Annotated in this window: 44 protein-coding genes, 2 tRNA genes, 3 rRNA genes, 3 pseudogenes and 1 riboswitch (1 of these 53 running past the window's edge); of the genes and pseudogenes, 20 read left to right on the top strand and 32 right to left on the bottom strand. The window is 52.1% G+C overall.

The features are described 5' to 3' along the window. The first annotated feature begins 936 nt into the window (after positions 1-936). The gene (locus AAGR22_RS01630) at positions 937-1,389 is read left to right on the top strand and encodes a type VI secretion system tube protein Hcp (protein ID WP_345829894.1); all 453 of its coding nucleotides are present in this window, start codon (positions 937-939) and stop codon (positions 1,387-1,389) included. A gap of 36 nt (positions 1,390-1,425) precedes the next feature. Here AAGR22_RS01630 and AAGR22_RS01625 read toward each other — a convergent pair whose 3' ends face one another. The 3 genes from AAGR22_RS01625 to AAGR22_RS01615 form a co-directional block, all read right to left on the bottom strand. Continuing rightward, a complete protein-coding gene (locus AAGR22_RS01625; RefSeq protein ID WP_345829893.1) occupies positions 1,426-1,623 on the bottom strand; it encodes a hypothetical protein in 198 nt (65 codons plus the stop codon). Beyond that, complete coding sequence (locus tag AAGR22_RS01620; protein WP_345829892.1) at positions 1,620-2,327, bottom strand: hypothetical protein; 708 nt, start codon at positions 2,325-2,327, stop codon at positions 1,620-1,622. The genes AAGR22_RS01625 and AAGR22_RS01620 overlap by 4 nt, the downstream gene beginning before the upstream one ends. Positions 2,328-3,716: 1,389 nt before the next feature. Then, positions 3,717-4,085 carry a hypothetical protein gene (locus AAGR22_RS01615; RefSeq protein ID WP_345829890.1) on the bottom strand — a complete coding sequence of 123 codons (369 nt, stop codon included), beginning with the start codon at positions 4,083-4,085 and terminating at the stop codon, positions 3,717-3,719. Between the two features lie 693 nt (positions 4,086-4,778). Here AAGR22_RS01615 and AAGR22_RS01610 point away from each other — a divergent pair. Further along, positions 4,779-5,660 carry a LysR family transcriptional regulator gene (locus AAGR22_RS01610; protein WP_345829889.1) on the top strand — a complete coding sequence of 294 codons (882 nt, stop codon included), beginning with the start codon at positions 4,779-4,781 and terminating at the stop codon, positions 5,658-5,660. Here the strand turns inward: AAGR22_RS01610 and AAGR22_RS01605 are convergent. From AAGR22_RS01605 to AAGR22_RS01595, 3 genes are all read right to left on the bottom strand, one after another. Further along, entirely contained in the window at positions 5,657-6,619 is a 963-nt protein-coding gene (locus AAGR22_RS01605) for a DMT family transporter (RefSeq protein WP_345829888.1), read from the bottom strand. The genes AAGR22_RS01610 and AAGR22_RS01605 overlap by 4 nt on opposite strands. A gap of 147 nt (positions 6,620-6,766) precedes the next feature. Next, positions 6,767-8,263: a class I adenylate-forming enzyme family protein gene (locus AAGR22_RS01600; RefSeq protein WP_345829887.1), complete on the bottom strand. Its 1,497-nt coding sequence runs from the start codon at positions 8,261-8,263 to the stop codon at positions 6,767-6,769. 41 nt (positions 8,264-8,304) lie between these two features. Further along, on the bottom strand, positions 8,305-9,675 hold the full coding sequence (locus tag AAGR22_RS01595) for a lysine decarboxylase (protein ID WP_345829886.1): 1,371 nt from the start codon (positions 9,673-9,675) through the stop codon (positions 8,305-8,307). A gap of 273 nt (positions 9,676-9,948) precedes the next feature. On the opposite strand from AAGR22_RS01595, the gene AAGR22_RS01590 reads away from it, so the two are divergent. Then, on the top strand, positions 9,949-10,086 hold the full coding sequence (locus tag AAGR22_RS01590) for a hypothetical protein (RefSeq protein ID WP_345829884.1): 138 nt from the start codon (positions 9,949-9,951) through the stop codon (positions 10,084-10,086). Between the two features lie 782 nt (positions 10,087-10,868). Here the strand turns inward: AAGR22_RS01590 and AAGR22_RS01585 are convergent. Both AAGR22_RS01585 and AAGR22_RS01580 read right to left on the bottom strand, forming a co-directional pair. Next, positions 10,869-12,737: a DUF4209 domain-containing protein gene (locus tag AAGR22_RS01585; protein ID WP_345829882.1), complete on the bottom strand. Its 1,869-nt coding sequence runs from the start codon at positions 12,735-12,737 to the stop codon at positions 10,869-10,871. Positions 12,738-12,784: 47 nt separating this feature from the next. Beyond that, positions 12,785-13,070: pseudogene (locus AAGR22_RS01580) on the bottom strand (recombinase family protein); the annotation flags it as partial. Between the two features lie 243 nt (positions 13,071-13,313). Between AAGR22_RS01580 and AAGR22_RS01575 the strand changes: the two are divergent. Then, complete coding sequence (locus AAGR22_RS01575) at positions 13,314-13,505, top strand: hypothetical protein (RefSeq protein WP_067710142.1); 192 nt, start codon at positions 13,314-13,316, stop codon at positions 13,503-13,505. A 212-nt stretch (positions 13,506-13,717) separates the two neighbouring features. Here AAGR22_RS01575 and asnB read toward each other — a convergent pair whose 3' ends face one another. The 3 genes from asnB to AAGR22_RS01560 form a co-directional block, all read right to left on the bottom strand. Continuing rightward, positions 13,718-15,289 (bottom strand): asparagine synthase (glutamine-hydrolyzing), encoded by a 1,572-nt coding sequence (gene asnB / locus AAGR22_RS01570; protein ID WP_345831529.1) that lies wholly within the window; start codon positions 15,287-15,289, stop codon positions 13,718-13,720. Positions 15,290-16,013: 724 nt separating this feature from the next. Next, a complete protein-coding gene (metA, locus tag AAGR22_RS01565; protein ID WP_067710136.1) occupies positions 16,014-16,943 on the bottom strand; it encodes a homoserine O-succinyltransferase in 930 nt (309 codons plus the stop codon). Positions 16,944-17,057: 114 nt separating this feature from the next. Continuing rightward, the gene (locus AAGR22_RS01560; RefSeq protein ID WP_345829881.1) at positions 17,058-17,900 is read right to left on the bottom strand and encodes a LysR family transcriptional regulator; all 843 of its coding nucleotides are present in this window, start codon (positions 17,898-17,900) and stop codon (positions 17,058-17,060) included. Between the two features lie 160 nt (positions 17,901-18,060). Between AAGR22_RS01560 and AAGR22_RS01555 the strand changes: the two genes are divergently transcribed. From AAGR22_RS01555 to AAGR22_RS01545, 3 genes are read left to right on the top strand one after another with little or no spacing between them, the layout of a single operon-like run. Beyond that, positions 18,061-19,269 carry a M20 family metallopeptidase gene (locus tag AAGR22_RS01555; protein WP_345829879.1) on the top strand — a complete coding sequence of 403 codons (1,209 nt, stop codon included), beginning with the start codon at positions 18,061-18,063 and terminating at the stop codon, positions 19,267-19,269. Positions 19,270-19,286: 17 nt separating this feature from the next. Beyond that, positions 19,287-20,069, top strand: a complete 783-nt coding sequence (locus tag AAGR22_RS01550; protein ID WP_345831528.1) for a transporter substrate-binding domain-containing protein — start codon at positions 19,287-19,289, stop codon at positions 20,067-20,069. After that, positions 20,056-21,783: a M28 family peptidase gene (locus AAGR22_RS01545; RefSeq protein ID WP_345829878.1), complete on the top strand. Its 1,728-nt coding sequence runs from the start codon at positions 20,056-20,058 to the stop codon at positions 21,781-21,783. Before AAGR22_RS01550 ends, AAGR22_RS01545 begins: the two co-directional genes overlap by 14 nt. Positions 21,784-21,829: 46 nt before the next feature. Here the strand turns inward: AAGR22_RS01545 and rrf are convergent. The 4 genes from rrf to AAGR22_RS01525 all read right to left on the bottom strand — a co-directional run bounded on the left by rrf (position 21,830) and on the right by AAGR22_RS01525 (position 27,010). Beyond that, positions 21,830-21,945: ribosomal RNA gene (gene rrf, locus AAGR22_RS01540) — 5S ribosomal RNA — on the bottom strand. A gap of 115 nt (positions 21,946-22,060) precedes the next feature. Then, positions 22,061-24,965 (bottom strand): 23S ribosomal RNA (locus AAGR22_RS01535). A gap of 358 nt (positions 24,966-25,323) precedes the next feature. Further along, positions 25,324-25,399, bottom strand: a tRNA-Glu gene (locus AAGR22_RS01530). 69 nt (positions 25,400-25,468) lie between these two features. Continuing rightward, positions 25,469-27,010 (bottom strand): 16S ribosomal RNA (locus tag AAGR22_RS01525). Together the 16S, 23S and 5S rRNA genes with 1 tRNA gene alongside form the textbook arrangement of a ribosomal RNA operon. Positions 27,011-27,640: 630 nt before the next feature. Between AAGR22_RS01525 and purH the strand changes: the two genes are divergently transcribed. Beyond that, positions 27,641-29,230, top strand: a complete 1,590-nt coding sequence (gene purH / locus AAGR22_RS01520) for a bifunctional phosphoribosylaminoimidazolecarboxamide formyltransferase/IMP cyclohydrolase (protein ID WP_067710341.1) — start codon at positions 27,641-27,643, stop codon at positions 29,228-29,230. 15 nt (positions 29,231-29,245) lie between these two features. After that, a complete protein-coding gene (gene purD, locus AAGR22_RS01515; protein ID WP_345829876.1) occupies positions 29,246-30,526 on the top strand; it encodes a phosphoribosylamine--glycine ligase in 1,281 nt (426 codons plus the stop codon). A 38-nt stretch (positions 30,527-30,564) separates the two neighbouring features. Here the strand turns inward: purD and AAGR22_RS01510 are convergent, their stop codons facing one another. The 6 genes from AAGR22_RS01510 to nudC all read right to left on the bottom strand — a co-directional run bounded on the left by AAGR22_RS01510 (position 30,565) and on the right by nudC (position 35,013). Then, a complete protein-coding gene (locus tag AAGR22_RS01510; protein ID WP_067710337.1) occupies positions 30,565-31,227 on the bottom strand; it encodes a DUF1481 domain-containing protein in 663 nt (220 codons plus the stop codon). Positions 31,228-31,344: 117 nt separating this feature from the next. Further along, the gene (hupA, locus tag AAGR22_RS01505) at positions 31,345-31,617 is read right to left on the bottom strand and encodes a nucleoid-associated protein HU-alpha (protein ID WP_017803060.1); all 273 of its coding nucleotides are present in this window, start codon (positions 31,615-31,617) and stop codon (positions 31,345-31,347) included. A 188-nt stretch (positions 31,618-31,805) separates the two neighbouring features. Then, a complete protein-coding gene (locus tag AAGR22_RS01500; protein WP_067710335.1) occupies positions 31,806-32,396 on the bottom strand; it encodes a YjaG family protein in 591 nt (196 codons plus the stop codon). Between the two features lie 65 nt (positions 32,397-32,461). Continuing rightward, positions 32,462-33,130, bottom strand: a complete 669-nt coding sequence (gene nfi / locus AAGR22_RS01495) for a deoxyribonuclease V (RefSeq protein ID WP_067710333.1) — start codon at positions 33,128-33,130, stop codon at positions 32,462-32,464. A gap of 2 nt (positions 33,131-33,132) precedes the next feature. Then, complete coding sequence (hemE, locus tag AAGR22_RS01490) at positions 33,133-34,200, bottom strand: uroporphyrinogen decarboxylase (protein WP_067710349.1); 1,068 nt, start codon at positions 34,198-34,200, stop codon at positions 33,133-33,135. A gap of 39 nt (positions 34,201-34,239) precedes the next feature. Next, the gene (gene nudC, locus AAGR22_RS01485) at positions 34,240-35,013 is read right to left on the bottom strand and encodes an NAD(+) diphosphatase (RefSeq protein WP_067710331.1); all 774 of its coding nucleotides are present in this window, start codon (positions 35,011-35,013) and stop codon (positions 34,240-34,242) included. Positions 35,014-35,096: 83 nt separating this feature from the next. On the opposite strand from nudC, the gene rsd reads away from it, so the two are divergent. The 11 genes and pseudogenes from rsd (at position 35,097) to tssD (ending at position 42,853) form a co-directional block, all read left to right on the top strand. After that, positions 35,097-35,603: a sigma D regulator gene (gene rsd, locus AAGR22_RS01480; RefSeq protein WP_345829866.1), complete on the top strand. Its 507-nt coding sequence runs from the start codon at positions 35,097-35,099 to the stop codon at positions 35,601-35,603. A gap of 123 nt (positions 35,604-35,726) precedes the next feature. Beyond that, positions 35,727-35,827, top strand: a riboswitch (TPP riboswitch). Between the two features lie 89 nt (positions 35,828-35,916). Then, positions 35,917-37,737 (top strand): annotated as a pseudogene (thiC, locus tag AAGR22_RS01475) (phosphomethylpyrimidine synthase ThiC); the annotation flags it as partial. An 8-nt stretch (positions 37,738-37,745) separates the two neighbouring features. Further along, positions 37,746-38,390, top strand: coding sequence for a thiamine phosphate synthase (gene thiE / locus AAGR22_RS01470; protein ID WP_067710327.1), 645 nt, complete (start codon positions 37,746-37,748; stop codon positions 38,388-38,390). Positions 38,391-38,449: 59 nt separating this feature from the next. After that, positions 38,450-39,211, top strand: a complete 762-nt coding sequence (locus AAGR22_RS01465; RefSeq protein WP_345829865.1) for a HesA/MoeB/ThiF family protein — start codon at positions 38,450-38,452, stop codon at positions 39,209-39,211. Beyond that, positions 39,195-39,395 carry a sulfur carrier protein ThiS gene (gene thiS, locus AAGR22_RS01460; RefSeq protein WP_067710323.1) on the top strand — a complete coding sequence of 67 codons (201 nt, stop codon included), beginning with the start codon at positions 39,195-39,197 and terminating at the stop codon, positions 39,393-39,395. The genes AAGR22_RS01465 and thiS overlap by 17 nt, the downstream gene beginning before the upstream one ends. A 1-nt stretch (position 39,396) precedes the next feature. Further along, the gene (locus AAGR22_RS01455) at positions 39,397-40,173 is read left to right on the top strand and encodes a thiazole synthase (protein ID WP_067710321.1); all 777 of its coding nucleotides are present in this window, start codon (positions 39,397-39,399) and stop codon (positions 40,171-40,173) included. Beyond that, on the top strand, positions 40,170-41,297 hold the full coding sequence (gene thiH, locus AAGR22_RS01450; RefSeq protein ID WP_345829863.1) for a 2-iminoacetate synthase ThiH: 1,128 nt from the start codon (positions 40,170-40,172) through the stop codon (positions 41,295-41,297). The genes AAGR22_RS01455 and thiH overlap by 4 nt, the downstream gene beginning before the upstream one ends. Before the next feature lie 5 nt (positions 41,298-41,302). Beyond that, positions 41,303-41,488, top strand: a pseudogene (locus tag AAGR22_RS01445) (helix-turn-helix domain-containing protein); the annotation flags it as partial. A gap of 73 nt (positions 41,489-41,561) precedes the next feature. Then, the gene (locus AAGR22_RS01440) at positions 41,562-42,026 is read left to right on the top strand and encodes an STM2901 family protein (RefSeq protein WP_345829862.1); all 465 of its coding nucleotides are present in this window, start codon (positions 41,562-41,564) and stop codon (positions 42,024-42,026) included. Then, positions 42,020-42,346, top strand: coding sequence for a DUF1493 family protein (locus AAGR22_RS01435; protein ID WP_345829861.1), 327 nt, complete (start codon positions 42,020-42,022; stop codon positions 42,344-42,346). Before AAGR22_RS01440 ends, AAGR22_RS01435 begins: the two co-directional genes overlap by 7 nt. A 21-nt stretch (positions 42,347-42,367) precedes the next feature. Next, positions 42,368-42,853 carry a type VI secretion system tube protein TssD gene (gene tssD, locus AAGR22_RS01430; protein WP_345829860.1) on the top strand — a complete coding sequence of 162 codons (486 nt, stop codon included), beginning with the start codon at positions 42,368-42,370 and terminating at the stop codon, positions 42,851-42,853. Between the two features lie 335 nt (positions 42,854-43,188). On the opposite strand, the gene uraH is transcribed toward tssD, so the two are convergent. The 11 genes from uraH to AAGR22_RS01375 form a co-directional block, all read right to left on the bottom strand. Then, complete coding sequence (gene uraH / locus AAGR22_RS01425) at positions 43,189-43,611, bottom strand: hydroxyisourate hydrolase (protein ID WP_067710315.1); 423 nt, start codon at positions 43,609-43,611, stop codon at positions 43,189-43,191. Positions 43,612-43,769: 158 nt separating this feature from the next. Next, positions 43,770-47,990 carry a DNA-directed RNA polymerase subunit beta' gene (rpoC, locus tag AAGR22_RS01420; RefSeq protein WP_067710313.1) on the bottom strand — a complete coding sequence of 1,407 codons (4,221 nt, stop codon included), beginning with the start codon at positions 47,988-47,990 and terminating at the stop codon, positions 43,770-43,772. 137 nt (positions 47,991-48,127) lie between these two features. After that, on the bottom strand, positions 48,128-52,156 hold the full coding sequence (gene rpoB / locus AAGR22_RS01415; RefSeq protein ID WP_067710311.1) for a DNA-directed RNA polymerase subunit beta: 4,029 nt from the start codon (positions 52,154-52,156) through the stop codon (positions 48,128-48,130). A 322-nt stretch (positions 52,157-52,478) separates the two neighbouring features. Beyond that, positions 52,479-52,844, bottom strand: coding sequence for a 50S ribosomal protein L7/L12 (rplL, locus tag AAGR22_RS01410; protein WP_067710309.1), 366 nt, complete (start codon positions 52,842-52,844; stop codon positions 52,479-52,481). A gap of 66 nt (positions 52,845-52,910) precedes the next feature. Continuing rightward, positions 52,911-53,414 carry a 50S ribosomal protein L10 gene (gene rplJ / locus AAGR22_RS01405; RefSeq protein ID WP_067710307.1) on the bottom strand — a complete coding sequence of 168 codons (504 nt, stop codon included), beginning with the start codon at positions 53,412-53,414 and terminating at the stop codon, positions 52,911-52,913. A 374-nt stretch (positions 53,415-53,788) separates the two neighbouring features. Then, positions 53,789-54,493, bottom strand: a complete 705-nt coding sequence (gene rplA, locus AAGR22_RS01400; RefSeq protein ID WP_067710306.1) for a 50S ribosomal protein L1 — start codon at positions 54,491-54,493, stop codon at positions 53,789-53,791. Positions 54,494-54,496: 3 nt separating this feature from the next. Continuing rightward, on the bottom strand, positions 54,497-54,925 hold the full coding sequence (gene rplK / locus AAGR22_RS01395; RefSeq protein ID WP_067710304.1) for a 50S ribosomal protein L11: 429 nt from the start codon (positions 54,923-54,925) through the stop codon (positions 54,497-54,499). A 192-nt stretch (positions 54,926-55,117) separates the two neighbouring features. After that, a complete protein-coding gene (gene nusG, locus AAGR22_RS01390; RefSeq protein ID WP_067710302.1) occupies positions 55,118-55,663 on the bottom strand; it encodes a transcription termination/antitermination protein NusG in 546 nt (181 codons plus the stop codon). A 1-nt stretch (position 55,664) separates the two neighbouring features. Then, positions 55,665-56,048, bottom strand: coding sequence for a preprotein translocase subunit SecE (secE, locus tag AAGR22_RS01385; RefSeq protein ID WP_067710300.1), 384 nt, complete (start codon positions 56,046-56,048; stop codon positions 55,665-55,667). A gap of 269 nt (positions 56,049-56,317) precedes the next feature. Beyond that, complete coding sequence (gene tuf, locus AAGR22_RS01380) at positions 56,318-57,502, bottom strand: elongation factor Tu (RefSeq protein ID WP_345829854.1); 1,185 nt, start codon at positions 57,500-57,502, stop codon at positions 56,318-56,320. Positions 57,503-57,615: 113 nt separating this feature from the next. Continuing rightward, a tRNA-Thr gene (locus AAGR22_RS01375) sits at positions 57,616-57,671 on the bottom strand; it runs 20 nt beyond the window's last position.

The raw sequence follows: 57,671 nt of genomic DNA, 5'->3' as shown, positions 1-57,671 counted from the left end.
CCGGGCATGACGGGACGTCCCTGTCCCGGCATGCCCTTGGGCCAGCATCCCTGCTGGCCCATCCGGGTCTTCCTCCCTGCGCTCTGCGCTGCGGATTGCCTGTCACCGGGCCCCTCCCGCCGGCTTATTGCATTGTGCTGGCTGTTGGTAAAAGCGGTTTTGGATATTCCCTTTGCAATGTGCTGGCTGTGAGTTGAAGCGGTTCAGGATATCCCTTTTGCACTGTGCTGGCTGTGGGTTGAAGCGGTTCAGGATATTCCTTTTGCAATGTGCTGGCTGTAAGTTAAGCCATTGATAGTAATATTCTTTGTTGTTTGATGTGGCTAAGCAGATTAGCCAAAAACAGTGGGTATGATCGAGGCAGCCCCTGACATGGGGGTAAACGGCGTTCGAAGCCCAGTTAAACGGAAACTTATGATAAGAACCTAGCCATATGATTTTTAGTCCGTAAAGTCGTGGCATTGTCAGTCAGATTTACGTTGATCTGATTAACGGGTTTATTAACACAAGATATGCCGAAAACCGCATGACTACTGGCATCAACGGAAAGAGTAAACAAAACCCTCGTGATCTTTACTCGCTCAATCTGCTCAAAAAATGCACTTAGCGTACGATCTCGCACGGTTGGGCTTTGAACCCCTACTAATGTTGACTCTCCACCCCCTTTGATTTTAAACGCTTAAATTGAGCCTTTTCGGGACTTTTTAATATAATGGCTTTCAAGCGCCCCGGCGAATCGGGGTTCATCACATATCGAGGCCGGAATCCGTAAAAGATGATGTTATCCGGCATGATTCAGGCACTGAATTATGTTGCTTATTTGTTATAAAAACCTCGGTTTCCCTTAGAGACGTAATTCCTCACTAAAGGGTTATTTGTCTGAATTAAAGGTATAATCAGGAAGCGTTGTAATCATACAAAGGAAGGGGCAAAGGAATGAACAATCTGTTTCTAAAGGCTGATAACGTTGCCGGCGAATCTCAGGATGCAGCCCACAAGGGCTGGATTGACATCAATTCCTATAATTGGGGCGCTCAGAGAGCCGCGGCAGGCAATGGAGCAGTCAGTTATAACAATCTCTCAGTGCATACCATTATTGATAAAGCGACGCCTGCAATGCTGCTGTTTGCTTCAAATGGTACCAAAATTCGTAAAGTAGAGCTGTCAGGTTGCAAGGCTGGCGGAACAGCAATCGAGTATTACCGCATCACACTGGAAGATGTAATCGTCGCCCAGATATTGCTTAGCGATTCTGGAGACGCAAACGTTGAGTATGAATTTCAGGCTGACTCAGTAAAAATGCAGTATTGGGAACAAAGCCCGACCGGCGGAAAGGGGGCAGAAACTCGATCAGGTTGGAACATTAAAAACAATGTTTCGCAATATTGAACTGAGGGGGGCGCCCCCTTTTTTATCGTTTAGGCTTTACTCACTTTTTTTTCGGTTCATCAACCTTTCTAAAACCCCACCGCCAAACCATACAATCAAAACGAGCGTAATTAATACTAACTTCCCCCAATGCTCAGGAATAAAAATAAAATATATGGTTGAAAGAAATAAAAATACAGCCAATAAAACCCAGTCAAAAAACATAACGGCGATTAACTTTATGATATTTTTCATTCAACACGCTCAATAATGCTTACAATTTCATTGTAGTCAGTTGATGGCATTGATTTTATATTCTTAATTACTTTTGAAAGCGTTGGCTCAATATATATATATAACATTTCTATTTTCATTTTATATATAATGGAATAAAAAACAGGGTCTAAGCTCCTTAACCGCCTGGCAGCCAGCGCAGCTTTTTGGCTGTTTCCATATATCTGGAATATTGTCAAAACCGTGGCCCCCCTGGCGTTAACCATGGTTCTTACAGCATTAGATACACCTACGGACTCAGACAATCCTGTAGCTAAAGCATATGATATGGTAATTTTTGTTGCTGTTCCTACCGCCTTACTTGATGCAATACCCGCACCTTTTCGAGCCAATTCTTGCAGGGACGATTTATCTGAATTGTTAGGTTTATTCTTTAAGACATAATCCACGTAGATCTTGAATATATCAAATAATGCATCTCTGCGATTATATAATTCAATCACTGACATAAACATGCGAACATCTTCACTCTTTAATTCTTTACATACATCTTGATATTTATCAAAAAAACATGATGAGTACCATGAGGCACGCTCCATGCCTAAATAGATATCATTTAATGATTTGCGAACAGCTCCAGGCACTGAGGCGATTCCTTTCTGAAGAGAATCAGCAACTTTTTTATCGGATTCTAATTTAAATTTTAAGTAAGCTGAGTTATTCATTTTATATCATCCTTAATAATTAAATATTATTATATATCTAATTTATTCTTATGTATATGATCGTTAAAGAGGCTGCAATCTATCTTAATCGGCATATGAAACGTCCATCCAAAAAATTTTGGTGACTTGCCGCTTACAACACCCAGCATAGCCAATTTAGGGAACTTTAATTACGGTTCTACCGACATGGCTGCGGGCATACCTACTGAGATGTTACTGAGAGGAGGTGGCTTTGCACAAGGGCGTGCGCGTACTTATGACTCAGGGTGGGGGTATGGTACAGAGAGGTGCCTTATGGTGATGACCCAAGCGGTCATTTTTGGATTCAACAGGGGATCGGCTATGCGCATAAACATGGCTTTTATATGGGCCACAGAGCGCTGACTGCAATCCTTCTAATAATAGTCATTGTGGGGCGCGCTTTGGTATTCAGACAACGCGCCGCGCAATGACTGTTTAATCACCGTCAGATAACATCTGGCTGTACTTCACGCAGTATCAGGATGCTTAATCCACCGATTCGGATACGTTCCGCTATTACCTCAATACCAAAATAAGTGACCCGCTGCCGACCATCACTAAATCGGCACCTGTTCTGCAGGCTGACACGGACAGTGCTGTGGTAACGTCGATTGGTTAAGATGTAATTATTAAACTCACCTCCAAGGTGGATTCTTTCTCTAATTCATCATTTTTCTATGAGGTTAAAACTGCCGTTATGCCACGAATCGACCTGAACTCAACCGCGTCCGACCTTTGGAAATAATGTTCACTATGTAAAGGCAAAACCCTGGCAGCCCTTTAATTTCATGCCACCAGGGGTACCTTTAATTTGTTCATTTCCACATAGTAGATTAACATTCTGATGCTTTTAACATATTGTGTTTGAAGCATTACAGCCCCTCGTGGGCTGTTGTTATTCCTGCCTCCATAACTCACCAGTATCCACGCATGGGAAGCCATGACAACGCCGTTGAAACTCATCTTTATACTGTATGGCGATGAGCTTCTGCTGCTCATGCCAGTGCTAATGGCCAGCAACGAACGCCATAGGCATGCTGCACCAAGAGCTGTAATCGGTACCCTCACCGCGTTGAGCCGCCCGTGCGCCGTCAAACCAGCCAGAAAGGAAGTCTGCACGCTCCACCAGCTCAACCGTGAAATCGTCCCCATCGCCATGCAGGCGGACGATCCCGGTAGTGGCCAGCCGCTCAAGTGTGGCAATATTTCCTGTAACGTCCGTCCCAGAGTAATGGCCTGCTGAGTCAACGTAACTGAAATGGGTGTATGGCGTCGGATCGTCTACATGGTGCGCGCGCCACGGCAGTTAGGACCCACATCTGTTTGCGTGATACCTTCCCGGTATTTTTCCTCTTGGCATAACAGCATTTACTGCTGAGTTTGCTCTTTACAGTCGGCAGTCTGGTAAGCAGAATACAACCGCGAAAAAATCTTTCCATGTGGAGTAGGGGATTCTTTCACCGCTTTTTCCAATTTGGCCTGGAATATTTCGCTAGATTGCTGACAATTTATGCCTCGTAACTTTTCCTGCTCATTATATTTTCTGGCTCTAAGCACCATAAGCGGGGCTAAGGCACCTTCATGACCAGGCACTGCACCCAACTCAGCAGCCACACCTGGCATGGCAAGGAACTGGCCTACTTCTGCGGCCGCTTCTTCAGCTGGGGTAAGATCACCAGCCAGTACATGTGTGGATATAGCCCCAATAAAAATCAAGGTCCATTTATTTTTCGTCATTTATTATTGTTCCATTTAGAGATATTTAAAAAACAGGAATATACATGTTGTATGGTTATTAACAATCGGGATTTCCTACCGGGTGACTCCTTTTTAATCGTTTTCCTTTATACCTGTCATTGCGCCTTAACGGCTCATTTGCCAGCAGTGGTGTTTGAAGTCCGATGGAACGGAAAGTACGATAAGAACGTAACTATATAATTTTTAGCCTGTAAAGTCGTGGCATTGTCAGTCAGATTTACGTTGATCTGATTAACGGATTTATCAACACAAGATGTGCCGAAAACTGCATGATTACTGGCATCAACGGAAAGAGTAAACAAAACTCTCGTTATCTTTACTCGCTCAATCTGCTCAAAAAATGCACTTAGCGTACGATCTCGCACGGTTGGGCTTTAAACCCCATAATCGACTAAGAAACGGGATAGCCCATTACAAATATGAGTACAAGGAGTCTACCCAGGTCATCACGTATTACCCTTTCAAAGAAGGGATGAACAGAGAGAAAGCACAAGAAATTACGTTCATTGAATTCATTCGTAAGTCACTGCTTTTGTGTAGAGAAGTTCACAACTCTTTCCTATCCGAACAGCAGAAAAGTTGATTATTTTTCGAGCACGCTTTTTCTGTTTCAGTTAAGATTCCCGCACAGTTCAGAATTACACATTGGTCACCTAAGGGAAAATACATTACATGGATCTTAACCAGTTGAAGACTTTTGTAACGGTAGCAGAGACATCAAACCTGACTCGTGCGGCCAGCCTGCTTTTTCTTAGCCAACCGGCGGTGAGTGCGCATATCAAATCACTTGAAAGTGAGTTCAAAGTTCGCTTGTTTACGCGAACCCCCAGAGGCATGGAACTGACGCCAACAGGTATTGTTATGCGCGATGAAGCCCGCGTAGCGCTAGCAGCAGCCAGTAAATTTGTACAGAAAGCACGTTCTATGAATGAGGTCGGCACCTGCAAATTAGGGACTATTTCTGTACCCGTTATACTGAATCTGCCTGGGGTTCTGTCTGAACTTCGCCAACGTCATCAAAATGTCAATCTGAACATTAGCCAGAATATATCTGGTCATATCATTGACGCTGTCGTGAATGGTGAAATCGATGCGGGATTTGTGATAGGTGATATCCATGATAAGCGCCTGGAGGTGATGGTTATCTCTCCGATAACGCTTTGCATTGTTGGACCGTGGGCATGGGGTGGTAAAATTCAGGCTGCGGAGTGGGCAGATATCCAGACATTTCCCTGGATCACCACTCCGGATAAGTGCTCTTTCTCAACTATCACTCGGGAGCTTTTTGAGCGCAATAACGCGATACTTACCCCTTCTATGGTCGCTGACCAAGAGAAAACACTTACTGAACTAGTCTGTCTTGAAATGGGGTTGACGTTGATGCGTGAAGATATTGCTTTGCCCGCACAGGATAGCGAGCAGGTCTATATTTGGCCTAAAGCAAAAACGGTGAGTCAGCTTTGTTTTATCTGGGCTAAAGGCAGAGAGCCTTCACCGGTGGTCAATGCATTGATTGAGTCGGTGAAGACGCTCTGGACGCTGTCCTGCCGTTAGGTTCGACTGGTAGCCATTGCCGGTACCGACAGTTTGGCTTGAGCCAGTTTACGCTGGTTCAGGTTGTTTAAGATGAGTGCAGTTGCCGTAATGCCTGCTCCCAGCAACTGAACAGATGTCGGTACCACACCACTCAGTGCCGACACGATAAAAGCTGTGACCGGCACGACATCCATGAAGAGCACTCCGTTAGTTGCCGTGATGATTTTATTCCCTACGTTCCAGCAAAGAACAGCCATCAGACCTGCGATCAGGGCCATGTACAACAAATGCGGCATGACAATGCTCACCGTTGAAATGCTTGGTGCAGAGATATACCCCGTCAGCACAAGTGTCACATCAATGGCGGCAACACTAATCATGCCTAAGAGTGTTGTCATAGTTGTGTAACGAACAGGGCTCCAGTGAGGGAAATAACTGCCACCAACTGTGTATAAGACCCAGCATAATGCCCCGGCAATCAAAAGCAGGTTTGCTGTCAGGTTTGAGGGTGAGTTCATAATTTCAGCGATACTGCCATTTGAGATAACCAGTAATACACCGGCGAATGACATCAGAATGAACCCGAAGGTGCTAGCATGTGGACGATTCTTTTTCAACAACCAGATCGTCAATAAACCTAACATTGGCATCGTGGCCATCATTATCGATGCCGTCAGAGCACCAGAAGGACCGGCCATGTGCTGGCCCAGGAAAACCAGAAAACCAAATCCAGCAAACCCGAAGGTACCGAACAACCAAGCCAGGCCCCAACGCTCGCCTTTCAAATTGAATCCTTTTTTCCCCTCCATATAGAATAGAATAAGGGCGAATGCCAATCCTGCAATAGCATAGCGTATGGTGGTGAAGTTAAATGGATCAATATACTGCAATGCATCGGTCATGACAGGAAACATTGCTCCCCAAGAAAGAGTCGCTAACAAACAGCAAATCAGACCTTTTGAATAACTGTTATTCATGATGTTTACCCTTAAATTAAAATGTTACATTGTGACGGTATCATTATTGATGGAACTGATTATTTCATTGTCTGTTTGAGATGACTATTCGTAAGTAATTATGTGGCTATCAACTTTTCTGATAGCCCCCCCATGAACCATAGTCAACTAGGCGGCAGATAAAATACGCACAACTTCATTAAAACGCACTTTGCCACTGGGGCTGTATGGGATCGCTTCGACTTTCTTCGCCTTGATATTGATAACATTGCTACTTTCAAATTTCTGAATTATTTTATTCGTGAGGTTGCCAATTTCACTCTGATCACCTTGTTTTGTACTGAATATACATTTTATATTGGCTTCTCCATTCTCTATGACAGAAATAACAGCCACATCAGACACACAAGGTAACGCACGAATGTTATCTTCTATACTATACAGAGGGGAAAAGGTATCAGTGTCACCATTACGGTTCAGCAAAAATAGTCTGCCTTGTTTGTCCAGGTAGCCATGATCCGTCATTAGAAAATATCTAATGCCATCAATGATGTGGAACGGGCGAGTGCCGTCGCTGTATTCATCCATCAGCATGTAGCTAGCAACAGCGACCCGACCATTCACCCCTTCCTTCACGGGATGAAGGTTTTTATCAAGGACAATTATTTCATTTCCATCAAACGCTCTGCCGACACTTTTAGGATAAAGCGCCATGTCTTCTGGCTCCGATAAAACATTAACTCCTGACTCTGTACAACCATAATATTCATAAAAGACAGGGCCAAATAAATTCATTGCCGCATGCTTGTTCTTAACCGAAAAATAGCTGCCACCCACGAGTACCCAGCGAAGATAGAATTGATACCCTCCATTGTCAGCAAGTTGTGCCAGCTTGTTCACCAAATTGGGTGTCATGACGCTTGCCGTTACGTTATTCTGAGACAGGGTTGAGATGATATTATCGTCATCATCTTGGTCTACGATATAAATGGGGCTTCCCAGGCCCATAAACATTCGTGCCCACCCGTTCCCCGCGGCATGGTACAGTGGCAGGATCAGCAGAAATCCACCGTCATTCCCGAAATCGTATCGCTCACTAAACCAGGCAAACCGTCGCGCGTCAAATGATTGGTAGCGCAGTGCTATTTTAGGGAGTGAACTTGTCCCTGACGTTAAAGAAACGGCCCGGAATGGAGGCGAAATATGACCTTCCAGTAGCATATCTATTTTGAGCGCATGATGTTCACCAATGCTTTTGATAATCGGATCTGTTAGCGAATCGATGGCCAATATGGTACTGCCGGTTGTGTTCAACTGATTCAACTCATCCGGGGAATACAGACTGTAGGAAACGAGCAGAATGTCTGGGTTAATCTTCTTTATCAAGGAGGTTAATGTATCTACCGGTAATGAGTAATCCAAGCCATTAACTGGAATGCCCAATGTTGTAAAAGCGGCAAGCCAGCAAATGACATCTGCATTGTTTTTTGATAAATAGCAGGCGGAACGCAGCTGATCTTTGTTGTACATGCTTTTTAAAAATACTATTCGAGATTCTGTTTGGGTGAGAATTTGCTGCCATGTATAGTGCACGCCTTTATCAACAATGCAACTATGGTCTTTTTGGCGCGAGGTAATGTCTCTCATTTTTTCTAATGTGATCATGTGGATATATCCTTAAGAGATTTATTTAAAACGTATTTAAATCAAGCGGAAATAATTAGCAATCCATTTTCTTCACATTGTCTTATTTTTCTAGTGATATTAGAGTTTATTTCATCGCCTGGAAAAACAATAGGCACACCCGGTGGGTATGGGATGATGAATTTATTGGATATGCAATTTTTTAAATTAGAATTGCCAATTGTCTTTAGCCCATTAATCAATGCGTTGACAGCTTCCTTGTTAACTCCAATGTGGAAATTAAGCAATAGATGATTGTTCAATGTTCTTTTTATGAAAATATTATCTTTCAATAGTTCTTTTTTAATTTCTGATGCGTCACCTAAACTTCTTACATTAACCATTACTTTTGTAGGGTCATAAGCAATATGCTGATGACCACGAAATACTTCAAATTCTGTATGTAATAAGGAAAGCTCGGGTTCTGAATTCACCGCCTCTTTGAACATATTGACTAATGCTCTAGAGTATGAAGCCACTTCATTTCCATATTTACGCATACAATTTTGTGCCAGATCCAATGAGGCGAGAATAGGATAGTTTGGTGATGTGGTATGCACCCTAAATTTGGCCACTTCAATTTTATGCGATAATAGGTCTTTCCCTTTACAATGGATCAGGGATGCCTGGCGGAGGCAAAAAAGCGATTTGTGCGCTGAATGTGTACACATAACTTCGAGGTCGGGATAAGCTTCAACAATATTGTCAATATTCATTGCCGTATAAGTTTTTGTATCCTCCCCAAAGTAATTCAAACTTCCCCATGCTTCATCGATAAAGAATTTTCGAGTGCTAACCCCTGCCTGTAATAATTTCAATAATACAGAAGGAATATCATAAATAAGACCTTCATAGGATTGTGCTGACAAAATAATGAGGTCATATCCTGCCCCCTCTAATTGTTTTGTCAATGCTTTCCTTGTTAGTTTATCAATAGACCAAGCCTTAAGTTGTCCATCTTCTGCGACAAGGTCCGGGCAGAGATAATCCACATTAGCCCTTAACGATTGGCTGTGAAAGTGAACAGACTGATGGCAGTTCTTATCGATAAGGATATTATATTTATCATCATATAAAGCAGTGATGGCAATTTGGTTGGCTACACTGGTGCCACCGGTAATGTAAAATGAGTGATCCGCATTGTAGAGTTTTGCTGTTAATACCTGTGACTCTTTAATAACTCCTTTAGGGAAGAAAAAATTATCGAAAGCTTCGTCAGTAATCGTCGCTTCTAAACAATCATCTTCTATTTTACGTGAGGGTAAAATATCACTATGCCCGAAACTGGAGATTGGTAAAGCGTGAAAGGAGTATATTTTCTTTTGACAAATGGTTCTCAATGAGTTTATCAATGGTGTTTCTTCTCTGTTTAATTTGATTACGTTACTCTGCATTTTATTATTCCCTATGAGGTTTTGTGTATGCATATAAATATGCTCCAGATAAATGGTGTTGGGAATTCGCTATTTTTGATATAGCTATAATCAAGACTGATAAGGGGTTTGAGGTCCAATCGTGTAAAAAACCACGTTAAGGATATAAGCTGCTGTTTTAGTTATAAAAAATCACCAGATTAATGATTAGAGATGTTCCGGCTTTGCCTGGAATTTTTGTGTATACTTGCTGCAAAGAGGTGCCTACATTTTAAGGATGGAAGGTGGAACGCTATGAAAGTGAGTGATGCAGCGCTACTTAAGTCAGGGTTTAGCCATGCAGATCTACAAAAACTGAAAAACAATATTGCTAATTATGACGGATCGCTGGATTCCGTGACCCATGATCTTGCTAACCACTTTAACGCCTAAAAGTGGATTACTATCGCTGCCTTTACCATACTTGCTCTCACGCTGATGCTGGCATCCGTAGATATCAGCATCACGCTTGCGGCCACACTTGCGATTGTATTACCTTTTATATGGTATTTAACGCCAGCAAAACTTGCATAGGGGTCTGAAGGCCAATGGAACAAAAACGTACGTTAGTGAAGTAATCGTCTGATATATAAATATATAATAAAAAAAAGAAAAACCCTTAAAACGGCGTTTTTAATCGAAAAATGGCATTTATCGGACACTGCTGTCAATAAATCGATTTTTCAGACAGATGTTTATCTCTTACCGTACGTTTTCGTACTGCTGGACCTCAAACCCCGACTATGACGAAAACGGATCGCACTCATGGCCTGAACCCGTAATTAACAAAATACAACATATTTCCAAAGAGTTATCTGTAAAAAGGAAAAGCGAAAAACAACTAAATGAATATGCACTTCAACTGGATGCCGGTGAGCTTATTTGTTACAGAATCAAAGGCATAATGTTCCAAAAAAAATGAGTATCCGGTCAAACTAGACCATCCCATCGATTCAAAAAACTGATACCGGTCATAAGGGGGCAGTTTGGATATAGAGAATTATTGTACGATAAGCCTGTTTTTTTAACAGGCTTATCTATAGCAACAGGGTGTACTCCCGCGCTAAAAGCGTTTGGCGTGCATTTTGTGCAATCGGATAACCTAAATGCGTGTCATTTTCACAAAATGACTGCACGGAATGTCAGCAGTCAATAATACTACGGATAACAGAGCGTCATCGTGTTCTTGCCGCATTCCAGAAGGCATGGCAAACCAACCGCAATCCTAGCCACCAAGCATAGATAGCCTCAATTGACTGGCAATCAGTATCATTCAGCAGACCATGAGCCAGCTTGTTGCGCAGATTAGGGCCCATGGCCGTGCAATACAACGCTTTGATTTCAAATACCACATCTCTTCCAAAGACCTTTTCTGCCTCTGGCTGATCAATGAGCGTACTGATTCCGTTTTCAGTCTGAACTCCATGCTCATCGAGATGAGTAGTGCGCGCGCCCGCATGTTTGAGGTGATAGCGCACCATATTCTCGACTTGCGGCACCAGCAGGTGCAACGCGGTGACAAAGTCATGGTTAAAGCCTGCAAACAGCGCTTTGCCGAACAAACGCTCCCGACCAATTGGGACAATTGGGGATCGACTGGCAAGCTCGATCAGGTCGGCTTCTCGCAAGCGGTGTTCCAGTAGAAGCGAACCCAACGCTGGCCAGATAAATGCATTGACGTAGAAGTTTAACCACGCACGGTACATCCTCGTCATTTCCCAGAAAACACGTGCTCTGTTTGCCTCGTCTACAAGGTCGGCATTGGTGTCCAGGCAGGGGATTCGGGCAATGACCCGTCCATTTTCGGCTAGCACGGTCACCGGGAAAATATGCATAAGAGATGGCTGTTTGAGTTGCGCCACAATCTGCTGCCACAAATCCTGATACTTGAACGGCGTAAGGACGATACGAGAGAAAGCTTGTAGCGCCTCGGTAAGTGTTTTGTTCTGTACGGCCTGACTAGCCCACACCATCTGTTCGCGAAAATCCACCTCGGGAAAGGGAATTTCCCCCAGGTCTCCCAACGATTTTTCGCCAGCCTCATCCATCTGCTTCCGAAGTGCGGTGATCCGCACCTCAATGCAAAGTGCCTGGCGTTGTTGCCGTGAAATGGTGCGATACGTCTGAATGGCTTGTTCGTAGAAGCTGGCCGCAGCACCATAGCTGGGATGAGGTGTTTGGATACGTGACCTCCCTTCCCGAACGTAGCATTCCGCGACCTGCACCGTCATGGCTGCAGCCTCTGCTTTATCGTCGGCGATACCAAACCAGATCGCCGCCTGCCTGAACAGCCGCCCTGCGGTCATGATTTGCACTTGCTCGGTATCGGTATCGTAGTCGCGTGCCAAAGTCGCCAGTTTGTTTGCAACTTCTGCGGACTGTTCCATTTCCAGTCCAACCCACTGCAACAGATCCGACACTTTCCATGCCAACCAACCTTCCGACTTTGTCAAGGTATGCAAGGCATGTAGGAGCGGCTGCCTGGTATCATTTAGCTTATCGGCTGCCCCTTTACCAAGCATCTTAACCAAGGTGATTGCCCGCTCCCAACATGCTTGCCAGTCATTCTGCAAAATTTCCGTATTTATTGGAATCCGCTGATAGTTATCAATCGCGTCCAGTGCCATGCAAATGGCTTTTGTATCATTCGATTTATACTTCCGTACCCATAGCAGGTCCGCCAAGCGAGCCTTGAGCCACGAATTGTCTGTGGACCTAACTACCTGAGCAAAAAAATCAAGGTCCGCTTCTATAAAATCATCCGGCCCGGCCGTTCGCCAGCCAAGATGGGTGATGGTAGATGCAAATGGTTGCTGCCGATTGTCAGGGCTGGACAGCAGACGCATGGCACACGCATCAGCCAAAAGCCAAAGCGCCTTGCCAGGCCCGTTCATTTTCGCTTCCACGGCAAGTTCAGCGGCCTTGGAAAAGGCGCGCCATAGTGGCTCGTAGCCAGCCTCGGCAGTGTCAGCAAGAATGCTTTGCCAGCCGCAATCAGCAAAATCCTGCGCTGTTACTTCCAGGTCAGACGGGTAACGTTGCATGTTTATTTTCTCTAATTTTTTTTAGACAGATTTTTTGTGGCGATAGCTCAATTACGATTGAGCAACGTCACACCATCAGGGCGTAGCTCACATCTCGGTGACACATGCCGGTATAACGTCTGCCTGGTAATGCCAAGCTCCTGACAGAGGTCACCGACCTTGGTTTCCGACTGCCCCATGGCCGCCATAGCAGACGCAACTTGGCCGCTGTCATCTTGAATGGTCGACCGCCGCTACGCCCTCGCGCACGGGCACGGGCAGAGTCAGATCATGCACGGTGTTGATGAGATGACGCAGGCTTCGACCGAGACGGTCGAGCTTCCATACCATCAATGGGGTTCTATGCCTGAACCGCCGAAATTTCCGGCATCAGGAATCAGACGGCTTTTTGAGAATATTTCCTTGTGCTGACGTATACGATTATGGTGCCATTAATGAGAATTTCTTCGTACCAGCTATATGAGACGTTGCAATCAGTTATTTTTCGTACTGAATGCCGGTTTATCTACTGTCCGGTTAACGACGGTCTTACGTACAGGATGCCGAACGCCAAAATTATGCTTCACGGAAATTTCGGTGGTTCCGGCAAACAGCCCCAATATCGACAGCCACCACTCTCTGAAGAACCGCCTCAAGCAGATAAAGCGCTGGGTCGTCAGTACTGACCTGCGCGCAGAGAAACAGCACGTTACCTGCGACATTGAGCGCGCGCTTGACGGACACGCTGACAAGCTGAGTGATGTACCCGACGAAGAACCCGATGGATGACTCTCAGGCCAGAGACATACACCACGGTGATCTGGATATCCTGGCGTTATGTAATCAGTTTCATCTCGACGTTGATACGGTCTCGACAAAGGTCAATGCGTACACGCTCAGGCTGGTCAATCCGCAGAACCCTTACGGCCCCCTATGCGAGGCCGGGAACGCAGAAGCAGATGTCCTTTGTCAGCCGGATATTCCTGTCCCCCTGCGAATGATCAGGAACGGGATTTGTGCAGCGGTGCCGCATGATGAGTCCATTCAGTAAGGAGCGGGGTGATGTCTTCTTCACACTCGCCGGTTCCACCTGTTTCAGACGTCCGTTTATCTATCATTTCCTGCATCACCGGATAGTGGCCGCAAAGTTCAAATGACCCCGCACCACCCGTTTCGCCAAAGATATCGCGCCAGATAAAGTAAAAGACCAGCGTCGGCTTATTGGCAATACGTGCAGCCGGATAGCGATAGCGCGTTTCTTCAAATGCGGCGTCAGTGACCCTGTCTGCCAGGGTATCAAGCAGCGCCAGGATGCCGCTGCCGTGATCGAAGGCCAGTTTTACCCGCTGCAGAATGTTTTCGGGCAGTAAATCCCGGCAGGCTTCGCGCAGTAACCATTTTTCGGTCGGTCGCTGGCTGCTTTTCTGAATCAGACCTGACGCGGGGAGGTTAACAGCATATTCCACCAGCAGCGGATCCAGAAAAGGCACACGGGCTTCGACACTGCAGGCCATAGTTGCGCGATCCAAACGTCGGCATTCTGTCTTGTGGAGATGACCCAGCAATTGTTTGAGCTGGCCGGAAAGGCGAGCGGGTGGAACGCGACGCAGCAGCCCGTAGCCAGCAAATATTTCATCTGCGCCTTCGCCCGATAATATTACCTTTATCCCCTCCTCTGCCGCAGCCTGGGCCAGTTGCATTGTCATCAGCCCCTCCAGCACCATCACCGAATTGTATGACTCAGTGACCTGAACCGCACGCCGGAGCTGCGCCAAAGCCTGCGTCACGGTAAAACTACACTCGACAAGCCTTATACCGAGATGACTGGCGACCTGACGCGCGGCGATGGTGTCCGGTGAACCCGGCATACCAATGGTAAAGGCCACCAGATCCTGCCGGTGACGTGCCGCCAGGGCAGCAATAATACTTGAATCCAGTCCGCCGGACAGAAATACGCCGAATTTCACCTGGGGATCGGCCTGCATGTGTTTTTCCACCGACGCTTCGAGCAGCGCGCGCACGAGGCGTGTATCGGGCACAGAGCGACGCTGGCTCATGTTAATATCAAACCAGGGACGAATCCCCTCAGACGTTGCCATCCAGCCCGGCGGGAGTTCTTTAATCAGTGCAGCATCTTCGCTGAGCGCCTGCAGTGCCTTAATTTCAGAAGCAAAGAACCAGGCCCCATCCCGTTGAAGATAGTAAAGCGGTTTTATGCCAAATCTGTCCCTGGCGGCAAGAAAGTCCTGTCTGTGCTGGTCATAAATAAAAAAAGCGAACATGCCATCCAGCCGGGGAAGTAGCTCAGCACCATACTGATGATAAAGATGAGCAATGACTTCTACATCAGACCCTGAGCTGAAAATGACGTCATTTTCCAGGTCTGCGCGTAACGCGGCATGATTATATATCTGGCCGTTACACACCAGGTGCACCGTGCCGTTTGCGATGTGGAATGGCTGTGAACCACCTTCTATATCCATGATACTCAAGCGGTTTATGCCAAAAGCGCAGCGTTCAGTTACCGTTGCATGTGTTTCATCCGGTCCCCTGTGCTGGATTTGACTTAACATAAGTTCAACCTGGCCCGCGTCACTGGTTCCGTACAGTGCTGCAATTCCACACATGTCATGCTCCTGATGGTAATGATTTCAGCCTATCCAGGCGGCGACGCATCCCGTCGTGGGACAACGGAACCGCTCCTTAAACTGAGTGAAATAGGGGGTAATTCCGTTCCATGAGTAATACTGATGGTCATTCTAAGCACCTGAAAAGCTGGCGAGGAACGGGTGGGCAAGATAACTGCCCAGCCTCAGAAAGCGGTGCGGCCTCACGGAGGAAATAGTGTCAGTGTAGTGGCACGCTGAATTCAACACCACCCGCCAGGCGATACTCAGGATCAAAGTGGCAATGGAGGATGCTAATGTTCAGCCATAATCTGCTCTTACAGGGCCTGTGTGCTTTGTGCCGGGTGCGGAGTGCAAATAGCGTATTTGAGACCATTCCATACAAAATTGGGACGAAACTGGAGTGCCCGCCAGAAGACTGTAGGTTTTATTGAAAGTGACGCAGAAGCCTGCGGAAAACTGTCGGGTTTTGCTCAAAGCACTGTTGTAGGGTTTTACTCACAGCACTACAGGAGCCTGATGAGGTGGATAATCCCTGCGGTTGACGGGCATTCCGCAGCGCTGCGGCGGAGACGGAGGGCCAGGCGAGGGCAGCAGGGATGCTGCTCTCAGGGAGCGGCGGGCAGGGATTATCCACCGGCACAGCAGATATCTCAGCCCCTACAGCCCATTACTCAAGCGTTGGATTCATATGACGTAAATCGTACGGGGTTATCTGGTAAACGTAATAATTCAGCCAGTTCAAAAACAACAGATTCCCATGGCTGCGCCAGCTGAACCGCGGTGGCAGCGCCGGATTATCCTGTGGGAAATAATTATAAGGGACTTCCGGGTTCAGGCCCGCCTCATAATCGCGGTGAAACTCACCCGCCAGCGTCAGCGCATCGTATTCGGGATGACCGGTGACAAAAGCCAGACGCTTATCCTTACTGGCAAACAGATAGGCCCCGGTCTGCTCAGACTCGGCGAAAATATCCAGATCGGTATAATCACGCAGCAGCTGAGTGGGGAAATCTGCATAGCGCGAATGCGGGGCCAGAAAAGTATCATCAAACCCCCGCGTCAGCAGCGCGTGCGGATGCAAAATTTGGTGCTCGTAAACGCCTGACAGCTTGGTTTCCCGCGTTTGCTTAGGAATGCCATACAGAATATTCAGCGCCGCCTGAACCGCCCAGCAGACAAATAGCGTTGAGGTCACGTGCTCTTTCGCCCAGTGTAGCACCCGCTGGATCTGCGGCCAGTACGCCACATCGTTAAAATCGACCAGCCCCAGCGGAGCGCCCGTCACGATCAAACCATCAAAATTATCGTGCTGGATATCTTCAAAATTACAGTAGAAGTTATTCAGATGCTCCATCGGCGTATTGCGCGACTCGCGGCTGTCGATGCGCAACAGTTGAATATCGATCTGCAAAGGAGAATTGGAAAGCAGACGTAAAAATTGATTTTCCGTCTCAATCTTTTTCGGCATCAGGTTCAGCACCAGTACCTTCAGCGGACGGATTTCCTGAATACTGGCACGCGATGAGGTCATGACAAAAACATTCTCATTGCGCAGAAAATTCACCGCTGGTAATTCATCGGGTACCCTGATTGGCATAACCTACTTCCTCAACTCACCATTTATACGTTTAGACATCCAGACAGCCAAAGATAACGTGGCAGGCAGCGAAAGTCGAGTGCTCATCCGGAAGTTGAGAATCTTTCATCTCCCTCAGTTAAAAAGCTCCACAAAGGGCAGTATCACCGGAGCCTCCGTGCTGGCATGACGGTAGAGTAGCCAGGTCCGGCTCTTAACGGGTTCCCCCGCGACCACAATCGGCATCCTGCACAGGGTATTGGGCAGCGGACGGTAGCTGGAAATAATCGCATAGCCCAGCCCCTGTTCCACCATCGCCAGGCAGACCTCCAGCTTATCCACCCGCATGGTTACGCGGGGTGCCTGCGAATAGCTCGCATTCCACCATCGCTCTATCAGCCCGGTGGTATGACCGCCATGGTTAATTTTTATTTGCGGCAGCCGCGGAAGCTGCGTGAGATCGACCGGCCCCCGACTAATCAGATAGAAATCATCTTCATCGACCAGCCGCCTGCCCTCTTTCCAGCCGTAGTCATCTTTAACCAGCGCCAGATGGATCTCTCCACGCTGTAGCTTCAGAAAGATCTCTTCACTCAGACCGCTCTCCAGCCTGACGCTGATATCGGGGTGACGTTCGCTAAACATGGATAGCAACGCTGGCAGGCGCCAGGCGGCAAAATTACTCGATGAGCCAATACGCAGCTCTCCCTGCTGAGGGCCGTCCAGCCTTTGCAGCGTGTTCCTGAGCTGCTGAAACTGGCTGATGACGGTTTCGGCATGTTGGGCCAGATAGCGCCCCTGAGCCGTAAAGGTCAAACCCCGCCCGCTCTCTTCAAAAAGTCGGATATTGAGTTTTCGCTCGATCTGTTTGAGACGATAGCTCAGTGCGGGCTGCGAGGTAAAAAGCTCCCCGGCTGCCCGGGTGATATTTTTATACTGCCAGACGGTACGAATAATTAACCAGTCTTTCTCATTCATGATGCTTCCCCCCCGCTGACTTCTGACCTCCATAAAATAATTTTTGGCCTGGAGACGCAAGTGATAAAAAAGCTCAATTGGGAATTGACTGTAAAAAAGCCTATATCTGTATAACTGTCTGGTTTTACAGAATTTACATGCACCTGATTGGGGAAAAAACATGTCTGAACGCACCATTAGCGCGCAGAAGGATAAAATTATTAATGCCGTCGACTCGGCTGGCGATACGCTGCAAAGCCTGGCCCTGAGTCTGCATAAGAATCCGGAACTGAGCTTTCAGGAGCACCGCTCCGCTGGCGAACTTATCGCTCCCCTGCGTGAAGCGGGATTCACCATTGAAACCGGGACGGCCGGGCTGGAAACGGCCTTTCGGGCCAGCTGGCAAAAGGGCGTTGGCGGCCCTACTATCGCTTTACTCGCCGAATATGATGCGCTGCCGGAGCTGGGCCATGCCTGTGGTCATAACCTGATCGGTACCGCCTCGGTAGCGGCCGCGCTGGCGCTCAAAGCTGCTGACGTCGACTTTACGGGCCGCATTGAGGTAATTGGCACGCCTGCGGAGGAAGACGGGGGCGGCAAAATTATCATGGTGGAAAAAGGCGTTTTTGAAGGTATTGATGCGGTGATGATGTTTCACCCGCGTGAAAAAAACATGGTGGTGCGCGGTGCGCTGGCCTGTTACGACGCGACCTTTAAGTTCTTTGGTAAGGCGGCTCACGCTGCCTCGGCACCGCAGCTGGGCATTAGCGCGCTGGATGCGGTGATCCACAGCTTTAACGGTATTAACGCACTGCGTCAGTTCTTTACCGATGATGTTCGCGTGCACGGTGTTATCACCCACGGCGGCAGCGCAGCAAATATTGTTCCCGCCTATGCTGAAGCAAAATTTATCCTGCGCGCCGCAACGGTCGGCGGGCTGGCAGAGGTGCGTCGTAAAGTCTATGCCGCGGTGACCGGCGCCGCTGAAATGACTGGTGCGCGGGTAGAAATTGAGGAAGGGCTGGTATATGCCGAGCGCAATAATAATCTGGCGCTGGCAGCCAGCTTCACCCGTAATCTTGCGCTGCTGGGCGTAGAGAGTAACGATCCGCCCGCGGGCGGCGGCGTGGGCTCGTCGGATATTGGCAACGTGAGTCAGGTCACTGCGGCAATCCACCCCTATTTGCGCATCGGCGATGTTACGCCGCATACGCCGGAATTTGCCGTCGCTGCAGGATCCCCGGCTGGCCTGGCGACCATGATAACCGCAGCCAAAGCGCTGGCCATGACGACATTCGATCTTTGTCATGATGCAGATACGCTACGAGCGGTAAGAGATGAATTTACGCAATGGCAGTCACAAACGAATGCGGCAGGAGAAAAGTCATGATCAAATCCCGAATAGTCATGCTGGCCGCACTGGCCCTGAGTTGTTCGTCCGCTATGGCAGCAGGTGAAACACTTCGCGTCGGCGCAGATCTAACCTACCCGCCTTTTCAGTTCCGCGATGTCAACGGCAAGCCAACCGGCTTTGAAATCGATATTACTAATGCCGTATGCAAAGCCGTAGAGGTGAAGTGCGAATACGTGGTTAGCAGCTTTGATGCTGAGATCCCCTCGCTGCTGGCGAAGAAGGTTGATTTTATCTCACCGCTGGGTGCTACCGTGAAGCGGAAAAAATCGATCGACTTCAGTGATTTCATCTTCCACATCCCCTCTCAGCTGGTTGCCCGTAAAGGGGTGAATCTGCTGCCTACCCCAGAATCGCTTAAAGGCAAAAACATTGCCGTACAGCAGGGGTCGATTCAGGAGATGTATGCGAATAAATACTGGGCGCCAGCCGGTGTCGTGGTCAAGACCTATCCTGACCAGGATGTGATTTATCAGGATTTAGCGGCGGGCAGGCTCGACGGGTCGCTTGCGCCAGCCGTAGCGGTGACCTTTGGGTTTCTGCAAAAGCCGGAAGGGAAGGATTTTACCCTGACCGGGCCGGAAGTGCGTGATGACGTGCTCTTTAGCAGAGGTTCCGCTTACGGCGTTCGCAAGGGCGATGAGAAAACCCTGACCCTGCTCAATCAGGGGCTGGCGAAGATTGTGGCTGATGGAACGTGGGAGAAGATCAAGCAGCACTATTTTGGCGATATCGAGATGAAGGTGACGCCAGTTAAGGCATCCGATGCCGCTCAATAAGCCGGATAACGCCGCATTTCCTCTCCATTCTGATGCCGATACGGACGTACTGCTACCGTTGATGGAGAAGCTGCTGGATGCTTTTGAGCCTCTGCATCGGCTGTCCGGCAGCGTTGATGCGGAGCGTGCAGCGGATAGTCTTATAGAACAGCTTTCCGCACTCGGTCTTACGCCCCGTCGTGAAATCTGTCCGTTATTGCTGAGCGATCCCGTTCTGGGCACGCTGGAACTGCCCGACTTTCCTCACTGGCAGGCGAGCGCTAAAACGCGCTCCTTTTCTGCTCATTGCCCTGAAGGGATCGCTGGCCCTCTTTATTATGACAGCCGATCGCAGGAGACCCTTCCCGACAGCGAGCTTGCTGCCTGGCAGAATACCGTTCGGGGCAGGATCGTAGTCGCCGATCGCGGCCTGGAGGACTATGTGCAACAGCTATGTCGCGCCGGGGCGCTTGGGCTGGTGCATATCTGGGGTTCGGCAGAAGAAGCACTGCATGAAGAGACCGTTGGCCCCATCTGGGGAACGCCTGTCCCCGACGATGGTATACGCTACCCTTCCCTGCCGGTAGTCTGTATCAATCAAAGACAGGGCCGATCGTTACTGGAAATTCTTGATCGGCAGGCCCACCCTGTTACCGCACGGTTAGTGACCCGGCTTAATGTACATGTTGCCGACTGTAGCCTGCCTGTTGTCGACATACCCGGTGAGATCGACGAATTTGTGCTGCTTTCCTCTCACTATGACTCATGGCATCAGGGTCTGACGGATAATGCGACGGGTAACGCACTCTGCCTGGCAATGGCTGCCTGGTTTCATCGTTCACTCCGGCCGAAAAGAGGCCTGCGTATCGCCTGGTGGCCGGGCCATTCTAATGCCCGCTATGGCGGATCGACCTGGTATGCCGATCGCTATCGCGAAGAGTTACAGCAGAAGTGCATCGCGCATATCAATGTCGACTCTCCCGGCTGTGAAGATGCGACGGAGGTGGTGGTGAATGCCAGCGGGGCTGAATCATTCGACTTTCTCAACCAGGCGATTATCCACGAAACCGGCACGACGGCGCGGCGTATCACTCCATTAGGTAAAGGGGGCGATCAGTCGTTTTGGGGATGTGGTATTCCTTTGCATTTCGCCTTTCGCGTGGAGCCGGGCATTCGTACCAGCCACTCTCCGGGAAGCGGTGGAGGATGGTGGTGGCATACCGAAGCCGACACGCGAGATAAAGTGGACAGACACCTGCTGTTGCGGGACTGTCGGATCCATACGCGGTGGCTTGCACAGCTGCTATATAAAGAGTGCCTGCCGCTGGATCCCGGTGGCTATCTGGAGCGGATTACAGAGGAACTGGATCGGCTTCAGTCTGCTTTGGACCCGCAGTTTGATCTTTCACCGGTGAGACACGCGTTGCTGGCTTTGCAGCAGCAGGTACAGGATTTGGGCCGATGGCAGGATAGCGGCGCACGACGAGAGGACATAAAGCAGGCGATTGCGCTATGGCATCGCGTCCGCTATAGCTCAACCGATGACTTTCATTATGATTATAGCTACCACGGTGGTGCCTTTCCCGGCCTACAGCTGCTTCGCGATCGATTTCAGCACACTACCTCAGCCGTCACGTTTTTGATGCTGACCACCCAGTTTACCCGACAGCGCAGCAGGGCTCTGAGCCTGCTAGTGCAGAGTGGCGAGGTACTGCGTAGTTTCCCGCCCCCATAACGCAAAAAACCCTGACCGTGAGGTCAGGGTTATTGCTTTATTTGATGCCTGGCAGTTCCCTACTCTCGCATGGGGAGACCCCACACTACCATCGGCGCTACGGCGTTTCACTTCTGAGTTCGGCATGGGGTCAGGTGGGACCACCGCGCTAAAGCCGCCAGGCAAATTCTGTGCTCTGTCCCGCATGCGTAATATGCAGAACAGCTTAATTCTTGTCCGGATAAGCTGAAAATTGTCTTCTGTCTCTCACTGCTCACCAGAACGCTTCTGGTGTTGTAAGGTTAAGCCTCACGGGTCATTAGTACCGGTTAGCTCAACGCATCGCTGCGCTTACACACCCGGCCTATCAACGTCGTAGTCTTCAACGTCCCTTCAGGACCCTTAAAGGGTCAGGGAAGATTCATCTCGAGGCAAGTTTCGCGCTTAGATGCTTTCAGCGCTTATCTTTTCCGCACTTAGCTACCGGGCAATGCCATTGGCATGACAACCCGAACACCAGTGGTGCGTTCACTCCGGTCCTCTCGTACTAGGAGCAACCCCTCTCAATCTTCCAGCGCCCACGGCAGATAGGGACCGAACTGTCTCACGACGTTCTAAACCCAGCTCGCGTACCACTTTAAACGGCGAACAGCCGTACCCTTGGGACCTACTTCAGCCCCAGGATGTGATGAGCCGACATCGAGGTGCCAAACACCGCCGTCGATATGAACTCTTGGGCGGTATCAGCCTGTTATCCCCGGAGTACCTTTTATCCGTTGAGCGATGGCCCTTCCATTCAGAACCACCGGATCACTATGACCTGCTTTCGCACCTGCTCGAGCCGTCACTCTCGCAGTCAAGCCAGCTTATGCCATTGCACTAACCTCACGATGTCCGACCGTGATTAGCTGACCTTCGTGCTCCTCCGTTACTCTTTAGGAGGAGACCGCCCCAGTCAAACTACCCACCAGACACTGTCCCCACGCCGGATTACGGCGCCAGGTTAGAACATCAAACGTTAAAGGGTGGTATTTCAAGGTTGGCTCCACGCAGACTGGCGTCCACGCTTCAAAGCCTCCCACCTATCCTACACATCAAGGCTCAATGTTCAGTGTCAAGCTGTAGTAAAGGTTCACGGGGTCTTTCCGTCTTGCCGCGGGTACACTGCATCTTCACAGCGAGTTCAATTTCACTGAGTCTCGGGTGGAGACAGCCTGGCCATCATTACGCCATTCGTGCAGGTCGGAACTTACCCGACAAGGAATTTCGCTACCTTAGGACCGTTATAGTTACGGCCGCCGTTTACCGGGGCTTCGATCAGGAGCTTCTCTTGCGATAACCCCATCAATTAACCTTCCGGCACCGGGCAGGCGTCACACCGTATACGTCCACTTTCGTGTTTGCACAGTGCTGTGTTTTTAATAAACAGTTGCAGCCAGCTGGTATCTTCGACTGGCTTCAGCTCCGCGAGCAAGTCGCTTCACCTACGCACCAGCGTGCCTTCTCCCGAAGTTACGGCACCATTTTGCCTAGTTCCTTCACCCGAGTTCTCTCAAGCGCCTTGGTATTCTCTACCTGACCACCTGTGTCGGTTTGGGGTACGATTCGTTGTTACCTGATGCTTAGAGGCTTTTCCTGGAAGCAGGGCATTTGTTACTTCAGCACCGTAGTGCCTCGTCATCACGCCTCAGCCTTAAGGCATTCCGGATTTACCTGGAACACCAGCCTACACGCTTAAACCGGGACAACCGTCGCCCGGCTAACATAGCCTTCTCCGTCCCCCCTTCGCAGTAACACCGAGTACAGGAATATTAACCTGTTTCCCATCGACTACGCCTTTCGGCCTCGCCTTAGGGGTCGACTCACCCTGCCCCGATTAACGTTGGACAGGAACCCTTGGTCTTCCGGCGAGCGGGCTTTTCACCCGCTTTATCGTTACTCATGTCAGCATTCGCACTTCTGATACCTCCAGCAGACCTCACAGTCCACCTTCAACGGCTTACAGAACGCTCCCCTACCCAACAACACGTAAGTGTCGCTGCCGCAGCTTCGGTGCATGGTTTAGCCCCGTTACATCTTCCGCGCAGGCCGACTCGACCAGTGAGCTATTACGCTTTCTTTAAATGATGGCTGCTTCTAAGCCAACATCCTGGCTGTCTGTGCCTTCCCACATCGTTTCCCACTTAACCATGACTTTGGGACCTTAGCTGGCGGTCTGGGTTGTTTCCCTCTTCACGACGGACGTTAGCACCCGCCGTGTGTCTCCCGTGATAACATTCTCCGGTATTCGCAGTTTGCATCGGGTTGGTAAGCCGGGATGGCCCCCTAGCCGAAACAGTGCTCTACCCCCGGAGATGAGTTCACGAGGCGCTACCTAAATAGCTTTCGGGGAGAACCAGCTATCTCCCGGTTTGATTGGCCTTTCACCCCCAGCCACAGGTCATCCGCTAATTTTTCAACATTAGTCGGTTCGGTCCTCCAGTTAGTGTTACCCAACCTTCAACCTGCCCATGGCTAGATCACCGGGTTTCGGGTCTATACCCTGCAACTTAACGCCCAGTTAAGACTCGGTTTCCCTGCGGCTCCCCTATACGGTTAACCTTGCTACAGAATATAAGTCGCTGACCCATTATACAAAAGGTACGCAGTCACACCACGAAGGTGCTCCCACTGCTTGTACGTACACGGTTTCAGGTTCTGTTTCACTCCCCTCGCCGGGGTTCTTTTCGCCTTTCCCTCACGGTACTGGTTCACTATCGGTCAGTCAGGAGTATTTAGCCTTGGAGGATGGTCCCCCCATATTCAGACAGGATATCACGTGTCCCGCCCTACTCTTCGAACTCACAGCAAGTGCATCTTTGTGTACGGGAGTGTCACCCTGTACCCTGCGACTTTCCAGACGCTTCCACTGATGCACAAACTGATTCAGGTTCTGGGCTCCTCCCCGTTCGCTCGCCGCTACTGGGGGAATCTCGGTTGATTTCTTTTCCTCGGGGTACTTAGATGTTTCAGTTCCCCCGGTTCGCCTCGCAACACTATGTATTCATGTTGCGATAGTGTGTCGAAACACACTGGGTTTCCCCATTCGGGTATCGCCGGTTGTTGCGGTTCATATCACCTTACCGGCGCTTATCGCAGATTAGCACGCCCTTCATCGCCTCTGACTGCCAGGGCATCCACCGTGTACGCTTAGTCACTTAACCTCACAACCCACAAGCGTCCTTTCTGTCCGTAATGGCTGCGCGTCGTGATGGCGGCGTTGTGCAGTGCTCACAGTGCTCATGGACGTTAAGTCCACTCCGCCTGCTGCGCGCTGACGCCTTACCTTCACTTAGCTCGCTCATTACTGATGTCAGTAAAGACTGCTGAGTTGTAAGCATTTGAGAGACTCGACTGTATCGTGTTGTTTCATTCTTATTACGGAGAATGAAAACGATACGTCGTTTCAATTTTCAGCTTGTTCCGGATTATTAAAGAGCAGTTATCTCAAACATGACTCGCCTTCAGGCAGAATCAGCTTTGAGATACGGTTGATAATGTCTTTCACTCATTATCAGGAGATGGCGTCCCCAAGGGGATTCGAACCCCTGTTACAGCCGTGAAAGGGCAGTGTCCTGGGCCTCTAGACGATGGGGACTCTGTACTGTTGCTCATTACTTCTATCAGACAATCTGTTGTGGACACTACGCGGGAAGGTATCTTCAGGTAAGGAGGTGATCCAACCGCAGGTTCCCCTACGGTTACCTTGTTACGACTTCACCCCAGTCATGAATCACAAAGTGGTAAGCGCCCTCCCGAAGGTTAAGCTACCTACTTCTTTTGCAACCCACTCCCATGGTGTGACGGGCGGTGTGTACAAGGCCCGGGAACGTATTCACCGTGGCATTCTGATCCACGATTACTAGCGATTCCGACTTCACGGAGTCGAGTTGCAGACTCCGATCCGGACTACGACGCACTTTGTGAGGTCCGCTTGCTCTCGCGAGGTCGCTTCTCTTTGTATGCGCCATTGTAGCACGTGTGTAGCCCTGCTCGTAAGGGCCATGATGACTTGACGTCATCCCCACCTTCCTCCGGTTTATCACCGGCAGTCTCCTTTGAGTTCCCGACCGAATCGCTGGCAACAAAGGATAAGGGTTGCGCTCGTTGCGGGACTTAACCCAACATTTCACAACACGAGCTGACGACAGCCATGCAGCACCTGTCTCACGGTTCCCGAAGGCACTAAGGCATCTCTGCCGAATTCCGTGGATGTCAAGAGCAGGTAAGGTTCTTCGCGTTGCATCGAATTAAACCACATGCTCCACCGCTTGTGCGGGCCCCCGTCAATTCATTTGAGTTTTAACCTTGCGGCCGTACTCCCCAGGCGGTCGACTTAACGCGTTAGCTCCGGAAGCCACTCCTCAAGGGAACAACCTCCAAGTCGACATCGTTTACGGCGTGGACTACCAGGGTATCTAATCCTGTTTGCTCCCCACGCTTTCGCACCTGAGCGTCAGTCTTTGTCCAGGGGGCCGCCTTCGCCACCGGTATTCCTCCAGATCTCTACGCATTTCACCGCTACACCTGGAATTCTACCCCCCTCTACAAGACTCTAGCCTGCCAGTTTCGAATGCAGTTCCCGGGTTGAGCCCGGGGATTTCACATCCGACTTGACAGACCGCCTGCGTGCGCTTTACGCCCAGTAATTCCGATTAACGCTTGCACCCTCCGTATTACCGCGGCTGCTGGCACGGAGTTAGCCGGTGCTTCTTCTGCGGGTAACGTCAATGAGCGAGGTTATTAACCTCACTCCCTTCCTCCCCGCTGAAAGTACTTTACAACCCGAAGGCCTTCTTCATACACGCGGCATGGCTGCATCAGGCTTGCGCCCATTGTGCAATATTCCCCACTGCTGCCTCCCGTAGGAGTCTGGACCGTGTCTCAGTTCCAGTGTGGCTGGTCATCCTCTCAGACCAGCTAGGGATCGTCGCCTTGGTGAGCCATTACCTCACCAACAAGCTAATCCCATCTGGGCACATCCGATGGTGTGAGGCCCGAAGGTCCCCCACTTTGGTCCGTAGACGTTATGCGGTATTAGCTACCGTTTCCAGTAGTTATCCCCCTCCATCGGGCAGTTTCCCAGACATTACTCACCCGTCCGCCACTCGTCACCCAGAGAGCAAGCTCTCCTGTGCTACCGTTCGACTTGCATGTGTTAGGCCTGCCGCCAGCGTTCAATCTGAGCCATGATCAAACTCTTCAATTTAAAAGTTCGATTTGCTTCAACAAGTGAAGCGATGCTCAAGTGTAAAACGTCATAATGAATTTCATTATGTGTTCACTCTTAAGACTTGATATTTTTTGCGCCTTGCGGCGCTGATATCAATCCTGCGAGTGCCCACACAGATTGTCTGATAAATTGTTAAAGAGCGGTGCGGCTGGCGCCTTGGCGGCCTGCTGCGAGGTGGCGTATATTACGCTTTCCTCCTTCAGAGTCAACTTCTTTTTGGGAAGTTTTTCTCCGGCGGTTCAGCTTCCTGACCCTCTCAACCCGGCGGCCTGTAAGCCGTTGTTCCGTGTCGATGGAGGCGCATTATAGGGAGTTCCTGACGGCTGACAACCCCTAATTTGATAAAAATAGCGCGTTCGCTGCATTCCACAGCAAAACCCCGGGTTATACGCACTTATCCACCGATTTATCCACATCGCTGCCGCACCGCGAATTTACACGAGCATCACGCAAACGTTTTCGCTACAATGCCGGGCGAAATCCTGGCCCCAGTTTTGGGGGGGTTACCTGAAGCTTATTCTCACTCTTCTCTATATAGAGGTGAAAATGGCTAAGCTTGATGTAACGCTCTTACTCTCTGCGAATCAAAGCCAAGGGATCATCACCATGCAACAACGTCGTCCTGTACGCCGCGCTCTGCTCAGCGTGTCTGATAAAGCCGGTATCATCGAATTTGCTCAGGCGCTGACCCAGCGCGGTATCGAACTCCTCTCCACCGGAGGCACCGCCCGCCTGCTGGCAGACGCGGGCCTCTCCGTCACCGAAGTGTCTGACTACACCGGCTTCCCCGAAATGATGGATGGACGCGTTAAAACGCTGCACCCGAAAGTGCACGGCGGCATTTTAGGCCGTCGCGGCCAGGATGATGCCATTATGGCGGAACACAGCATTGCCCCTATCGACATGGTGGTCGTTAACCTTTATCCCTTTGCCCAGACCGTCGCGCGTGAAGACTGCTCGCTGGAAGATGCCGTCGAGAATATTGATATCGGCGGTCCAACGATGGTGCGCTCCGCCGCCAAAAACCACAAAGACGTGGCTATCGTGGTCAACAGCAGCGATTACCAGGCCATTGTTGTCGAGCTGGATCAGAACGAGAACAGCCTGACGCAGGCCACGCGCTTCAACCTGGCCATCAAGGCCTTTGAGCATACCGCTGCCTATGACGGGATGATTGCCAACTACTTTGGCAGCCTGGTCCCCGCTTATCATGGCGATACCATTGCACCTTCTGGCCGCTTCCCGCGGACGCTGAATCTGAGCTTCATTAAAAAGCAGGATATGCGCTACGGTGAGAACAGCCATCAGGACGCCGCCTTCTATATAGAAGACAGGATTACCGAAGCCTCGGTCGCCACTGCTCAGCAGGTTCAGGGCAAAGCGCTCTCCTATAACAACATCGCCGATACCGACGCCGCACTGGAGTGCGTCAAGGAATTCGACCAGCCAGCCTGTGTGATCGTCAAACACGCCAATCCCTGTGGCGTTGCCATTAGCGATTCGATTCTGGACGCCTATGAGCGGGCGTATAAAACCGACCCAACATCCGCCTTTGGCGGCATTATCGCCTTTAACCGCGAGCTGGATGAAGAGACGGCGCAGGCCATTGTCAGTCGTCAGTTTGTTGAGGTGATTATTGCCCCCTCCGCAAGTGAGGCCGCGCTTAAGATAACCGCGAGTAAGCAGAACGTACGCGTACTCACCTGTGGAGAGTGGCAGCAGCGTCAGGCCGGTCTGGATTTCAAGCGCGTCAACGGTGGGCTGCTGGTGCAGGATCGCGATTTAGGTATGGTGGAGAGCCACCAGCTTAAGGTGGTGACCCAGCGCCAGCCGACCGAACAGGAATTGCGTGATGCGCTGTTCTGCTGGAAGGTCGCTAAATTCGTGAAGTCCAACGCCATCGTTTACGCGCGTGAGAATATGACCATCGGTATTGGCGCGGGGCAGATGAGCCGCGTCTATTCCGCGAAGATTGCCGGTATCAAGGCGGCAGACGAGGGGCTGGAAGTGAAAGGCTCGGCTATGGCGTCCGATGCGTTCTTCCCCTTCCGCGACGGCATTGATGCCGCCGCCGCCGTTGGCGTCAGCTGTGTTATCCAGCCAGGCGGCTCTATTCGTGATGAAGAAGTTATTGCCGCCGCCGACGAGCACGGCATTGCCATGATCTTCACCGCGATGCGTCATTTCCGCCATTAATTACGGAGCAGAAAAATGAAAATTCTCGTTATTGGTAACGGCGGGCGTGAGCACGCCCTGGCATGGAAGGCCTCACTCTCGCCGCTGGCGGAAACCGTTTTTGTCGCGCCGGGTAACGCAGGTACTGCCCTTGAACCTGCTTTGCAGAACGTTGATATCAGCGCCACCGATATTCCGGCACTGCTGCGCTTCGCGAGTGAGGAGAAGATTGATCTGACCATCGTCGGCCCGGAAGCACCGCTGGTGCTGGGCGTGGTGGATGCCTTCCGCGCTGCCGGGCTGAAGATTTTTGGTCCGACGCAGGCCGCTGCTCAGCTGGAAGGGTCTAAAGCCTTCACGAAAGATTTCCTGGCGCGTCATCATATTCCGACCGCTGAATATCAAAACTTTACCGAGGTCGGGCCCGCCCTGGCCTATACGCGCAGCAAGGGCGCGCCCATCGTGATTAAAGCCGATGGCCTGGCCGCGGGTAAAGGTGTGATTGTGGCAATGACCCTGGCCGAGGCAGAAGAAGCCATTCAGGACATGCTGGCCGGCAATGCCTTTGGCGATGCAGGCCACCGCATCGTGGTGGAAGAGTTTCTGGACGGGGAAGAAGCCAGCTTTATCGTAATGGTTGATGGCGAGAATGTGTTACCGATGGCGACCAGCCAGGATCATAAACGCGTGGGTGATGGGGATACCGGCCCCAATACCGGTGGGATGGGCGCCTACTCTCCCGCGCCGGTAGTGACCGATGCTGTCCACCAGCGGGTGATGGATGAAGTTATCTGGCCGACGGTTCGGGGCATGGCAGCGGAAGGAAACACCTATACCGGCTTTCTGTACGCGGGCCTGATGATTGATAAGCAGGGTCAGCCGAAGGTTATTGAGTTTAACTGCCGCTTCGGCGATCCCGAGACGCAGCCAATCATGCTGCGTATGCAGTCGGATCTGGTCGATCTCTGTCTGGCAGGCGTAGAGGGCAAGCTGAATACCAAAGACTCAGAGTGGGATCCTCGCCCTTCGCTGGGCGTGGTGCTGGCTGCCGGGGGTTACCCGGGTGACTACGCGGTGGGTGACCAAATCCACGGTCTGCCGCTGGAAGAAACGCCAGACGGCAAAATCTTCCATGCCGGTACGCGTATGCAGGACGATCTGGTGGTAACCCAGGGCGGACGGGTATTGTGCGTGACCGCACTGGGAGATGACGTGGCCGCTGCGCAGAAGCGCGCCTATGAACTGGCTAAGCCCGTTTCATGGAAGGACAGCTTCTGCCGCCATGATATCGGCTATCGCGCGATAGGCCGCAAATAGCCCTTACCCGGGCCGGAGCAATCCGGCCCGGGTGGCATTCAGAAGCTGGCTTCGTCAGGCTCGTTCGCGCAGAGATCGTCGGGCGTGACAATCAGCAGCTGAACGCCTTTAGGCGCTTCCAGCCAGGCGATGCTGACCGGCTTGTCCGGGCTGCGCTGATGCTGGGTAATATAGTTAACGGAATAGTGGTCGAAGCCGGGCCGCTCTTTCTGCCCCTTGCACGTCGTGACGACGCCGGACGCCGACCAGCGCCCTTGCCTGAGCAGTACCCGCCCTTTCAGCAGGTCATCGCTGATTTTCAGCATACGCCCGCCATCAAACTGATATAACGCCACCGCGTCTGCGGAGAGCGCTTCACGGCGACCGGCGAACTGGCGCTGCATAAAACTCAGGCTGCCGTCCTGGTCGAAGCGCAGCGTCACGTTCTCGGGGCTGTCGCCAAAACGATGACGTTCTATGGAGATAAGCTTGTCCGACTGCCACATATAGTCGGTCGTCTCCGTCGCGCCACCCGAAAAGGGCGTGTAAAACGTCAGCAGATGGCTGCTCTCATTGCCGTCGTTTTTGCGCCAGATACGAACGGCGCCGCGATCGGCCAGATAACCACTGGCGGTAAAGTCAGGCAGTGCTGGCTGTGAGCTGCAACCTGCCAGTAACAGCAGCGTCAGCAGGGAGAGCGGAATAAGAGGAGAACGAGTCATGGCGCGATTATCACACAGTGTGGGTGAAATGCCCGGTGGTAAAGCGGTTTGCCCGGATGTATCTATAACAAAAGGGGCATAACGCCCCCCTGTTTAAAACTTTTTACCGTCAGACAATTACTTAACAGCGTCTTTCAGTGCTTTACCTGAAACAAATGCCGGTACGTTAGCAGCAGCAATTTTGATTTCATTGCCAGTCTGCGGGTTGCGGCCAGTACGCTCAGCACGGTGGTTAACTTTAAAAGTACCAAAACCAACCAGTTGTACAGCATCACCCTCTTTCAGAGACTCAGTAATCGCAGCCAGGGTGGATTCCAGTGCAGCTTTAGCCTGGGTCTTAGACAGGTCCGCTTTGTCAGCAATTACATCAATCAGTTGAGTCTTGTTCATAAGTTATCCTTACAGTGTATTTATCGCTTGCTAAGCATCGAGTGCGAGGGAAAAACCAGTTTCTGGCACTCTCCTGCATACACGCACCGATAGCCACTTTTTTCAGCCCCCCAAATGTAGACCAGACTGGGGGCGGATGTGAAGCCTCCTGGCGCTACAAATCAGGCCTGAAGTCACGTTTTATCGCCTTACTGCTGAAAATTTATACCGATATTACTGATCCCTGATTCACGCAGGTCAGCTCGCAGTCCTTTTATCAGTTCGGGGTCCCTCTCTTCGCAGGCACTGAGCAGGCGGAAAATCTCCCACTGGATGTCCCATTCTTCTTCAACTGCGGGATTCTCTTTAAGCTCTTCGTCGGTCATTTCCCGTTCAGCCTGGGTCATTTCCAGCATCGCAACGGTCGTCACGGAGGCATCGCTTACGGCGATCGCATGCTCCAGCGTTTCACCGCTCAGACGAGAGTGCAGCAGTTCACTCAGTGCGACGCAGGCATCAATGGCCGGATACACGCCGTAGAGATCGTAATCTTCAGCGTTGGGTATCGCTTCCTCCAGCTTCTCGAGCTGTGAGTCAAAATTCACCTTAGCATCTTTTACCAGCAGCGTTTCCCAGACCAGATCGAGGATGCGGCGATACAGCTGCCCTTCACCGAATCCTGTACGATCGCAAAACGCCCGATAGTTGGGGGCCATACGTTCGCACAGACAGGCCATAAAAGTAACGTGCTGCCAGCTTTCCAGCTTTTCCAGACGCAGGTGAATCGGATTACGTAACATGTTGAGATCTCTTAAACAGAAGTGCGCGGCCAGCAGTGTAACCGAAAAGACCGCGCGTCACACCGTTAACCCTGCTCCTGAAGGCGCATAAAAGCAGGTCGCCGTGAGGCCACGGCATCAGCCCAGCGCGTCGGTTCGGGCAGCCGGTAGCCGTTCAGACAGGTTTCCACCCAGCTGAGCGCCGTCGTCTGGCTAACGCGATGCCCCGGCGAGATAAAGAGGGGGTTACACCGGCGCTTGCTGCGCAATACCCAGCCAATTTGCTCGCCTTTGTCGATCAGCGGCTGTGTTGTCCCCGGCTCGTCATCCAGCGGCTCAAACTTGCCACACAGGCGGCTTTTTGCCACGCCAATGGTTGGGACATCCACCAGCAGGCCGAAATGGCTGGCGACGCCAAGGCGGCGCGGGTGCGCAATGCCCTGCCCATCAACGAACAGCAGGTCTGGCTTTAGCTCAAGCTGCTGCCACGCCGCGAGCAGCGCAGGATATTCACGGAATGAAAGGAACCCCGGAATATAGGGCATCGTCGTCGCGATACGGGCAACGCGATGCTCCACCAGCCTGAGCGACGGATATTCCAGAATAACCAGGGCAGCGCGCGTAACCTCGCCCCCCTGTTCAAAACCGACATCGGCACCGCCTATATAGCGCGGCGGCATTACTTCAAAGTCATCTTCCTGCTGCACTTCTGCCGCGCGTTCAAGTTGCTCCTGACGTAATGCTGCAATGTCCATGGTTAGTCCTGGTGATATGGCCGTGAAAGTCGATGTACTGAGTCAATGAAAGCGCCAGCATGCTCGGGTGGAACATCCTGATGGATCCCGTGACCCAGGTTGAATACGTGTCCATTGCCGTGGCCAAACCCTTCCAGGATGCCCGCGACCTCCTGCCCGATACGCGCAGGGGACGCGTAAAGCATAGACGGATCCATATTCCCCTGTAGGGCAACTTTATCACCCACGCGGCGGCGGGCGTCGCCGATATCGGTGGTCCAGTCCAGCCCCAGCGCGTCGCAGCCGGTAGCTGCCATCGCTTCCAGCCACTGGCCGCCGCCTTTGGTAAACAGGGTGACCGGCACGCGGCGTCCGTCATTCTCACGGATCAGGCCGTCCACGATTTTGTGCATATAGTGCAGGGAGAATTCAAGATAGTCCCGTCCCGTCAGTACCCCGCCCCAGGTGTCGAATATCATCACCGACTGCGCACCGGCACGTATTTGGGCGTTCAGGTAGAGCGTGACGCTGTCGGCCACCTTATCCAGCATCAGATGCAGGGTTTCAGGCTCGGCATACATCATTTTTTTCAGTTTGGTGAAGGCTTTGCTGCTGCCCCCTTCAACCATGTAGGTGGCCAGCGTCCAGGGGCTGCCGGAGAAACCTATCAGCGGTATTTCACCCTTCAGGTTTTTACGGATAGTGCGCACCGCATTCATCACATAGCCCAGATCCTGCTCCGGGTCGGGCACCGGCAGCTTCTCAACATCAGCGCGGCAGGTGATCGGTGAGGAAAAACGGGGGCCTTCTCCCGCCTCAAACCACAGGCCCAGCCCCATGGCGTCGGGGATGGTAAGAATATCGGAGAACAGGATCGCCGCATCCAGCGGATAGCGACGCAGCGGCTGTAGCGTGACTTCGCAGGCCAGCTCGGCATTTTTGCACAGCGACATAAAATCACCGGCGATGGCACGGGTCGCCTTATATTCTGGCAGGTAGCGTCCGGCCTGGCGCATCATCCATACCGGGGTCACATCCACAGGCTGGCGCAGCAGGGCGCGCAGATAACGGTCGTTCTTCAGTTCACTCATCTTAAACGCTCTCTCAAAATCAGGCGCACAGTATAACATTCATTCCGCTTCAGCGCGGCAAAGCGCCACGGTATCCTCGATCAGCCGCCGCGCCACGGTACCGGGCGGTGGAAGCTGGGGCAGCGCCTCATGGTGATACCAGGCCGCATCCAGCAGCTCTTTGGGATCAATGTGTATGTCACCGCTTTCATAGTCGGCCATAAATGCCATCATCAGCGACTGGGGAAACGGCCATGGCTGAGAGGAGACATAGCGCAGATTTTTCACTTTTAACCCGCTCTCCTCCATGACTTCACGCGCGACGGTTTGCTCCAGCGTTTCACCCACTTCGACAAACCCGGCCAGCACGGTGTAGATGCCGTTGCGGTGCTTAGTATGCTGCGCCAGCAGGATCTCCTTGCCGCGACGAATGGCGACAATGATGCAGGGGGCAATCTGCGGATAGTATCGCTGCCGGCAGTGACCGCACAGGCTGGCCCACTCGGTTTTGCTTGAGTGCATTTCATGCCCGCAGTAGCCGCACCACTTATGAGAGCGGTAGAACTCAGCCAGCTGGATCCCGCGCCCCGCCAGCTGGAACAGGCCGACATCGCCGTCGAGGATCTGTCGCAGAGTGCCCATCTCATTCGGACGGCTATCGCGTATCAGCCACACCGGCTCGCCCTGCCATTCACCGATCCGCATAGCTTTTGACCCAACCAGGCCTAATTCCTGCGCACTTCCCTGCGGCAATTGACCTTTCGGCAGCCATAGTTTATGTTCGTGACTGACAACCCACCAGCCAGCGTCTACGCTTGAAATCTCAACTTCCATAAATTGCACATCCTCAGCTAAATCGGCTTTCTGCGTAACGGGATTGGGATCGGGCACTTAAAATATCACTTTCGGAGTCACACATGCTCAACCAACTAGAAGTCCTGACCGCACGCGTTGCCGGGTGTAGTGGCCTGGTGGACTTTTGTCTGCAATCCCGCAAGCAGTTACTGGTTGCCTATTATCAAATGGTTGGCATTAAGCCTAACAAGGAATCCCATACTCCGCTCGATGAAAACGCACTGGATACCTTTTGTCAGCGTCTGGTCGATTATCTCTCCACTGGTCACTTTACGGTGTACGAGCGCTTTATCGAAGAGATGAAAGGCAGCGAGCAGCTGGCTAAGGCCGCGCTGATCTATCCGGCGCTTCAGGCGAACACGGCTGAGATTATGCAGGTTTATGATACTCATCTGGAAACGGCTATCGATCACGATAACTATCTTGAGTTCCAGAACGCGCTTTCTGAAGTGGGCGAAGCGCTGGAAGCCCGCTTCACGCTGGAAGATAAGTTTATACAGCTGGCGCTGGACAAGCAGGCGGATACCCCACCGGCCGCTAACGATTCTGCCCTGGCCCGTCCCGCCTGAAACGTTATCCGTTTGTAAAATCCTTGTAGTTTCAAAAAAGGCCCCCTATGCTGAGGGGGCAATGGCGTAACGCGCGGCCGCCGCCGTTACCGCCGTTCTGGTTCTCCCTCCGGGAGACCAGAATTCTTCTTGTCGGAGTGCCCTTAGGGGCTGAGACCGTTAATTCGGGATCCGCGGAACCTGACCAGGTTAATACCTGCGTAGGGAACAAGAGTAACTTTTCAGTCAGGGTGTGCTGCTGTTTACCCACACTTTGCGCTTACTCCTCCGAACTCCGGACAAGCATCTTTTCCCGATTTATCAGGAACATGCTATGTCTGACCTTGAAAAGAAAACCACCCGCCGCGAACAGCGCGCGCAGGCTCAACAGTTTATCGACTCCCTCCAGGGCACCGCCTTTCCTCACTCAACGCGCATCTGGCTTGAGGGATCACGTCCCGATATTCGCGTTCCCCTGCGTGAAATCCAGCTCAGTCAAACCCGAGTCGGCGGCAGCAAAGACGCCCCCCGATATGAAGATAATGAGCCCGTGCCGGTTTATGACACTGCCGGCCCCTATGGCGATCCAGAGGCCAGCATTGATGTTCATGCGGGCCTGCCCCGGTTACGCGAGGGCTGGATTGGTGAACGCGCCGACACGCAAACGATTGAGACGCTCAGCTCAGCCTACACGCAGCAGCGTCTCGCCGATGAAGGGCTGGATCACCTGCGCTTCGAACACCGTCCCCTCCCCCGACGGGCGATGCCCGGCCACTGCGTCACCCAGCTGCACTATGCCCGACAGGGCAGGATCACGCCGGAGATGGAGTTTATTGCGCTGCGAGAGAATATGGGTCGCGAGCGCATTCGCGGTGAGGTGCTTCGCCAGCAGCATCCGGGCAACAGCTTCGGTGCGCATCTGCCGCAGGACATCACGCCGGAATTTGTGCGGCAGGAGGTCGCCGCCGGGCGCGCCATCATTCCTGCCAACATCAATCATCCTGAATCCGAGCCAATGATTATCGGCCGCAATTTCCTGGTCAAAATTAACGCCAATATCGGCAACTCAGCGGTCAGCTCCTCCATTGAGGAAGAGGTCGAGAAGCTGGTCTGGTCAGCGCGCTGGGGAGCCGACACGGTCATGGATCTCTCCACCGGTCGTAATATTCACGAAACGCGCGAGTGGATCCTGCGTAACAGCCCGGTACCCATCGGCACCGTGCCCATCTATCAGGCGCTGGAGAAGGTCAACGGCGTGGCGGAAGCGTTGAACTGGGAGATTTTCCGCGACACCCTGCTGGAACAGGCGGAACAGGGCGTGGACTACTTCACGATCCACGCAGGCGTCCTGCTGCGCTATGTGCCCATGACGGCGAAACGCCTGACGGGCATCGTGTCGCGCGGCGGTTCGATTATGGCGAAATGGTGTCTGTCGCATCATAAGGAGAGCTTTCTTTATCAGCACTTCCGCGAGATATGTGAACTCTGCGCGGCCTATGACGTGTCACTCTCGCTGGGCGATGGGCTGCGTCCTGGCTCAATTCAGGATGCCAATGACGAGGCGCAGTTTGCCGAGCTGCGCACGCTGGGCGAGCTGACGAAGATTGCCTGGGAGTACGACGTGCAGGTGATGATCGAAGGCCCGGGACATGTGCCGATGCAGATGATCCGTCACAATATGACCGAGCAGCTGGAACACTGCCACGAGGCGCCGTTTTATACCCTTGGCCCTCTGACCACGGATATCGCGCCGGGCTACGATCACATTACCTCGGGTATTGGCGCGGCCATGATTGGCTGGTTCGGCTGCGCGATGCTGTGCTACGTCACGCCCAAAGAGCACCTTGGCCTGCCGAATAAAGAAGATGTGAAGCAGGGACTGATGACCTACAAGATAGCGGCCCACGCCGCCGATCTGGCTAAAGGACATCCCGGCGCGCAGATCCGCGATAACGCCATGTCGAAAGCGCGCTTCGAGTTCCGCTGGGAAGATCAGTTCAATCTCGCGCTCGATCCCCATACCGCCCGCAGCTATCACGACGAGACGCTGCCGCAGGATTCCGGCAAGGTTGCCCATTTCTGTTCAATGTGCGGACCTAAATTCTGCTCCATGAAAATTTCCCAGGAAGTGCGTGATTACGCGGCGAAGCAGGAGGATAAAGTATGAGCCGTGGTCCGTTTCCCTTAACCGAAGCCCGGCTGGGTCTCTACCCGGTCGTTGAAACGGTCGCCTGGATTGAGCGCCTGCTGGATGCGGGCGTACGCACCATCCAGCTGCGGATTAAAGATCGGCCGGAAGCGGCGGTGGAAGATGAGATTGCCGCTGCCATCGCCCTGGGCAGGCGCTACCGGGCGCGTTTGTTTATCAACGATTACTGGCAGACGGCGATCGGGTATCAGGCCTATGGCGTACATCTGGGTCAGGAAGATCTGGACGTCGCCGACCTGGATGCCATTCATCGTGCCGGACTACGCCTGGGGCTTTCGACGCACGATGACGCCGAACTGGATCGTGCCCTGAAGGAGCAGCCATCTTATATCGCCCTCGGCCATGTTTTTCCGACCCTCACTAAACAGATGCCCTCCTCCCCGCAGGGCATAGAAGAGCTTAAGCGTCATCTTTCGCGCCTGCAGGGCGTATCAACGGTGGCCATTGGCGGTATCAGCCTCAGCCGCGCGCCTGCCGTGCTGGCAACCGGCGTGGGGAGTATCGCCGTAGTCAGCGCCATTACGCAGGCCGACAGCTGGCAGGAAGCCACCGCGCAGCTATTGCAGCTGGCGGGACCGGGGGGTACAGAGCATGTATAGCAACCCGCGTTTAGTACCTGTCAGCCATCAGCGCCTGGCCGGGTCGGGAGGCGCACAGCATGTTCAGTGACGGTGATTTTATGCGTTACAGCCGCCAGCTGCTGCTGGAGGAGTTCGGTCCTGAAGGGCAGCGCAAACTTCAGGCCGCCAGCGTCCTGATTATCGGCCTGGGCGGCCTGGGATCGCCTGCGGCGCTCTATCTTGCTGCTGCCGGGGTTGGGACACTGCTGCTGGCCGATGACGACAAGGTGCATATCAGCAATTTGCAGCGCCAGATCCTGTTTCGCAGCCGCGAGACGGGCCTGTCAAAAGCGCAGGTCGCGAAAGCGCAGCTCCAGGCACTGAACCCTCAGGTGGGATTTATCGTACTGGAGAAGCGTATGGATGACAGTAACTTGCAGGAGGCGGTGGCGATGGCCGATCTGGTGCTGGATTGCAGCGACAATATGCAAACCCGTCAGGCGATTAACACCGCCTGCATACAGCGCAGCAAACCGCTGATCAGCGCCAGCGCCGTGGGATTCGGCGGTCAGCTGCTGGTGTTAACCCCGCCCTTCAGTCATGGCTGCTATCGCTGCCTGTGGCCCGATGAGACGGAGCCACAGCGCAACTGCCGTACGTCAGGCGTGCTGGGCCCGGTGGTCGGCGTGATGGGTACGCTTCAGGCGCTGGAAGCTCTAAAGATGCTCGCCGGTCAGGGTTCCTCGCTGGCGGGGAAGCTGCGGCTTTTCGATGGCCGACAGCAGACCTGGCGCACGCTGACTCTCGAACGTAGCGCTGCGTGCCCGGTATGTGGAGGCCGCGATGAACATCACCATTAATGACAGCAGCATGACCCTGAACGGTTCGCCCACGCTGGTTGAACTGCTCGAACAGCTTTCCCGCCATCAGCCGGGTACGGCGCTGGCGGTTAATCAGCAGATTATCCCTCGCGACCGCTGGGCATCTTTTCATTTGCAGGAGGGCGATGAGCTGGTGATTTTCCAGGCCATTGCCGGAGGTTGATATGTTTACTATTGCGGATAAAACGTTTACGTCACGCCTGCTGGCCGGAACGGGTAAATTTTCCAGCCCGACGGTAATGCTGAATTCACTGCGTGAATCCGGTGCGGAGCTGGTTACCCTGGCGATGAAGCGCGTGGATTTGCGCGGCGGGGATGACGGCATACTTAAGCCCCTGCAGGCGCTCGGCGTCCAGCTGCTGCCAAACACGTCCGGTGCTAAAACCGCAGAAGAAGCTATTTTTGCCGCCCGGCTCGCACGCGAAGCGCTGGGAACCCACTGGCTCAAGCTGGAGATCCATCCCGACGTGCGCTATCTGCTGCCAGATCCTATTGAAACGCTTAAGGCCGCCGAAGCGCTGGTGAAAGAGGGGTTTACCGTTCTGCCCTACTGCCATGCCGATCCGGTCCTGTGCCGGCGGCTGGAAGAGGTGGGCTGTGCGGCAATCATGCCGCTCGGTGCGCCGATTGGTAGCAATCAGGGGCTTAAGACACGCGATTTCCTGACGCTGATTATCGAACAGGCAAGCGTGCCGGTGATCGTGGATGCCGGTATCGGCGCACCCAGCCACGCCAGCGAGGCGCTGGAGATGGGCGCAGATGCGGTGTTAGTGAATACGGCGATGGCGTCGGCTCAGGATCCGATACAGATGGCGCGCGCATTCAGGCTGGCCGTAGAAGCAGGCGCGCTGGCGCGGCGCAGCGGATTGGGTAGCCGACATCAGCAGGCGCAGCCCACCAGCCCGTTAACGGCCTTTCTGACAAAGGGAGAAGCCCAGTGAAAAGCTTTATCTCCCGATGGGAAACGCTGGAGTGGGATGATATAAGCCTGCGGATCCACAGCAAAACGGCCGCCGACGTGGAGCGGGCGCTGAACGCATCGAGACCAGGCCCTGAGGATCTGATGGCGCTGCTCTCCCCCGCGGCGGAAGCCTGGCTGGAACCCATGGCGCAGAAGGCCCGGCAGCTAACCCGGCAGCGCTTCGGTCACGCCGTCAATCTGTTCGTGCCGCTATACCTGTCCAACCTGTGCGCCAATGACTGCACCTATTGCGGCTTCTCAATGAGTAATCGCATCAGGCGTAAAACGCTGAATGCAGAGGAGATTAAGCGGGAGTGCGCGGCCATCCGCGCAATGGGCTTCGATCAGCTGCTGCTGGTTACCGGCGAGCATCAGACAAAGGTCGGGATGGACTATTTTCGTCAGCATCTTCCCGCCATCCGCGCGTGCTTCAGTTCACTGATGATGGAGGTGCAGCCCCTTGCAGAAGAGGAGTACGCCGAGTTAAAAACGCTGGGGCTGGATGGGGTGCTGGTGTATCAGGAGACCTATCACTCAGCGGTCTATAGCCAGCACCACCTGAAGGGCAATAAGCAGGACTTTTTCTTCCGACTGGAAACGCCCGATCGTCTGGGACGCGCCGGTATCGATAAGATTGGCCTGGGTGCGCTGATTGGCCTGTCAGACAGCTGGCGCACTGACTGTTTTATGATGGGGGAACATCTGCTGTGGCTGCAAAAAAACTACTGGCAGAGCCGCTATTCGGTGGCGTTTCCCCGCCTGCGTCCCTGCGCGGGCGGCATTCAGCCAGCCTCACTGATGAACGAAGCGCAGCTGGTGCAGGCAATTTGCGCTTTTCGGCTGTTCGCGCCCGAAGTGGAACAGTCACTTTCCACACGCGAATCGCCCCAGTTCCGCGATCGGGTGGTGCCGCTGGCGATCAATACGATCAGCGCCTTTTCAAAAACCCAGCCCGGGGGCTACGCTGAACAGCAAACCGAACTGGAGCAATTTTCTCCGCACGATAACCGCCATCCGCAAGAGGTTGCGAATGCGCTGATGAAGGCCGGATTACAACCGGTGTGGAAGGACTGGGATAGTTATTTAGGACGTGTTTCGCAATAACATGCAGGCAGGAAGCAAAACTGAAAGGTATCCGGTTTGGTCGCAGACGAACGGTAGACAGAGGACGTGTGTTGAGACTATATCAAGAAGGTACCGGCGCAACGGAAATTGCCAGTAAGCTCAATATTACCCGCTCCACGGTCTATAAAATTATCGAAGAAGCCAGAACCCTGGTTAATAATAGCGCCTGACGATGGCCTTGCCCCAATAACGCACGTGACGTTATTATTGGCGAAACATAAGATCAAAAAAATAGGGAAATCAATGGATACAGTAGAGGAATTAAACGGAACATACTTCTATGCGGGAAAATCAAATCTAACCGCAGCTGAACTTCTATTTATGATTTTTTGTGAGAATACAGCAAGTCAATTCGGTATCGGCGTAGCTGATTTTGGTGCTGTTGTCGCCATTGTCTCAGGGAGAAACAACTTAGGCACAAGAGGTAAGTTAGCCAATGCTACCAAAGGTACGTCTTACGCTTCCAAAGGAGCAAGAGCGGTATTTGGGAAAACAAAATTCCCTTTTGGTATCTCATTACCTACCTGGCTTGGTGGTTACACACCGTGGACGGCCCGTCGTGTCATGGTTCACAACATTGCGCCGTTTGTTGGCCGCTCGATTCCCTTGATCGGCGTGATTATCCTTGCCTCTGATGTAACACAAATTACCTACCGCACCATACGCGACTACAACACCATAGCACGAGGCAACGATAAGTTATGGTAGACAGTATCGAACAGAGAGTTTATGAGCTTGTGCGGCCTTATGCTGGCACATATCTGTTTAACTTAAAGAAGGTGGAGTTAACGCCTGAAACTGACCTGGATACTGATCTAAGTATTGATGAGCTCGAAGTTGAAGATCTGATGAATGACTTTTTCGAAAAATTCAATGTTGGACGGGGTAATTTCAAGATTGAAACTTACTATCCTGCCGAACCTTTCTCATGGAATCCCTTCAAAAAATCCCCTCCTATACCTGTACCTGATTTCACTATCAGTATGCTGATCGAATCAGCAAAAGCCGGGCGCTGGTTATTTGACTAAACACAAGCAAGGAGCTTTTAAATGGCTGTACCTGTTCACTTATTTTTGACCGATGACGGTGGCGCAGTGATCCGTGGTTCTTCTGATGTCCAGGACCGTGAAGGGAGCGTGGAGCTTAAAGGATTAAACCACAGCTTAACGATCCCCACAGACCCTATGACAGGGAAAGTTACGGGGACTCGTCAGCATTCGCCTTTCCAGTTCACCAAAGAACTTGATAGTTCATCTCCGTATCTGTTTAAAGCTGCGGCGACAGGCCAGACGCTAAAATCTGCTGAATTTCGCTTCTATCACATCAATGATGCCGGACAGGAAGTGGAGTATTACCGGATCACGCTGGAAAAAGTGAAAGTGATTTCAGTCAGTCCGGTAATGTATGACACGCGGGGCTGTCCGGGCACAGGTCACATGGAAGAAGTTGCCCTGAATTACGAGAAAATCACTCACCTGTATAAAGACGGCAATTTGCTCGCGCATGACGCATGGAATGAGCGCCCCACCGCGTAGAAATAAGCCATCTGGGGCTTTTTTTGGTTTAGTCCGTTTTAATGTTTAACCACATGATAAAAAATGTTTTTTACATAAAATGGCACTTTTCGGGGGAATGTGCACAAAACCCTAACCATCGAGGCCGCACGCAACGCCGTAAATACTTTCTGGAGCGGCTTCGCAAGCAGCCGTACTACCGCTGGTCACAGCCGGTGGCGACGCTAAACTGTCCGGGTTGGCGAGAATGCTGACCAGGGCCAGTTCGTTTTCCCCTCGCTGGCCCTGCCCTCATCGTACGACGCCAGTCATATGCCATCACCTGGCGACTTCACAGCGATATAATACGCAGCGGCTTAGTTACCCCGGTAGGTGGAATAACCATACTGGCTGAGCAGGAGCGGAATATGGTAGTGGTCACCGCTTTTCTCTGCGTGAAACACCACCGGTATCTCCGGGAAAAAAGTCGGTTGCCCGATACCTTTATAATATTCCCCAGTTTTGAACACCACTTTGTAATCTCCGGCTGGCATTGCTTCCCCTGCCGGATAGAGCGCGGCAATGCGACCATGACTGTCTGTGGTCCCCGAAGCGAGCTTTACCCAGCCTGTCTTTTGCTGTTGTTCAAGCTCAACCTTGACGCCCGCCGTTGGCACACCGGTTTGCAGGTTCAGCACATGCACGCTGAGAGGATTGGGTGTCGTCGTGGTATCGGCTGCGCCTGCGGAAAGTGAGGTAAGGATCAGAGCGGGCAGCAGTGCATGACGGGTAAATTTCATCGTTTATCTCCATTAAATGATTGCTAGCTAAATATAGCAACAACGCTAGCTATCACATGCCGCGGCGCACAATTTGTAAAATACTCCGCACGACCTGAATCGCAGGCATAAAAAAACCGCTCCGAAGAGCGGTTTTTATTCATCAACGATAGAAACGATTAGTCGTTTTTACCGCCAAGGCCTGCGTTCAGCAGTTCTGCCAGGCTGGCAGACGCTTCATCTGCGGTCACCTGAGGAACAACAGGCGTTTCGCCCGCTGCTTTACGGCGCATACGATCCTGATGATAAGCGTAACCGGTACCGGCTGGGATCAGACGACCCACGATTACGTTCTCTTTCAGGCCGCGCAGTTCGTCGCGTTTACCCGCTACGGCTGCTTCGGTCAGTACGCGCGTCGTTTCCTGGAACGAGGCAGCAGAGATAAAGGACTCTGTCGCCAGGGACGCTTTGGTGATACCCAGCAGATCGCGCGCAAAGGTTGCTGCGATTTTGCCGTTGGCTTCCAGCTCACGGTTAGAAATTTTAACGCGTGAGAATTCAACCTGCTCGCCGTCGAGGAAGTCAGTACCGCCCGCGCTGGCAATCGTTGCTTTACGCAGCATCTGACGCACGATGACTTCGATGTGCTTATCGTTAATCTTAACGCCCTGCAGGCGGTAAACTTCCTGCACTTCGTTAGTGATATAACGGGTCACCGCATGTACGCCACGCAGACGCAGAATGTCATGTGGAGACTCTGGACCATCGGAAACCACATCACCACGTTCAACGCGCTCACCTTCGAACACGTTCAGCTGACGCCATTTCGGAATCATCTCTTCGTAGTGCTCGCTGCCATCAATTGGTGTGATCACCAGACGACGCTTGCCTTTGGTCTCTTTACCGAAGGAGATGATACCGCTGATCTCAGCCAGGATTGCCGGCTCTTTCGGACGGCGGGCTTCGAACAGATCCGCAACGCGCGGCAGACCACCGGTAATATCCTTGGTACCGCCGGATTCCTGTGGAACACGGGCCAGGGTATCACCCGAGCTGATTTTGATGCCATCTTCCAGCTGAACAATCGCTTTGCCCGGCAGGAAGTACTGAGCAGGCATGTCGCTACCTGGGATCATCACATCGTTGCCGTTACCATCAACGATCTTCAGCGCAGGACGCAGATCTTTACCACCCGCAGTACGTTCAGCACTGTCGAGGATTACCAGAGATGACAGACCGGTCAGGTCATCAGTCTGGCGGGTAATGGTCTGGCCGTCGATCATATCGGTGAAGCGAATGAAACCGCTCACTTCGGTGATAACCGGCATGGTGTGCGGATCCCAGTTTGCTACGGTCTCGCCCGCTGCAACCTGCTCGCCGTCACCTTTCGCCATGGTTGAACCGTAAGGAACTTTATAGCTCTCTTTGGTACGACCAAATTCGTCGATCATCTTCAGCTCGGTGTTACGCGAGGTAACGACCAGCTTGCCGGCTGAGTTGGTAACCGACTTAGCGTTGATCAGCTTCAGCGTACCCTTGTTCTTCACCTGAATGCTGGATTCGGCTGCCGCACGCGATGCCGCACCACCGATGTGGAACGTACGCATGGTCAGCTGAGTACCCGGCTCACCGATGGACTGTGCTGCGATAACGCCGATGGCCTCACCTTTGTTGATGATGTGACCACGCGCCAGATCGCGTCCATAACAGTGGGCGCACACGCCGAAGTCAGTTTCACAACTTACAACGGAGCGAACTTTCAGGCTGTCGACACTGTGCTCTTCCAACAGGTCACACTGCTGTTCGTGCAGCAGGGTGTTGCGTGGCAGCAGAATGTCGGCGGTGCCCGGCTTGATGACGTCTTCAGCCGTTACACGGCCCAGTACGCGCTCGCGCAGAGGTTCTTTAACATCACCACCCTCGATAACCGGAGTCATCATGATACCTTCATGGGTACCACAGTCATCTTCGGTTACCACCAGATCCTGCGCCACGTCAACCAGACGACGGGTCAGGTAACCGGAGTTCGCGGTTTTCAGTGCGGTATCCGCAAGACCTTTACGCGCACCGTGCGTGGAGATGAAGTACTGGAGTACGTTCAGACCTTCACGGAAGTTCGCGGTAATTGGCGTCTCGATGATAGAGCCATCTGGCTTCGCCATCAGACCACGCATACCCGCCAGCTGACGAATCTGAGCAGCAGAACCACGCGCACCGGAGTCAGCCATCATAAAGATGCTGTTGAAGGAAACCTGACGCTCTTCTTCACCGTCACGGTTAATGACCAGCTCGGTAGAGAGGTTTTCCATCATCGCTTTAGCAACGCGTTCGTTGGCCGCAGCCCAGATATCGATCACTTTGTTATAGCGTTCGCCCGCTGTTACCAGACCAGACTGGAACTGTTCCTGGATCTCAGCCACTTCCGCTTCCGCTTCGGTGATGATTTCCGCTTTCTTCTCTGGGATAACCATGTCGTCGATACCAACAGACGCGCCGGAGCGGGCTGCATAGGCAAAACCGGTGTACATGGTCTGGTCAGCAAAGATAACGGTCGGCTTCAGGCCCAGGATGCGGTAACAGGTGTTCAGCATCTTAGAGATAGCTTTCTTGCCCAGCGCCTGGTTGACGATGGAGAAAGGCAGACCTTTAGGCACGATCATCCACAGGATGGCGCGACCAACGGTTGTATCGATGATGCTGGTTTTAGCAACCCACTCATCCCGCTCGTTTTTCTCGTGCTCGGTGATACGCACCTTAACGCGAGCGTGCAGAGAGGCCAGACCGGCGCGGTAAATACGCTCCGCTTCTTTCGGGCCAGTCAGCACCATGCCTTCGCCTTTGGCGTTAACACAGTCGCGGGTCATGTAGTACAGACCCAGTACAACGTCCTGTGAAGGAACGATGATTGGCTCACCGTTCGCTGGCGACAGGATGTTGTTGGTAGACATCATCAGCGCACGCGCTTCCAGCTGGGCTTCCAGCGTCAGCGGTACGTGAACAGCCATCTGGTCACCATCGAAGTCGGCGTTATAGGCCGCACAAACCAGCGGGTGCAGCTGGATAGCTTTACCTTCGATCAGTACCGGCTCAAACGCCTGGATGCCCAGACGGTGCAGGGTTGGTGCACGGTTCAGCAGGACCGGGTGTTCGCGAATCACTTCATCCAGGATATCCCAGACGACGGATTCTTCGCGCTCGACCATTTTCTTGGCGGCTTTGATGGTGGTAGCAAGACCACGCAGTTCCAGCTTGCCGTAGATAAAGGGTTTGAACAGCTCCAGTGCCATTTTCTTCGGCAGACCACACTGGTGCAGGCGCAGGTATGGACCAACGGTGATAACCGAACGTCCGGAGTAGTCTACGCGTTTACCCAGCAGGTTCTGACGGAAACGACCCTGCTTACCTTTGATCATATCGGCCAGCGATTTCAGCGGACGCTTGTTCGAACCGGTGATAGCACGACCGCGACGGCCGTTATCCAGCAGGGCATCGACCGCTTCCTGCAGCATACGTTTTTCGTTACGTACGATGATATCAGGTGCAGCCAGGTCCAGCAGGCGCTTCAGACGGTTGTTACGGTTGATCACGCGACGATAGAGATCGTTCAGATCGCTGGTTGCGAAACGGCCACCGTCCAGCGGTACCAGCGGACGCAGGTCCGGCGGCAGCACAGGCAGCACGGTCAGGATCATCCACTCTGGCTTGTTGCCAGACTGGACGAACGCTTCCAGCAGCTTGATGCGCTTGGTCAGTTTTTTACGCTTGGTTTCGGAGTTGGTTTCGTTCAGCTCTTCACGCAGCTGTTCGCATTCCTGCTCCAGATCCATGTTTTTCAACAGGGCCTGGATCGCTTCCGCACCCATTTTTGCGTCGAATTCATCACCGAACTCTTCCAGCGCGTCCAGATACTGCTCTTCAGTCAGGATCTGACGACGCTCAAGGTTGGTCATGCCGCCTTCAACAACCACATAGGATTCGAAGTACAGCACGCGTTCGATGTCACGCAGTGGCATATCCAGCAGCAAACCGATGCGCGAAGGCAGCGATTTCAGGAACCAGATGTGCGCAGTCGGAGAGGCCAGCTCAATGTGACCCATACGCTCACGACGTACCTTGGTCTGTGTAACTTCAACGCCACACTTCTCACAGATCACACCGCGATGCTTCAGGCGCTTGTACTTACCGCACAGGCACTCGTAGTCTTTTACCGGCCCGAAAATACGCGCACAGAAAAGCCCGTCACGTTCTGGTTTGAACGTACGGTAATTTATGGTTTCCGGCTTTTTAACTTCACCAAAAGACCAGGAACGGATCATGTCTGGCGAGGCCAGAGCAATTTTGATCGCATCAAACTCTTCGGTCTTAGTTTGCGCTTTCAGAAACTTAAGTAAGTCTTTCACGGATTAGCTCCCGTCGGAGTGAGACTTCTCAGGAATGCCCGGAGTGACCCGGGCGTCCTGTAACCAGTACATATTCGAGTGCTTTACCCGTTTTCCTGCAGGCTGCGGCCAGGGCCACAGCCTGCCATCGACAGGGGTTACTCGTCTTCCAGCTCGATGTTAATACCCAGCGAGCGGATCTCTTTCAACAGTACGTTGAAGGATTCCGGCATGCCCGGTTCCATCTGATGGTTACCGTCCACGATGTTTTTATACATCTTGGTACGGCCATTAACGTCATCAGACTTCACGGTCAGCATTTCCTGCAGGGTATAAGCGGCACCGTATGCTTCCAGTGCCCACACTTCCATCTCACCGAAGCGCTGTCCACCGAACTGCGCCTTACCACCCAGCGGCTGCTGAGTCACGAGGCTATAGGATCCGGTAGAACGTGCATGCATTTTGTCATCCACTAAGTGGTTGAGTTTGAGCATGTACATATAGCCAACGGTAACCTGACGCTCGAACTGTTCGCCGGTACGGCCATCGAACAGGGTAATCTGACCGGAAGAAGGCAGGCCACCGAGCTGAAGCAGCTCTTTGATCTCGCTCTCCTTCGCACCGTCAAACACCGGCGTTGCGATTGGCATACCCTTCTTCAGGTTTTCAGCCAGACGCAACACTTCGTCGTCGGTAAAGGTATTCAGATCGACTTTCTGACGCACATCGGTGCCCAGATCGTACGCGCGCTGAATAAATTCACGCAGCTTAGACACTTCTTCCTGCTTCTTAAGCATGGCGTTGATTTTCTCGCCGATACCTTTAGCAGCCATACCCAGATGGGTTTCAAGAATCTGTCCAATGTTCATACGTGATGGTACGCCCAGCGGGTTCAGTACGATATCGACCGGCGTACCGTTCTCATCGTATGGCATATCTTCGATCGGGTTGATCTTGGAGATAACACCTTTGTTCCCGTGACGACCTGCCATTTTGTCACCAGGCTGGATCTGACGTTTAACGGCCAGATACACTTTCACGATTTTCAGCACGCCAGGTGCCAGGTCATCGCCCTGAGTGATTTTGCGGCGCTTCGCGTCGAGTTTTTTCTCAAACTCGCGCTTCAGTTCGTCGTACTGTTCTGCCAGCTGCTCCAGCTGGTTTTGCTTGTCTTCGTCGGTCAGACCAAGCTCTAACCAGCGCTCGCGCGGCAGTTTTTCCAGCTTCTCGGCCTCTACACCGCCGGAAACCAGCAGGTAGTTGATACGACTAAACAGGCCGGCTTCGAGGATCTGCAGTTCTTCAGACAGGTCTTTTTTGGCCTGCTTCAGCTGCATCTCTTCGATTTCCAGCGCGCGCTTGTCTTTTTCCACGCCATCGCGGGTAAAGACCTGCACGTCGATAATGGTGCCTGATACGCCGTTCGGTACACGCAGAGAAGAATCTTTAACGTCAGATGCCTTCTCACCGAAGATAGCACGCAGCAGCTTCTCTTCTGGTGTCAGCTGGGTTTCGCCTTTTGGCGTAACCTTACCAACCAGAATGTCGCCACCGGTCACTTCAGCACCGATATAAACGATACCGGATTCATCCAGCTTGGAGAGCGCAGCTTCACCCACGTTAGGGATATCAGCGGTAATCTCTTCTGGCCCCAGCTTGGTGTCGCGAGACACACACGCCAGTTCCTGAATGTGGATGGTGGTGAAGCGATCTTCCTGTACCACGCGCTCCGAGACTAAGATGGAGTCTTCGAAGTTATAGCCGTTCCACGGCATGAACGCGACGCGCATGTTCTGACCCAGTGCCAGTTCGCCCAGATCCGTTGAAGGACCGTCGGCCAGCACGTCACCACGTTCAATCGGTTCACCCAGGTTGACACACGGCATCTGGTTGATACAGGTGTTCTGGTTAGAACGGGTGTACTTGGTCAGGTTATAGATATCAATGCCCGCTTCGCCCGGGTACATTTCGTCTTCGTTAACTTTGATAACGATACGAGACGCATCCACGTACTGAACGGTACCACCACGTTTCGCTACGGCTGTTACACCGGAGTCTACCGCTACCGCGCGTTCCATACCGGTACCAACCAGCGGCTTATCAGCACGCAGAGTAGGAACCGCCTGACGTTGCATGTTTGCACCCATCAATGCGCGGTTGGCGTCATCGTGCTCCAGGAACGGGATCAGTGACGCACCGACGGAAACCACCTGCTGGGTGGAAACGTCCATGTAGTCAACCTGATCGCGGCTGAACAGGCTCGATTCGCCTTTACTACGGCAGGTCACCAGGTCGTCTACGAAGTGACCTTCGTCGTCGAGGTTGGTGTTCGCCTGAGCGATAACGTAGTTACCCTCTTCAATAGCGGAGAGGTAATGAATTTCGTCGGTCACCACGCCGTCGATAACGCGACGGTATGGGGTTTCCAGGAAACCGTACTCGTTAGTCTGTGCATAAACAGACAGGGAGTTGATCAGACCGATGTTTGGACCTTCAGGCGTTTCGATTGGGCACACGCGACCGTAGTGAGTCGGGTGAACGTCTCGAACTTCAAAGCCTGCACGCTCACGCGTCAGACCGCCTGGACCCAGTGCGGAGATACGACGTTTGTGCGTAATCTCCGACAGCGGGTTGTTCTGGTCCATAAACTGTGACAGCTGGCTGGAGCCGAAGAACTCTTTAACGGCAGCCGAAATCGGCTTGGCGTTGATCATGTCCTGTGGCATCAGGGTGTCGAGGTCGCCCAGAGACAGACGCTCTTTCACCGCGCGCTCTACGCGCACCAGGCCAACACGGAACTGGTTTTCAGCCATTTCGCCAACGGAACGGATACGACGGTTGCCGAGGTGGTCAATATCATCCACTTCGCCAATACCGTTACGGATACCGATGAGCTTCTTCATCACTTCAATGATGTCGTCTTTGCTCAGGATACCGGAACCTTCGATCTCGTCACGCAGCAGAGAACGGTTGAACTTCATACGACCCACCGCGGACAGATCGTAGCGGTCTTCGGAGAAGAACAGGTTCTCGAACAGGTTTTCAGCCGCTTCACGCGTTGGTGGCTCACCAGGACGCATCATACGGTAGATCTCAACCAGCGCGCTCAGGCGATCGCTGGTTGGGTCGACGCGTACGGTTTCGGACATGTAAGCGCCGTGATCCAGATCGTTGGTGAACAGCGTTTCAATACGCTTGTGACCGGCCTGGCTCAGCTTGGCCAGCAGGTCCAGCGACAGCTCCATGTTCGCCGCGACAATCAGTTCGCCGGTGCTTTCGTCGATATAATCCCTGGCAACGACTTTGCCCGCGATATATTCAACCGGAACTTCGATGTGCTCAACGCCATCTTTTTCCAGCTGACGAATATGACGTGCAGTAATGCGGCGGGCTTTCTCAACGTACACGGTGCCGTTAGCTTCGATATCGAAGGAAGCGGTTTCACCGCGCAGACGCTCAGGAACCAGCTCCATCTGCAGCTTGTTGTCGCGAATATCAAACACAACTTTGTCAAAGAACAGGTCGAGGATCTGTTCTGTTGTGTAGTTCAGCGCGCGCAGAATGATGGTTGCGGGCAGCTTACGACGACGGTCAATACGGACGAACAGGTTGTCTTTTGGATCGAATTCAAAATCCAGCCATGAGCCGCGGTAAGGGATGATACGTGCGTTATACAGCACTTTACCCGATGAGTGGGTTTTACCCTTATCGCTGTCAAAGAAGACGCCAGGACTACGATGCAGCTGAGAAACGATAACCCTTTCCGTACCGTTGATCACAAAGGTACCGTTATCGGTCATGAGCGGAATTTCGCCCATGTAAACTTCTTGTTCTTTGATGTCCTTAACGGTGCCTTCCGGCGCTTCGCGCTCGTAGATCACCAGGCGCAGTTTTACGCGCAGGGGTGCAGAATACGTGACGCCACGAATCTGACACTCTTTCACATCAAATACAGGTTCGCCTAAACGGTAGCTGACGTACTGCAGCTCAGAGTTACCGCTATAGCTTTGGATAGGGAATACGGAACGGAATGCGGCTTCCAGACCATATTGACCTTCCGGATCTTGCTCGATGAACTTCTGGAACGAGTCAAGCTGGATGGAAAGGAGATAAGGAATGTCCAGAACTTGTGGACGTTTTCCAAAATCCTTACGAATGCGTTTTTTCTCGGTATAGGAGTAAACCATAGGGTTCCTCAGCTCGCTGAAAAGTAGAACCTCTCTGTCCGTCCGGGGGGGACAGTTCATGCGACACTATTTTGTTGGCCGGAAAGGCAGACGCCTTCCGTAATACATCTTTCTATCACTCTTAAATCATTTCGCTGCCATTGCCCGGCAGAGCGCCGTGCGGGAAAGCAGTATATTAAGGCGTCGATAGAAAAAGATATTAAGCAAATCAATGGTTAAACAGTGTGAAACACCATTGACGCTGTAAAGCGCAAAAAGGCTGGTGACCAAAAAGTCACCAGCCATCAGCCCGGAAAATCAGGCTGCAGTCTGTAGAGCAGGCTTATTTAACTTCAACTTCTGCGCCAGCTTCTTCCAGAGTTTTCTTCAGTGCTTCTGCGTCGTCTTTGCTGATGCCTTCTTTCAGGGCAGCAGGTGCAGACTCAACCAGATCTTTAGCTTCTTTCAGGCCCAGACCGGTTGCGCCACGTACTGCTTTGATCACGGCAACTTTGTTTGCGCCGATAGCTTTCAGTACAACGTCAAATTCGGTTTTTTCTTCAACAGCTTCAGCAGCAGCAGCAGGACCTGCAACAGCAGCAGCAGCTGAAACGCCGAATTTCTCTTCCATAGCGGAGATCAGTTCAACGATTTCCATTACAGACAGAGCGGCAACGCCTTCAATGATTTGGTCTTTAGTGATTGACATTTCGTGTTCCTAAATTCAGAAAGTAATTTATACGTTAGCAAATGAACGGAAAAGAAAGGCTGGCGATTAAGCAGCAGCTTCTTCTTTCTGATCGCGTACAGCAGCCAGAGTGCGAACCAGTTTGCCGGCAGCGGCTTCTTTCATGGTTGCCATCAGGCGTGCGATTGCTTCATCGTAAGTAGGCAGAGTTGCCAGGCGGTCGATCTGATCCGCACTGATTAACTCGCCTTCAAAGGCGGCAGCTTTAACCTCGAATTTTGCATTCGCTTTCGCGAACTCTTTGAACAGACGAGCAGCAGCGCCCGGATGTTCCATAGAGTATGCAATCAAGGTTGGACCGGTTAACGTGTCTTTCAGGCACTCAAACTGAGTACCTTCAACGACGCGGCGCAGCAGGGTGTTACGAACAACACGCATGTATACGCCAGCTTCACGACTTGCTTTACGCAGTTCGGTCATTTTATCTACGGTAACGCCACGAGAATCCGCAACTACCGCAGACAGCGCGCCTTTGGCTACTTCGCTGACTTCAGCAACAATCGCTTGTTTGTCTTGAAGATTTAAGGCCATTAGCTTGTGCTCCTGGATTTTTGGCCGGGGATGGATTTCCCCGGAACTCACTTCGCCTGAACTGTGTTACCACAGACAGACGCTGAAACACGGTGAGCAGAATCCAGCAAAGACTATAAATATATTCTTCAGGTTCTGTCACCGTCTACGCAGGAAATTAAGTTTTATACCTCTAACGAGGTTAAAACACCTGCGGTCTTGGACGGAGGCCTGGATAAGGCCAGGCTCCAACCGAAAATTCTTTCTAATACTTCGTTCTTCAAGCCGCTGCTGCGTTGGCTGCTGCAACCTGAATGACTCGATTAGAGGTCCTGTATATTAACAGAACAATGGGCGAAAGATTCTAGTCGAAATTTTCGCCCACGTAAAGCAGATTAGTTCGCTACAGCGTTCAGGCCAGCCTGATCAACTGCAACGCCTGCGCCCATAGTGGTGGACAGGCTAACCTTCTTGATGAAAACGCCTTTCGCCTGTGAAGGTTTCGCTTTTTTCAGCGCAACCAGCAGGGATTCCAGGTTTTCTCTCAGTTTGTCAGTATCGAAATCAACCTTACCGATGGTGGTATGGATGATGCCGTTTTTGTCGTTGCGGTAACGAACCTGACCGGCTTTAGCGTTTTTCACAGCTTCAGCAACGTTTGGCGTTACGGTACCCACTTTCGGGTTAGGCATCAGACCGCGTGGGCCCAGAACCTGGCCCAGCTGGCCAACAACGCGCATTGCATCTGGAGATGCGATAACAACGTCGAAGTTCATTTCGCCTTTTTTGATCTGGTCTGCCAGATCTTCCATACCTACCAGTTCAGCGCCCGCAGCTTTAGCAGCTTCAGCGTTAGCACCCTGAGCAAATACGGCAACGCGAACGGAACGGCCAGTACCGTGTGGCAGTACAGTTGCACCGCGAACGTTCTGATCGGATTTACGGGCATCAATCCCTAAGTTTACCGCTACGTCAACGCTTTCTACGAACTTAGCCGTCGCCAGTTCCTTCAGCAGAGCAACAGCTTCGTTGATGTCATACTGTTTAGTTGAATCAACTTTGTCACGGATCACGCGCATGCGCTTGGTCAGCTTAGCCATTTCTTAATCCTCTACTACCAGGCCCATGGAACGAGCAGTACCTTCGATGGAGCGAGTCATCGCTTCCAGGTCAGCACCAGTCATGTCCGCAGCTTTGGTTTCTGCGATTTCACGTACCTGAGCACGCGATACTTTACCTACTTTGTCTTTGTTCGGCTTGCCGGAACCAGACTTGATACCTGCCGCTTTCTTCAGCAGAACTGCTGCTGGAGGCGTTTTGGTAACGAAGGTGAAAGAGCGGTCAGAATAAACGGTAATAACTACCGGAATTGGCAGACCCTTTTCCAGGGAATCTGTTTTGGCGTTAAACGCTTTACAGAATTCCATGATGTTAACACCCTGCTGACCCAGTGCTGGACCAACCGGTGGACTTGGGTTAGCCATACCGGCTGAAACCTGCAGCTTGACGTAGGCTTGTACTTTCTTAGCCATGATATTTCCTCTATTGGGTTCAAGCGCTCCAGATGGAGCTCCCCGTGATTAATATTTCACGCGCTTCAGCAGCGCATAAAAACAAAAGGCGCGAAATTGTATGGCAATTTCGCGCCTCTCGCAACTCATATTCCGGTCACGCACTTAATTTCCAGGCCTGAGCCTGCGTTTAAGCGGTGTTCACAATGAATATCAGCCTTTTTCTACCTGCCCAAAGTCCAGCTCAACCGGCGTTGCGCGGCCAAAGATGGATACAGAAACTTTCAGGCGGCTTTTCTCATAATCCACTTCTTCAACAACACCGTTGAAGTCAGCAAACGGACCATCGCTGACGCGAACCATTTCACCTGGCTCAAACAGCGTTTTCGGACGTGGTTTATCACCAGCCTGCTGCAGGCGGTTCATGATTGCATCAACTTCTTTATCGCTGATAGGTGCCGGGCGATCGGAAGTACCACCAATGAATCCCATCACGCGGGGCACGCTGCGCACCAGGTGCCAGCTTGCATCATTCATGACCATTTGTACCAGAACATAGCCTGGAAAGAACTTGCGTTCGCTCTTACGACGCTGGCCGCCGCGGATCTCAACCACTTCTTCGGTTGGAACCATGACGTCGCCAAACAGTTCTTCCATGTTATGCAACTTGATATGCTCGCGCAGCGATTGAGCTACGCGGCCTTCAAAACCGGAAAACGCCTGAACGACGTACCAGCGCTTTTTTGGAGCTTCAGACATCTCAGAACCTCAGGCCAGTGATAAACGATACCAGACGGACCAGAATACCATCCAGTCCCCACAAAATCAGTGACATCACGGCGGTAACCGCGGCAACGATTAACGTGGTGTGCAACGTTTCCTGGCGAGTCGGCCAAATGACCTTGCGAACTTCGGTGCGCGCTTCACGGGCAAATGCCAGCGTAGACTTGCCTTTCGCCGTTAGCAAAGCGATGCCGCCAGCAACAGCAATCAATACAACAACGGCCAGCGCTCGCAGCGGCAGCATGACCTCACGATAATAGTAGTTGCCGACGATAGCCACGATAAGCAGTAGCGCCACCACTAACCATTTTACCGCTTCCAGGCCGCGTCCGCTCCCTTGAGCTTCGGTATTAGCACTCATAAACCAACCTGCCACAATATATCAGAAACTATTTTGCCCCGTAAAACGAGGCAACCGAACCGAATGATGCTGTTAGGCGAAACCCGGCATATCCCTTCATTTTTCAAGCCGCGACGTGAAACTGATGGGTTTAACGCCGTGCTACAGAGCCTGTCTCAGCAATGATTATGGCTGAAAATCACTGATGAGTCAGGTTCTATGTTACAGCGTGCAAAAAGGGCATCAAATGATGCCCTTTTCATGTGTGTTGCGTCAAATATTATCAGCGATTAGGCAATAACTTTAGCAACAACACCCGCACCAACGGTACGACCACCTTCACGGATGGCGAAACGCAGGCCGTCATCCATTGCGATTGGGTGGATCAGGGTAACAATCATCTGAATGTTGTCACCAGGCATGACCATCTCAACGCCTTCTGGCAGTTCGATGGTACCGGTCACGTCAGTTGTACGGAAGTAGAACTGTGGACGGTAGCCTTTGAAGAACGGAGTATGACGGCCGCCTTCATCTTTGGACAGAATATAAACTTCTGACTCAAATTTGGTGTGTGGCTTGATTGAGCCTGGCTTAGCCAGAACCTGACCACGCTGGATATCTTCGCGCTTGATACCGCGCAGCAGGATACCACAGTTCTCGCCTGCACGACCTTCGTCAAGCAGCTTACGGAACATTTCAACGCCGGTACAGGTTGATTTCACGGTATCTTTGATACCAACGATTTCAACTTCTTCACCGACTTTAACGATACCGCGCTCTACACGACCGGTAACAACGGTACCACGACCGGAGATAGAGAATACGTCTTCGATTGGCAGCAGGAACGGCTTATCAATTGCGCGCTCTGGCTCTGGGATGTAGTTATCCAGATGCTCAGCCAGCTCAATGATCTTAGCTTCCCACTCAGCTTCGCCCTGCAGTGCTTTCAGTGCAGAACCGCGAACGATTGGCAGGTCATCACCAGGGAAGTCGTAGGCAGACAGAAGTTCACGAACTTCCATTTCAACCAGTTCCAGCAGCTCTTCGTCATCAACCATGTCACACTTGTTCATGAACACGATGATGAAAGGAACGCCAACCTGACGACCCAGCAGGATGTGCTCACGGGTCTGAGGCATTGGGCCGTCAGTCGCAGCAACAACCAGGATCGCGCCGTCCATCTGGGCAGCACCGGTGATCATGTTTTTCACATAGTCGGCGTGGCCCGGGCAGTCAACGTGCGCGTAGTGGCGAGTCGGGGTGTCATATTCAACGTGAGAGGTGTTGATGGTGATACCACGTGCTTTTTCTTCTGGCGCGTTATCGATCTGATCGAATGCGCGTGCAGAACCGCCGTAGGTTTTAGCCAGAACGGTAGTGATAGCTGCAGTCAGGGTAGTTTTACCGTGGTCAACGTGGCCGATAGTACCAACGTTGACGTGCGGTTTGGAACGTTCAAATTTTTCTTTAGACATCGCTTGTCCCTCTAAGACACGGATAAATCGGTGATATCACCACATCAACCAGGCATTGCCTGAACTGTTGAATTTTAACGCACAGAGAAGAATCAGGGAGGGAGATGTAGAAGTGGTGCTGATACCCAGAGTCGAACTGGGGACCTCACCCTTACCAAGGGTGCGCTCT

This window comes from Erwinia sp. HDF1-3R (genome assembly GCF_039621855.1).
In the GTDB taxonomy this organism is placed as follows: domain Bacteria; phylum Pseudomonadota; class Gammaproteobacteria; order Enterobacterales; family Enterobacteriaceae; genus Erwinia.
Note: the sequence above shows the minus strand (reverse complement) of the source record. Positions and strands in the feature narration are given on the sequence as shown.

Bases quoted from the DNA above. Each gene is read 5' to 3' on its own strand.
- AAGR22_RS01435 (WP_345829861.1), top strand. From the start codon at position 42,020: ATGGTAGACAGTATCGAACAGAGAGTTTATGAGCTTGTGCGGCCTTAT.
- AAGR22_RS01595 (WP_345829886.1), bottom strand. From the start codon at position 9,675: ATGCAGAGTAACGTAATCAAATTAAACAGAGAAGAAACACCATTGATA.
- rplK (WP_067710304.1), bottom strand. From the start codon at position 54,925: ATGGCTAAGAAAGTACAAGCCTACGTCAAGCTGCAGGTTTCAGCCGGT.
- rplJ (WP_067710307.1), bottom strand. From the start codon at position 53,414: ATGGCCTTAAATCTTCAAGACAAACAAGCGATTGTTGCTGAAGTCAGC.
- AAGR22_RS01440 (WP_345829862.1), top strand. From the start codon at position 41,562: ATGGATACAGTAGAGGAATTAAACGGAACATACTTCTATGCGGGAAAA.
- AAGR22_RS01600 (WP_345829887.1), bottom strand. From the start codon at position 8,263: ATGATCACATTAGAAAAAATGAGAGACATTACCTCGCGCCAAAAAGAC.
- AAGR22_RS01625 (WP_345829893.1), bottom strand. From the start codon at position 1,623: ATGAAAAATATCATAAAGTTAATCGCCGTTATGTTTTTTGACTGGGTT.
- nusG (WP_067710302.1), bottom strand. From the start codon at position 55,663: ATGTCTGAAGCTCCAAAAAAGCGCTGGTACGTCGTTCAGGCGTTTTCC.
- secE (WP_067710300.1), bottom strand. From the start codon at position 56,048: ATGAGTGCTAATACCGAAGCTCAAGGGAGCGGACGCGGCCTGGAAGCG.
- AAGR22_RS01560 (WP_345829881.1), bottom strand. From the start codon at position 17,900: ATGAATGAGAAAGACTGGTTAATTATTCGTACCGTCTGGCAGTATAAA.
- AAGR22_RS01545 (WP_345829878.1), top strand. From the start codon at position 20,056: ATGCCGCTCAATAAGCCGGATAACGCCGCATTTCCTCTCCATTCTGAT.
- purD (WP_345829876.1), top strand. From the start codon at position 29,246: ATGAAAATTCTCGTTATTGGTAACGGCGGGCGTGAGCACGCCCTGGCA.
- tssD (WP_345829860.1), top strand. From the start codon at position 42,368: ATGGCTGTACCTGTTCACTTATTTTTGACCGATGACGGTGGCGCAGTG.
- hupA (WP_017803060.1), bottom strand. From the start codon at position 31,617: ATGAACAAGACTCAACTGATTGATGTAATTGCTGACAAAGCGGACCTG.
- thiE (WP_067710327.1), top strand. From the start codon at position 37,746: ATGAGCCGTGGTCCGTTTCCCTTAACCGAAGCCCGGCTGGGTCTCTAC.
- rpoB (WP_067710311.1), bottom strand. From the start codon at position 52,156: ATGGTTTACTCCTATACCGAGAAAAAACGCATTCGTAAGGATTTTGGA.
- AAGR22_RS01555 (WP_345829879.1), top strand. From the start codon at position 18,061: ATGTCTGAACGCACCATTAGCGCGCAGAAGGATAAAATTATTAATGCC.
- purH (WP_067710341.1), top strand. From the start codon at position 27,641: ATGCAACAACGTCGTCCTGTACGCCGCGCTCTGCTCAGCGTGTCTGAT.
- AAGR22_RS01550 (WP_345831528.1), top strand. From the start codon at position 19,287: ATGCTGGCCGCACTGGCCCTGAGTTGTTCGTCCGCTATGGCAGCAGGT.
- AAGR22_RS01465 (WP_345829865.1), top strand. From the start codon at position 38,450: ATGTTCAGTGACGGTGATTTTATGCGTTACAGCCGCCAGCTGCTGCTG.
- AAGR22_RS01585 (WP_345829882.1), bottom strand. From the start codon at position 12,737: ATGCAACGTTACCCGTCTGACCTGGAAGTAACAGCGCAGGATTTTGCT.
- rsd (WP_345829866.1), top strand. From the start codon at position 35,097: ATGCTCAACCAACTAGAAGTCCTGACCGCACGCGTTGCCGGGTGTAGT.
- tuf (WP_345829854.1), bottom strand. From the start codon at position 57,502: ATGTCTAAAGAAAAATTTGAACGTTCCAAACCGCACGTCAACGTTGGT.
- AAGR22_RS01615 (WP_345829890.1), bottom strand. From the start codon at position 4,085: ATGACGAAAAATAAATGGACCTTGATTTTTATTGGGGCTATATCCACA.
- AAGR22_RS01500 (WP_067710335.1), bottom strand. From the start codon at position 32,396: ATGTTACGTAATCCGATTCACCTGCGTCTGGAAAAGCTGGAAAGCTGG.
- hemE (WP_067710349.1), bottom strand. From the start codon at position 34,200: ATGAGTGAACTGAAGAACGACCGTTATCTGCGCGCCCTGCTGCGCCAG.
- AAGR22_RS01590 (WP_345829884.1), top strand. From the start codon at position 9,949: ATGAAAGTGAGTGATGCAGCGCTACTTAAGTCAGGGTTTAGCCATGCA.
- rplA (WP_067710306.1), bottom strand. From the start codon at position 54,493: ATGGCTAAGCTGACCAAGCGCATGCGCGTGATCCGTGACAAAGTTGAT.
- asnB (WP_345831529.1), bottom strand. From the start codon at position 15,289: ATGTTAAGTCAAATCCAGCACAGGGGACCGGATGAAACACATGCAACG.
- AAGR22_RS01510 (WP_067710337.1), bottom strand. From the start codon at position 31,227: ATGACTCGTTCTCCTCTTATTCCGCTCTCCCTGCTGACGCTGCTGTTA.
- AAGR22_RS01630 (WP_345829894.1), top strand. From the start codon at position 937: ATGAACAATCTGTTTCTAAAGGCTGATAACGTTGCCGGCGAATCTCAG.
- uraH (WP_067710315.1), bottom strand. From the start codon at position 43,611: ATGAAATTTACCCGTCATGCACTGCTGCCCGCTCTGATCCTTACCTCA.
- AAGR22_RS01605 (WP_345829888.1), bottom strand. From the start codon at position 6,619: ATGAATAACAGTTATTCAAAAGGTCTGATTTGCTGTTTGTTAGCGACT.
- rplL (WP_067710309.1), bottom strand. From the start codon at position 52,844: ATGTCAATCACTAAAGACCAAATCATTGAAGGCGTTGCCGCTCTGTCT.
- thiS (WP_067710323.1), top strand. From the start codon at position 39,195: ATGAACATCACCATTAATGACAGCAGCATGACCCTGAACGGTTCGCCC.
- AAGR22_RS01455 (WP_067710321.1), top strand. From the start codon at position 39,397: ATGTTTACTATTGCGGATAAAACGTTTACGTCACGCCTGCTGGCCGGA.
- metA (WP_067710136.1), bottom strand. From the start codon at position 16,943: ATGCCAATCAGGGTACCCGATGAATTACCAGCGGTGAATTTTCTGCGC.
- AAGR22_RS01610 (WP_345829889.1), top strand. From the start codon at position 4,779: ATGGATCTTAACCAGTTGAAGACTTTTGTAACGGTAGCAGAGACATCA.
- AAGR22_RS01620 (WP_345829892.1), bottom strand. From the start codon at position 2,327: ATGAATAACTCAGCTTACTTAAAATTTAAATTAGAATCCGATAAAAAA.
- nfi (WP_067710333.1), bottom strand. From the start codon at position 33,130: ATGGACATTGCAGCATTACGTCAGGAGCAACTTGAACGCGCGGCAGAA.
- nudC (WP_067710331.1), bottom strand. From the start codon at position 35,013: ATGGAAGTTGAGATTTCAAGCGTAGACGCTGGCTGGTGGGTTGTCAGT.